Annotated in this window: 64 protein-coding genes and 1 pseudogene (1 of these 65 running past the window's edge); 49 read left to right on the top strand and 16 right to left on the bottom strand. The window is 33.7% G+C overall.

Annotation, left to right across the window (positions count from 1 at the left end; translation table 11 throughout):
* Window positions 1-775 carry the 3' portion of an N-acetylmuramoyl-L-alanine amidase C-terminal domain-containing protein gene (locus tag GFJ36_RS14675; RefSeq protein ID WP_087983862.1) on the top strand. Its footprint begins 32 nt before the window's first position, so the window shows 775 of its 807 coding nt (coding positions 33-807); its start codon lies beyond the left edge, outside the window; it ends in the stop codon at window positions 773-775.
* A gap of 67 nt (window positions 776-842) precedes the next feature.
* Here GFJ36_RS14675 and GFJ36_RS14670 read toward each other — a convergent pair whose 3' ends face one another.
* Window positions 843-1,055: a DUF3006 domain-containing protein gene (locus GFJ36_RS14670; protein ID WP_087983863.1), complete on the bottom strand. Its 213-nt coding sequence runs from the start codon at window positions 1,053-1,055 to the stop codon at window positions 843-845.
* A gap of 2 nt (window positions 1,056-1,057) precedes the next feature.
* Entirely contained in the window at window positions 1,058-2,443 is a 1,386-nt protein-coding gene (locus tag GFJ36_RS14665) for an S-layer homology domain-containing protein (RefSeq protein ID WP_097890112.1), read from the bottom strand.
* A gap of 307 nt (window positions 2,444-2,750) precedes the next feature.
* Between GFJ36_RS14665 and GFJ36_RS14660 the strand changes: the two genes are divergently transcribed.
* The 8 genes from GFJ36_RS14660 (at window position 2,751) to GFJ36_RS14625 (ending at window position 8,943) form a co-directional block, all read left to right on the top strand.
* Window positions 2,751-3,155: a GNAT family N-acetyltransferase gene (locus GFJ36_RS14660; protein ID WP_060486719.1), complete on the top strand. Its 405-nt coding sequence runs from the start codon at window positions 2,751-2,753 to the stop codon at window positions 3,153-3,155.
* A 15-nt stretch (window positions 3,156-3,170) separates the two neighbouring features.
* Window positions 3,171-3,524 (top strand): MmcQ/YjbR family DNA-binding protein, encoded by a 354-nt coding sequence (locus GFJ36_RS14655; protein ID WP_033658841.1) that lies wholly within the window; start codon window positions 3,171-3,173, stop codon window positions 3,522-3,524.
* A 21-nt stretch (window positions 3,525-3,545) separates the two neighbouring features.
* The gene (locus tag GFJ36_RS14650) at window positions 3,546-4,253 is read left to right on the top strand and encodes a class I SAM-dependent methyltransferase (RefSeq protein WP_060486720.1); all 708 of its coding nucleotides are present in this window, start codon (window positions 3,546-3,548) and stop codon (window positions 4,251-4,253) included.
* 65 nt (window positions 4,254-4,318) lie between these two features.
* A complete protein-coding gene (locus GFJ36_RS14645) occupies window positions 4,319-4,705 on the top strand; it encodes a ribosomal maturation YjgA family protein (RefSeq protein ID WP_097890113.1) in 387 nt (128 codons plus the stop codon).
* Between the two features lie 21 nt (window positions 4,706-4,726).
* Complete coding sequence (locus tag GFJ36_RS14640) at window positions 4,727-5,245, top strand: DNA topology modulation protein (RefSeq protein ID WP_098230299.1); 519 nt, start codon at window positions 4,727-4,729, stop codon at window positions 5,243-5,245.
* A gap of 32 nt (window positions 5,246-5,277) precedes the next feature.
* Window positions 5,278-5,955 (top strand): formylglycine-generating enzyme family protein, encoded by a 678-nt coding sequence (locus GFJ36_RS14635; protein WP_194956671.1) that lies wholly within the window; start codon window positions 5,278-5,280, stop codon window positions 5,953-5,955.
* A gap of 69 nt (window positions 5,956-6,024) precedes the next feature.
* Complete coding sequence (locus GFJ36_RS14630; RefSeq protein WP_097890115.1) at window positions 6,025-7,218, top strand: macrolide family glycosyltransferase; 1,194 nt, start codon at window positions 6,025-6,027, stop codon at window positions 7,216-7,218.
* A 357-nt stretch (window positions 7,219-7,575) separates the two neighbouring features.
* Window positions 7,576-8,943: a lytic polysaccharide monooxygenase gene (locus GFJ36_RS14625; protein ID WP_087983869.1), complete on the top strand. Its 1,368-nt coding sequence runs from the start codon at window positions 7,576-7,578 to the stop codon at window positions 8,941-8,943.
* A gap of 117 nt (window positions 8,944-9,060) precedes the next feature.
* Here GFJ36_RS14625 and GFJ36_RS14620 read toward each other — a convergent pair whose 3' ends face one another.
* The 3 genes from GFJ36_RS14620 to GFJ36_RS14610 form a co-directional block, all read right to left on the bottom strand.
* A complete protein-coding gene (locus GFJ36_RS14620) occupies window positions 9,061-9,495 on the bottom strand; it encodes a GNAT family N-acetyltransferase (protein WP_060486723.1) in 435 nt (144 codons plus the stop codon).
* Between the two features lie 509 nt (window positions 9,496-10,004).
* On the bottom strand, window positions 10,005-10,667 hold the full coding sequence (gene rpiA / locus GFJ36_RS14615) for a ribose-5-phosphate isomerase RpiA (protein WP_087983916.1): 663 nt from the start codon (window positions 10,665-10,667) through the stop codon (window positions 10,005-10,007).
* A gap of 4 nt (window positions 10,668-10,671) precedes the next feature.
* Window positions 10,672-10,992 (bottom strand): 2Fe-2S iron-sulfur cluster-binding protein, encoded by a 321-nt coding sequence (locus tag GFJ36_RS14610; RefSeq protein ID WP_001125375.1) that lies wholly within the window; start codon window positions 10,990-10,992, stop codon window positions 10,672-10,674.
* Window positions 10,993-11,135: 143 nt separating this feature from the next.
* Here GFJ36_RS14610 and GFJ36_RS14605 point away from each other — a divergent pair, with 143 nt between their 5' ends.
* Both GFJ36_RS14605 and clpP read left to right on the top strand, forming a co-directional pair.
* Complete coding sequence (locus GFJ36_RS14605; protein ID WP_087983870.1) at window positions 11,136-11,822, top strand: RNA polymerase subunit sigma-70; 687 nt, start codon at window positions 11,136-11,138, stop codon at window positions 11,820-11,822.
* Between the two features lie 21 nt (window positions 11,823-11,843).
* Window positions 11,844-12,425, top strand: coding sequence for an ATP-dependent Clp endopeptidase proteolytic subunit ClpP (gene clpP, locus GFJ36_RS14600; RefSeq protein WP_087983871.1), 582 nt, complete (start codon window positions 11,844-11,846; stop codon window positions 12,423-12,425).
* Window positions 12,426-12,469: 44 nt separating this feature from the next.
* On the opposite strand, the gene GFJ36_RS14595 is transcribed toward clpP, so the two are convergent.
* Window positions 12,470-13,327, bottom strand: coding sequence for a glycine betaine ABC transporter substrate-binding protein (locus GFJ36_RS14595; protein ID WP_048547352.1), 858 nt, complete (start codon window positions 13,325-13,327; stop codon window positions 12,470-12,472).
* Between the two features lie 171 nt (window positions 13,328-13,498).
* On the opposite strand from GFJ36_RS14595, the gene GFJ36_RS14590 reads away from it, so the two are divergent.
* Window positions 13,499-14,704, top strand: coding sequence for a quaternary amine ABC transporter ATP-binding protein (locus GFJ36_RS14590; protein WP_000370614.1), 1,206 nt, complete (start codon window positions 13,499-13,501; stop codon window positions 14,702-14,704).
* Window positions 14,697-15,533, top strand: a complete 837-nt coding sequence (locus GFJ36_RS14585; RefSeq protein ID WP_000095064.1) for an ABC transporter permease — start codon at window positions 14,697-14,699, stop codon at window positions 15,531-15,533. The genes GFJ36_RS14590 and GFJ36_RS14585 overlap by 8 nt, the downstream gene beginning before the upstream one ends.
* A 47-nt stretch (window positions 15,534-15,580) precedes the next feature.
* On the opposite strand, the gene GFJ36_RS14580 is transcribed toward GFJ36_RS14585, so the two are convergent.
* Window positions 15,581-15,817 (bottom strand): hypothetical protein, encoded by a 237-nt coding sequence (locus tag GFJ36_RS14580; protein WP_137013974.1) that lies wholly within the window; start codon window positions 15,815-15,817, stop codon window positions 15,581-15,583.
* A 216-nt stretch (window positions 15,818-16,033) separates the two neighbouring features.
* Here GFJ36_RS14580 and GFJ36_RS14575 point away from each other — a divergent pair, with 216 nt between their 5' ends.
* The 6 genes from GFJ36_RS14575 to GFJ36_RS14550 all read left to right on the top strand — a co-directional run bounded on the left by GFJ36_RS14575 (window position 16,034) and on the right by GFJ36_RS14550 (window position 18,898).
* Complete coding sequence (locus tag GFJ36_RS14575) at window positions 16,034-16,201, top strand: glycine zipper domain-containing protein (protein ID WP_048547350.1); 168 nt, start codon at window positions 16,034-16,036, stop codon at window positions 16,199-16,201.
* Between the two features lie 40 nt (window positions 16,202-16,241).
* Window positions 16,242-16,793: an HIT family protein gene (locus GFJ36_RS14570; RefSeq protein ID WP_157349668.1), complete on the top strand. Its 552-nt coding sequence runs from the start codon at window positions 16,242-16,244 to the stop codon at window positions 16,791-16,793.
* Complete coding sequence (locus tag GFJ36_RS14565) at window positions 16,771-17,613, top strand: PP2C family serine/threonine-protein phosphatase (RefSeq protein ID WP_137035753.1); 843 nt, start codon at window positions 16,771-16,773, stop codon at window positions 17,611-17,613. The genes GFJ36_RS14570 and GFJ36_RS14565 overlap by 23 nt, the downstream gene beginning before the upstream one ends.
* A 17-nt stretch (window positions 17,614-17,630) precedes the next feature.
* A complete protein-coding gene (locus GFJ36_RS14560; protein ID WP_157349662.1) occupies window positions 17,631-17,993 on the top strand; it encodes a DUF4181 domain-containing protein in 363 nt (120 codons plus the stop codon).
* 61 nt (window positions 17,994-18,054) lie between these two features.
* Window positions 18,055-18,495, top strand: coding sequence for an NUDIX domain-containing protein (locus GFJ36_RS14555; RefSeq protein ID WP_087983876.1), 441 nt, complete (start codon window positions 18,055-18,057; stop codon window positions 18,493-18,495).
* 22 nt (window positions 18,496-18,517) lie between these two features.
* A complete protein-coding gene (locus tag GFJ36_RS14550; protein ID WP_087983877.1) occupies window positions 18,518-18,898 on the top strand; it encodes a DUF4181 domain-containing protein in 381 nt (126 codons plus the stop codon).
* Window positions 18,899-18,970: 72 nt separating this feature from the next.
* Here the strand turns inward: GFJ36_RS14550 and GFJ36_RS14545 are convergent, their stop codons facing one another.
* Both GFJ36_RS14545 and GFJ36_RS14540 read right to left on the bottom strand, forming a co-directional pair.
* The gene (locus tag GFJ36_RS14545; RefSeq protein WP_087983878.1) at window positions 18,971-19,489 is read right to left on the bottom strand and encodes a GrpB family protein; all 519 of its coding nucleotides are present in this window, start codon (window positions 19,487-19,489) and stop codon (window positions 18,971-18,973) included.
* A gap of 41 nt (window positions 19,490-19,530) precedes the next feature.
* On the bottom strand, window positions 19,531-20,376 hold the full coding sequence (locus GFJ36_RS14540) for an oxidoreductase (RefSeq protein WP_206752526.1): 846 nt from the start codon (window positions 20,374-20,376) through the stop codon (window positions 19,531-19,533).
* Between the two features lie 187 nt (window positions 20,377-20,563).
* Here GFJ36_RS14540 and GFJ36_RS14535 point away from each other — a divergent pair, with 187 nt between their 5' ends.
* The 5 genes from GFJ36_RS14535 to lpdA all read left to right on the top strand — a co-directional run bounded on the left by GFJ36_RS14535 (window position 20,564) and on the right by lpdA (window position 25,885).
* Window positions 20,564-21,043 (top strand): DinB family protein, encoded by a 480-nt coding sequence (locus GFJ36_RS14535; RefSeq protein WP_097890120.1) that lies wholly within the window; start codon window positions 20,564-20,566, stop codon window positions 21,041-21,043.
* Between the two features lie 169 nt (window positions 21,044-21,212).
* The gene (acoA, locus tag GFJ36_RS14530; RefSeq protein ID WP_097890121.1) at window positions 21,213-22,211 is read left to right on the top strand and encodes an acetoin:2,6-dichlorophenolindophenol oxidoreductase subunit alpha; all 999 of its coding nucleotides are present in this window, start codon (window positions 21,213-21,215) and stop codon (window positions 22,209-22,211) included.
* A gap of 17 nt (window positions 22,212-22,228) precedes the next feature.
* Window positions 22,229-23,263 carry an acetoin:2,6-dichlorophenolindophenol oxidoreductase subunit beta gene (gene acoB, locus GFJ36_RS14525; protein WP_097890122.1) on the top strand — a complete coding sequence of 345 codons (1,035 nt, stop codon included), beginning with the start codon at window positions 22,229-22,231 and terminating at the stop codon, window positions 23,261-23,263.
* 27 nt (window positions 23,264-23,290) lie between these two features.
* Complete coding sequence (locus tag GFJ36_RS14520) at window positions 23,291-24,490, top strand: dihydrolipoamide acetyltransferase family protein (RefSeq protein WP_087983882.1); 1,200 nt, start codon at window positions 23,291-23,293, stop codon at window positions 24,488-24,490.
* A 15-nt stretch (window positions 24,491-24,505) separates the two neighbouring features.
* On the top strand, window positions 24,506-25,885 hold the full coding sequence (gene lpdA / locus GFJ36_RS14515; RefSeq protein ID WP_087983883.1) for a dihydrolipoyl dehydrogenase: 1,380 nt from the start codon (window positions 24,506-24,508) through the stop codon (window positions 25,883-25,885).
* Window positions 25,886-25,967: 82 nt separating this feature from the next.
* Here the strand turns inward: lpdA and GFJ36_RS14510 are convergent, their stop codons facing one another.
* Window positions 25,968-26,564, bottom strand: a complete 597-nt coding sequence (locus tag GFJ36_RS14510) for a hypothetical protein (protein ID WP_087983884.1) — start codon at window positions 26,562-26,564, stop codon at window positions 25,968-25,970.
* A gap of 220 nt (window positions 26,565-26,784) precedes the next feature.
* Between GFJ36_RS14510 and GFJ36_RS14505 the strand changes: the two genes are divergently transcribed.
* From GFJ36_RS14505 to GFJ36_RS14475, 7 genes are all read left to right on the top strand, one after another.
* Window positions 26,785-27,411, top strand: coding sequence for a DUF4085 family protein (locus tag GFJ36_RS14505; RefSeq protein WP_087983885.1), 627 nt, complete (start codon window positions 26,785-26,787; stop codon window positions 27,409-27,411).
* Window positions 27,412-27,696: 285 nt separating this feature from the next.
* On the top strand, window positions 27,697-28,467 hold the full coding sequence (locus GFJ36_RS14500; protein WP_087983887.1) for a DeoR/GlpR family DNA-binding transcription regulator: 771 nt from the start codon (window positions 27,697-27,699) through the stop codon (window positions 28,465-28,467).
* Window positions 28,468-28,479: 12 nt separating this feature from the next.
* Window positions 28,480-29,037: a GNAT family N-acetyltransferase gene (locus GFJ36_RS14495; RefSeq protein WP_097890124.1), complete on the top strand. Its 558-nt coding sequence runs from the start codon at window positions 28,480-28,482 to the stop codon at window positions 29,035-29,037.
* Window positions 29,010-29,348: an NIPSNAP family protein gene (locus tag GFJ36_RS14490; RefSeq protein ID WP_088063669.1), complete on the top strand. Its 339-nt coding sequence runs from the start codon at window positions 29,010-29,012 to the stop codon at window positions 29,346-29,348. Before GFJ36_RS14495 ends, GFJ36_RS14490 begins: the two co-directional genes overlap by 28 nt.
* A gap of 314 nt (window positions 29,349-29,662) precedes the next feature.
* Window positions 29,663-31,513, top strand: a complete 1,851-nt coding sequence (locus GFJ36_RS14485; protein ID WP_097890126.1) for a sigma-54-dependent Fis family transcriptional regulator — start codon at window positions 29,663-29,665, stop codon at window positions 31,511-31,513.
* A 112-nt stretch (window positions 31,514-31,625) separates the two neighbouring features.
* Complete coding sequence (locus GFJ36_RS14480) at window positions 31,626-31,871, top strand: DUF3977 family protein (protein WP_087983891.1); 246 nt, start codon at window positions 31,626-31,628, stop codon at window positions 31,869-31,871.
* A gap of 21 nt (window positions 31,872-31,892) precedes the next feature.
* The gene (locus GFJ36_RS14475; protein ID WP_073515272.1) at window positions 31,893-32,132 is read left to right on the top strand and encodes a DUF3953 domain-containing protein; all 240 of its coding nucleotides are present in this window, start codon (window positions 31,893-31,895) and stop codon (window positions 32,130-32,132) included.
* A 271-nt stretch (window positions 32,133-32,403) separates the two neighbouring features.
* On the opposite strand, the gene GFJ36_RS14470 is transcribed toward GFJ36_RS14475, so the two are convergent.
* Window positions 32,404-33,015, bottom strand: coding sequence for a TetR/AcrR family transcriptional regulator (locus GFJ36_RS14470; RefSeq protein WP_097890127.1), 612 nt, complete (start codon window positions 33,013-33,015; stop codon window positions 32,404-32,406).
* Between the two features lie 159 nt (window positions 33,016-33,174).
* On the opposite strand from GFJ36_RS14470, the gene kynU reads away from it, so the two are divergent.
* From kynU to GFJ36_RS14450, 4 genes are all read left to right on the top strand, one after another.
* Window positions 33,175-34,461, top strand: coding sequence for a kynureninase (gene kynU, locus GFJ36_RS14465; protein WP_097890128.1), 1,287 nt, complete (start codon window positions 33,175-33,177; stop codon window positions 34,459-34,461).
* A 2-nt stretch (window positions 34,462-34,463) separates the two neighbouring features.
* On the top strand, window positions 34,464-35,093 hold the full coding sequence (kynB, locus tag GFJ36_RS14460; RefSeq protein ID WP_087983894.1) for an arylformamidase: 630 nt from the start codon (window positions 34,464-34,466) through the stop codon (window positions 35,091-35,093).
* Window positions 35,094-35,125: 32 nt separating this feature from the next.
* Window positions 35,126-35,965, top strand: coding sequence for a tryptophan 2,3-dioxygenase (kynA, locus tag GFJ36_RS14455; protein ID WP_087983895.1), 840 nt, complete (start codon window positions 35,126-35,128; stop codon window positions 35,963-35,965).
* Between the two features lie 117 nt (window positions 35,966-36,082).
* Window positions 36,083-37,000, top strand: coding sequence for a serine hydrolase domain-containing protein (locus tag GFJ36_RS14450; protein WP_097890129.1), 918 nt, complete (start codon window positions 36,083-36,085; stop codon window positions 36,998-37,000).
* A 97-nt stretch (window positions 37,001-37,097) separates the two neighbouring features.
* On the opposite strand, the gene GFJ36_RS14445 is transcribed toward GFJ36_RS14450, so the two are convergent.
* On the bottom strand, window positions 37,098-37,430 hold the full coding sequence (locus tag GFJ36_RS14445; protein ID WP_048547304.1) for a DUF3889 domain-containing protein: 333 nt from the start codon (window positions 37,428-37,430) through the stop codon (window positions 37,098-37,100).
* A gap of 144 nt (window positions 37,431-37,574) precedes the next feature.
* Between GFJ36_RS14445 and sleB the strand changes: the two genes are divergently transcribed.
* From sleB to GFJ36_RS14410, 7 genes are all read left to right on the top strand, one after another.
* Complete coding sequence (sleB, locus tag GFJ36_RS14440; protein WP_048547302.1) at window positions 37,575-38,354, top strand: spore cortex-lytic enzyme; 780 nt, start codon at window positions 37,575-37,577, stop codon at window positions 38,352-38,354.
* 15 nt (window positions 38,355-38,369) lie between these two features.
* The gene (gene ypeB / locus GFJ36_RS14435) at window positions 38,370-39,710 is read left to right on the top strand and encodes a germination protein YpeB (RefSeq protein WP_087983897.1); all 1,341 of its coding nucleotides are present in this window, start codon (window positions 38,370-38,372) and stop codon (window positions 39,708-39,710) included.
* A 26-nt stretch (window positions 39,711-39,736) separates the two neighbouring features.
* On the top strand, window positions 39,737-40,333 hold the full coding sequence (locus tag GFJ36_RS14430; RefSeq protein WP_048547299.1) for a YhcN/YlaJ family sporulation lipoprotein: 597 nt from the start codon (window positions 39,737-39,739) through the stop codon (window positions 40,331-40,333).
* A gap of 107 nt (window positions 40,334-40,440) precedes the next feature.
* Window positions 40,441-40,797: a hypothetical protein gene (locus GFJ36_RS14425; RefSeq protein ID WP_087983898.1), complete on the top strand. Its 357-nt coding sequence runs from the start codon at window positions 40,441-40,443 to the stop codon at window positions 40,795-40,797.
* A 26-nt stretch (window positions 40,798-40,823) separates the two neighbouring features.
* The gene (locus tag GFJ36_RS14420; RefSeq protein WP_087983899.1) at window positions 40,824-41,321 is read left to right on the top strand and encodes a GNAT family N-acetyltransferase; all 498 of its coding nucleotides are present in this window, start codon (window positions 40,824-40,826) and stop codon (window positions 41,319-41,321) included.
* A 109-nt stretch (window positions 41,322-41,430) separates the two neighbouring features.
* Window positions 41,431-42,513 (top strand): aromatic acid exporter family protein, encoded by a 1,083-nt coding sequence (locus GFJ36_RS14415; RefSeq protein ID WP_097890131.1) that lies wholly within the window; start codon window positions 41,431-41,433, stop codon window positions 42,511-42,513.
* Window position 42,514: 1 nt separating this feature from the next.
* A complete protein-coding gene (locus tag GFJ36_RS14410) occupies window positions 42,515-43,051 on the top strand; it encodes a DUF1697 domain-containing protein (RefSeq protein ID WP_087983901.1) in 537 nt (178 codons plus the stop codon).
* Between the two features lie 44 nt (window positions 43,052-43,095).
* On the opposite strand, the gene GFJ36_RS14405 is transcribed toward GFJ36_RS14410, so the two are convergent.
* The gene (locus GFJ36_RS14405) at window positions 43,096-43,497 is read right to left on the bottom strand and encodes a DUF2178 domain-containing protein (RefSeq protein ID WP_097890132.1); all 402 of its coding nucleotides are present in this window, start codon (window positions 43,495-43,497) and stop codon (window positions 43,096-43,098) included.
* 210 nt (window positions 43,498-43,707) lie between these two features.
* Here GFJ36_RS14405 and GFJ36_RS14400 point away from each other — a divergent pair, with 210 nt between their 5' ends.
* A complete protein-coding gene (locus tag GFJ36_RS14400) occupies window positions 43,708-44,877 on the top strand; it encodes a ParM/StbA family protein (RefSeq protein WP_000025617.1) in 1,170 nt (389 codons plus the stop codon).
* An 11-nt stretch (window positions 44,878-44,888) separates the two neighbouring features.
* On the top strand, window positions 44,889-45,224 hold the full coding sequence (locus GFJ36_RS14395; protein ID WP_001257747.1) for a hypothetical protein: 336 nt from the start codon (window positions 44,889-44,891) through the stop codon (window positions 45,222-45,224).
* Window positions 45,225-45,342: 118 nt separating this feature from the next.
* Here GFJ36_RS14395 and mleBCA read toward each other — a convergent pair whose 3' ends face one another.
* The gene (gene mleBCA, locus GFJ36_RS14390) at window positions 45,343-46,197 is read right to left on the bottom strand and encodes a BCA family alpha/beta fold macrolide esterase (RefSeq protein ID WP_157349661.1); all 855 of its coding nucleotides are present in this window, start codon (window positions 46,195-46,197) and stop codon (window positions 45,343-45,345) included.
* Between the two features lie 195 nt (window positions 46,198-46,392).
* Here mleBCA and GFJ36_RS14385 point away from each other — a divergent pair, with 195 nt between their 5' ends.
* On the top strand, window positions 46,393-47,322 hold the full coding sequence (locus tag GFJ36_RS14385) for an NADP-dependent oxidoreductase (protein WP_087983904.1): 930 nt from the start codon (window positions 46,393-46,395) through the stop codon (window positions 47,320-47,322).
* Window positions 47,323-47,443: 121 nt separating this feature from the next.
* Here GFJ36_RS14385 and pdxR read toward each other — a convergent pair whose 3' ends face one another.
* Complete coding sequence (gene pdxR / locus GFJ36_RS14380) at window positions 47,444-48,877, bottom strand: MocR-like pyridoxine biosynthesis transcription factor PdxR (protein ID WP_087983905.1); 1,434 nt, start codon at window positions 48,875-48,877, stop codon at window positions 47,444-47,446.
* A gap of 146 nt (window positions 48,878-49,023) precedes the next feature.
* Here pdxR and GFJ36_RS14375 point away from each other — a divergent pair, with 146 nt between their 5' ends.
* Window positions 49,024-49,941, top strand: coding sequence for a DMT family transporter (locus tag GFJ36_RS14375; RefSeq protein WP_087983906.1), 918 nt, complete (start codon window positions 49,024-49,026; stop codon window positions 49,939-49,941).
* Between the two features lie 46 nt (window positions 49,942-49,987).
* On the opposite strand, the gene secY is transcribed toward GFJ36_RS14375, so the two are convergent.
* Window positions 49,988-51,292: a preprotein translocase subunit SecY gene (gene secY / locus GFJ36_RS14370; protein WP_087983907.1), complete on the bottom strand. Its 1,305-nt coding sequence runs from the start codon at window positions 51,290-51,292 to the stop codon at window positions 49,988-49,990.
* A gap of 505 nt (window positions 51,293-51,797) precedes the next feature.
* Here secY and GFJ36_RS14365 point away from each other — a divergent pair.
* From GFJ36_RS14365 to GFJ36_RS29635, 3 genes and pseudogenes are all read left to right on the top strand, one after another.
* The gene (locus GFJ36_RS14365) at window positions 51,798-52,313 is read left to right on the top strand and encodes a DinB family protein (RefSeq protein WP_087983908.1); all 516 of its coding nucleotides are present in this window, start codon (window positions 51,798-51,800) and stop codon (window positions 52,311-52,313) included.
* A 553-nt stretch (window positions 52,314-52,866) separates the two neighbouring features.
* Window positions 52,867-54,813 carry a bifunctional metallophosphatase/5'-nucleotidase gene (locus tag GFJ36_RS14360; protein WP_097890133.1) on the top strand — a complete coding sequence of 649 codons (1,947 nt, stop codon included), beginning with the start codon at window positions 52,867-52,869 and terminating at the stop codon, window positions 54,811-54,813.
* Window positions 54,814-55,706: 893 nt separating this feature from the next.
* Window positions 55,707-56,192 (top strand): annotated as a pseudogene (locus GFJ36_RS29635) (M4 family metallopeptidase); the annotation flags it as partial.

Raw genomic sequence — 56,192 nt, 5'->3', positions numbered from 1 at the left:
CGGTAACATTAACTGGGATGTAGCAGCTCCACAACTAGATTTCGTAATCGCTAGGGTACAAGATGGTTCGAATTACGTAGACCCTTTATATAAAAATTACGCTCAAGCATTGAAAATAAGAAATATTCCTTTCGGTAATTATGCATTTTGCCGATTTATTTCAATTGCTGATGCGAAGAAGGAAGCGCAAGATTTTTGGAATCGCGGTGATAAGAGCGCTACAGTTTGGGCGGCTGATGTAGAAGTGAAAACAATGGATGACATGAGAGCAGGTACACAAGCTTTTATCGATGAATTACGCCGACTAGGTGCTAAAAAAGTTGGTTTATATGTTGGCCATCATGTATATGAGCCTTTCGGAATGGCGAACGTAAAAAGTGATTTTGTATGGATTCCTCGATATGGCGGCAATAAACCAGCATATCCTTGTGATATTTGGCAATACACGGAGACAGGTAATGTACCAGGTATCGGCAAATGTGATTTAAATCAATTAATAGGTAATAAACCACTTTCCTGGTTTACTGAATCAATACCGAAACAAGAAAATATACAAGGACAAGTTTCTAAACAAAATATCATTCAATCTGGAGCCTTTTCACCTGATGAAACTCCAGATGTTATGGGAGCGTTAACTTCTTTAAAAATGACTGCTACCTTCATTTTACAATCGGATGGTTTAACGTATTTTGTTACTGAACCAACTAGTGATACGCAATTAAATGCTATGAAAGGCTGGCTCGATCGAAAAGGTTGGTGGTATGAAGTTAAATAATAAAAATTTACTAGTTACTATTTGAATAGCAAAAAAGAGCCCTCCAACAGGATGGCTCTTTTTTTTGCTATTCAAATAGCTTATTCATTAAATCTTGGATTTCACGTCTTCTTTTATCTGTTTCGTCTTTATCAATTGTATACGTATCATCCTCGATTATAAGAATATCACCTTCTTTTGCAGTAGAAGGGAGTTTGGATTTAGGTACATCAATTGTTACGTTATTCAATTCAATAATTGCTAGTTCGCCTTCAAAACGGTCAATAATACCTCTTTTCATAATTATCTCTCCGTTCTTACAGAAATGTTAGAACCATCACTATTTATAATTACAGTTCCATTTAAATCAGTTCTATATACATTAACAGACATTGAATGTAACTTTGCTAAAGTTTCCTGTGTAGGATGGCCATAACGGTTACCTGCACCTGCACTAATTACAGCGATACTTGGTTTCACTGCATCTAAAAATGGCTGAGAAGAAGATGTCTTACTTCCATGATGACCAGGTTTTAATACGTCAGATTTTAGGTTAGAACCATGTGCTAGAACCATATCTTTTTCACTTTTAGATTCAGCATCACCAGTAAATAAGAAAGATTTGCTACCGTGTGTTACTTTTAATACCGCACTCCACTCATTTAGATCGTTATCGTATTCTTTCACGGGAGCTAAAAATTGTGAGTTTAAACCGTTGATTGGTAAAGTTACTCCAGAATTCGCTTCTTTAATTGTTAATCCTTTGTTAGCTACTGCAGTTAGGAAGTCTTTGAACGTTTGTGTCGTATGACTTACTTTAGGGGCGTAAACGTTTTTTACATTCATAGCATAAAGCACTTCATCTAATCCGCCTACATGATCAGCATCAGGATGAGTAGCAATCATATAATCAATAGTTTGGAATCCTAATCCTTTTAAATAATTTGCTACTACTTTACCTTTGCCGTTGTTACCAGCGTCAATAAGGATCGTTTCTCCACTTGGAGATTTAATAAAAGTAGCATCACCTTGTCCGACATCAATATAATGTACTTCTAAGTTACCTTTAGGCTTAGGAAGAGCTGGACGGAAATTTGGTTCTAATACACGAGCCAAAAATGCAGCGAATTGCTCACGAGTTACTTTTACACCTGGACCAAATGTACCATCAGGCAATCCAGTAGTAATATTATTTTGTGCTAAAATTTTGACATAATTGTAACCCCAGTGATTAGATGGAACATCAGGGAAATTGACGTCTGCACCTGTAGGCTTCAAATTAAAAGTTTTAACTAAAACTACTGCCATTTCTGCACGAGTTAATGAGCGGTCAGGGAAATAGTTTGTTTCACGTTGTACAATGTTATTATGTGCTAACTTATGTACAGAATCATAGTAATAGATACCTTTGGCTACATCGGAAAAAATATGATTATAGCTAGATGGTTTTTCTAATTTTAAGGATAAATCTAGCATTAAGGCCATTTGTCCACGAGTTACATCATCACTCGGTTTAAAAGTTCCTTCTGGCGTACCTTTAATGATACCTTTATCCGATAAATAGTTAATTTCTTTAATTGCCCAATGATTAGATTGGACATCAGGGAAAGATTTAGCACTTGTAAAATTAGGGATGAATAATGATAAAATTATGACAAATGCTGTTAGTAATAAACTAAACTTTTTCAAAAAATCGCCTCACTTTGTGTATTTTTCACCTAATTAACTTTACCATTTCTTGCAAGAAATTCAAGTTTTAATAGTTAAAAATAATATGAGAAATGCTTTTGGTATTATATTCATTAGTTTTCTCTTATTCTGTATATTTGATATACGTAATATGAAAGGATGAGAGTAACGATTGCAATTGTAAAATTGATATTATAAATTTATTTTATGAAGTTTTTTTGTAACAGGTTGGATTCTATAGTTTTATATTGAAAGAAGTAAAGTAAGACAAAACAAATATAATGAGTAATTTGATGGGAGAAAGAAAATGTACACGTATAAATTGCAACATGAACAACCAATCTGCGTAGGCAAAATAAAAAAACTTTATGACTCTGTCGGTTGGTGGCCAGAAAGAAAAGAAATCGATATTCAAAAAATGTTAAAGCATAGTATAGCAATTGGGGTATGGGAAGAAAATGAATTAATCGGATTTGCTAGAGTTGTTTCTGATGGTGTTTTTCGAGCGTACATAGAAGATGTTGTTGTGCATGAGATTGTAAGAAATAAAGGGATTGGAGAGAAGATGCTTACAATGTTACTTCAAGAGATTTCTCATGTTCATATTGTTAGTCTATTTTGTGGAGAGAAATTATTAAAGTTTTATGGTGAACACCAATTTCAAGCGACGAAACAAATTGTAATGCATCGTAATCAAATAGTGAAAGAATAAGAGGTGCCAATGAAAATGAATGCAACAAGAACATATTGTTTATCAAAAAGAAAAGCGACTGAAGATTCTCCTGATGGTTGGAATGCAACATGTATGAGGCTTAATAATAAAATATTTGCGATAATAAACCACGAAGAAGGAGAAAAAGCTGCGATTACTTTAAAATGTGATCCAGAACTTGCATTAAGATTAAGAGAAGAGTATCCAGAAGCAATCATTCCGGGGTATCATATGAATAAAAAGCATTGGAATACAGTGTATATACATAAAGATGTAGAGCAAGAGCAAACTAATAAGATGATTGATTGGTCATATGATTTAGTTCTACAATCATTTTCAAAGAAAAAGCAGCAAGAGTTATTAGATTAATATGTATAAGGGGTGGAAGTAATGAAAGACACGATCAAAGATACATATGATAAATTAGCGAGTACATATAAAGAAAATCTAGACTTGGCAAATCCATATAACAGTTATTATGAAAGACCAGCGATGATGGAGATGATTCCAAAGAATTTAGAAGGGAAGAGTATATTAGATGCTGGATGTGCAGCTGGGTGGTATACTACTCAATTTGTAGAAAGAGGAGCAAACGTTACTGCAATTGACGTAAGTTCTGAAATGGTAAAAGCTGCAAAGGAAAGTACGGGCAATAAAGCAACATTTCTTTGTCATGACTTGCAAGAAGTATTACCATTTGAAGATAATACTTTTGATGTTATTGTAAGTTCGTTAACGCTTCATTACTTAGAAAATTGGAATAAAGTATTTCAGGAGTTTCATCGAGTATTGAAGCCAGGTGGCGAATTTATATACTCCATTCATCATCCTTTTATGGATTTTACAAAGTTTACTAGTGAAAATTATTTCGAAAAACAATTATTAGTAGATACTTGGGTTAAACCAAATATTACAATAGAAGTTAGCTTTTTTAGAAGATCACTCCAAGACATAATTAATGAAACAACAAATTATTTTGTGTTAGATAAAATGGTGGAACCGAGGCCGGTTGAAAAAATGAGAGAAGTAAATGAAACATCATATCATTATCTAAATACAAATCCACATTTTCTTATTATGAAAGCCATTAAAAAATAGGTAGTAAAATAATTATATTTTACTACCTATTTACAGTTTTTAATTACATATTAGGAGATTTTGAGATGAATAAGAAACGAAATAGATTATTATATGCGCTATTTACTATAGTTATAATTATTTTAGGTCTTAGCTCAAGAAAATTAGCTTTTGCGTTACCTCATCTATTAAACGCGTACTTAGGTGATGCTTTATGGGCACTCATGATTTTTACAGGGTTCGGATTTTTATTTCCTAAAATAGACACGAAGAAAGTGGCTTTTATTAGTTTGTTATTTTGCTACGGGATTGAAGTGAGCCAATTATACCATGCTGAATGGATAGATAGCATTCGTACTACGACTTTAGGTGGACTCGTATTAGGTTACGGATTTTTGTGGAGTGATTTAGCTGCTTATACAATTGGTGTTGGGATTGGAATGTTTTGTGAGTTTATGTTAAGGAAGAAATAAAAGATGTAAAAAGGGGTATGTATGAAAAAAATAATATTAATAGGTTCTGGTGGTTCAGGAAAATCTACATTAGCAAGGCAGTTAGGTAATAAATTAAATATTAAAGTACATCATCTTGATGCGTTATTTTGGAAACCGAATTGGGAAGGTGTACCGAAAGAGGAGCAAAGAAAGGTTCAAAATGAATTAGTTAAAGAAGATGAGTGGATTATTGATGGGAATTATGGCGGGACAATGGACATAAGAATTAACGCTGCTGATACAATTATCTTTCTTGATATTAATAGAACAATATGTGTTTATCGTGCTTTTAAAAGGGTTGTACAATATCGGAATAAAACAAGACCGGATATGGGTGCTGGATGTGAAGAAAGGTTTGATTTGCAATTTTTTAAATGGATATGGCAATATCCTAAAACAAAACGAACTTCAATTTTAAAGAGGCTAAATCAATTGAGTAAAGATAAAGATGTTATTATTTTAAAGTCTTCAAATGAAGTAAGACTATTTTTAGAGAAGTACGATACTATAAATAGTTAGATTATAAAAAGAAATAACATGGGGGGATAGAATTGAATAGATTCATTGGCCCGGTTGATTCTAATATGGTGAAAATTCCAGCAGGAAAAGTAGAATTAAGAGATGATCGAATAAAAAAACAATGGCAAGTTCAAGTTAAACCGTTTCTTCTTGCAAAGTATGTTGTAACAGCGGAATTATATTATGCTATTATGAATCTTGCACTAAATGGTAATGAAAATAGTAATAAACCAGTTGTAAATATTTCATGGAATGATGCTATTATATTTTGTAATTTACTTTCCAAAAAAGCGGGATTAAAAGAATATTATTCTATTAGTGAAGATGGTCTAAATGTTAGTTGTAATTTAGATTCAAATGGCTACCGATTACCTTTTGAAGCAGAGTGGCAATATGCGTGTAAGGCAGGAACTACGGGATACATATATGGAGAACTGAAAGAGATTGCTTGGTACAATGAAAATTCAAGTGGACATATTCATGAGGTCGGAAAAAAAGAACCGAATGCATGGGGACTTTACGATATGTTAGGAAACGTTTGGGAATGGTGCAATGATTTATATGATGAACAAGTGTACGGATCATACCGAATTTTCCGCGGCGGTAGCTGGGCTGAAGCAGCTAGAGGTTGCGGTGCGACTTGTCGTCGCCGTAGTCATCCTACATTTCATATAGATGACCTTGGGTTTAGGCTTGCTAGGTCCATTTAGAAGAATAAGACAAAATACCTATAATACTAATGGCAACATAGATAAGATTTAAATTAAGGAGTGTTTAAAGTGGCACGTGTTTTATTCATTAATACTGGATCAGAAGGACATATAAATCCAACATTGCAAGTTGTAGAAGAATTAGTTTCACGTGGGGAAGAGGTAGTTTATTTTTCAATTGAATCTTTTAGAGATCGTATTGAGAGAACGGGTGCTACTGTACGAACAATTGACGAGCAAAAGTTTTTAAAAGCTTTTCTTTCTGGTGGTCGAAATTATTTATCAGAGAGAATAAATGGTCTTTTACATACGGCAGATGTTATTATACCAAATGTTCTTGAACAAATTGAAGGGGAACAGTTTGATTACATCATTCATGATTCAATGTTTGGCTGTGGCCGTTTAATTGCTCAAATTCTAAATCTTCCAGCAATAAATTCTTGTACATCTTTTGCACAGAATGAAAAATCATTTGAACAAATGTTGGATTACTTGTCTAAAAGTATCCCAATGGAAGTTCAGGATAGGATACATAATGATTTTGAAAGATTAACTAAGGGGATTGCGGAAAAATATAATGTTGAAATAAACTCACCATATGAAGTTTTCTGTAATCCAGCGCCACTTACTATTGTGTATACAATAAAAGAGTTCCAACCTTTTGGAGATATGTTTAATGAAACATTTAAATTTGTAGGTCCATCCATCCCTGCACAAGTAAAAGATGAAGAGTTTGATTTTACTACAATTGAAGAAAAAAGCCCGATTTACATTTCACTAGGCACTGTTTTTAATGAATCGCTTGATTTTTATAAACTTTGTATGAAGGCGTTCGAGAATAGTGATCATACTATTGTTATGTCTATCGGTAATAAAACAAAAATAAGTGATTTAGGTAACATTCCTAAAAACTTCATTGTAAAAAACTATGTACCACAAACTAAACTACTTGCATATACAAAGTTGTTTATTACACATGGCGGAATGAACAGTACACATGAAGGATTAAATAACGGGATTCCACTCATTGTAATTCCGCAAAGTGCAGATCAGCCAGTAATCGCAAAGCAAGTAGAGAATCTAGGAGCTGGGATTAAGTTATCTATAAATGAATTAACTGTGGAACAACTACGTGAAAGTGTAGAATTTGTATTAAATAATCCATCATATAAAGAAGCTGCATTGAATTTGAAGGAGTCTTTCCGAAAATCTGGTGGCTATAAGAAAGCTGCTGATGAGATTTTTACATTTATAGGTCAGTAATAAATGTAAGATTATACATGAGAAGAGTGTCTATATGAAATGGTATAGACACTCTTCTTTTATATGAAGCGGAGAATTCGTTGTTTTGAAAGGTTAAATATTCTGTTTTATAAATCCGGACCATAGTTTTACGTGTTACTAATGCTTTCATCATTTCTGCACAACTTCTGCACATACTTTGATGATTTTTATGTCATGATATATTCATCAAGTGAAATATTTCACAAGAAATGAAATATATTTTCACTGCGGTGTATGCATAATTAACACATACATCGATACAAAATTGTCTCTTGTTATTCTTTTACATCGAAGCCCACATTACACTACAAAGTATAACAAGAAGGGGACAGGAACATGAATAATCGATTATTAAAACAACTACAAAACATGAAAATGAACAAAAAAAGTCTAGGAGCTGTTGCATTAACAGCTGGAATTATTGGCACGACACTTATTCCTCAAAACGCATACGCGCACGGTTTTGTTGAAAAGCCTAGCAGCCGATCTGCTTTATGTAGTCCAACCTATGGTGCACTAAATGCAAACTGTGGAAGTGTTATGTATGAACCACAAAGTTTGGAAGCTCCAAAAGGGTTCCCGCAAGCTGGCCCAGTTGATGGTCAAATCGCTTCTGCAGGTGGTAAATTTGGTGGTGTTTTAGATCAACAAACAGCTGATCGTTGGTTTAAAAATACAATCACAGGCGGGGAAAATACTTTTACTTGGAAATATACAGCGCCTCACTTAACAAGTAAATGGCATTACTATATTACAAAAAAAGAATGGAACCCAAATAAAGCGCTCACAAGAGCAGATTTAGAACCAATTGGAACTGTACAACATGATGGTTCTGCAGCCTCAAATCATTTAACTCACAAAATCAATGTGCCTACTGATCGTAGTGGATATCATGTGATTTTAGCAGTATGGGATGTAGCTGATACAGCAAATGCATTTTATAATGTAATTGATGTTAATCTTATTAATGATGTGAAACCGGACATAGAAGCTCCAAGTAGTCCAAATGGAATTCAGACACAAAACGTAACAGCGAATAGTATAGAACTAACGTGGAACGCTTCTACGGATAATGTAGGGGTAAAAGGGTATCAAATCTTCCGTAACGGAGAGATGATTGATACAGTACCAGGAACTCATTTTATTGATAAAAAATTACAACCAAGTACAGAATACTCTTATACTGTAAAAGCAATTGACTCAGCTGGAAATGTATCGAAAGAAAGTGCAGCGCTTACAGTAAAAACAACAGTTGAGGCGCCTGATACAGAAGTACCAACACAACCAAAAGGATTACATAGTATGGGAACGACAGCGTCAAGTGTGGATCTAATGTGGAGTCCCTCTGACGATAATATTGGTGTAGACCATTACGATATTTATAGAGAAACAGAAGGATCATTAAAAAAAATTGCAACATCCAATACGACTTCTTATATGGATAAAAATTTACTTCCTAATACTACTTATAAATATGTAGTGAAAGCTGTTGATGTAGCTGGAAATGAATCTGTACAGAGTGATATATTCACAATTACTACAAAAACTGAAAGCGCTTCATATGAAGAGTGGAATGCAAAGAAAGCATATAAAAAGGGAGATAGAGTTCTACACGAGGGAAAAGTATATGAAGCTGTCCAGAGTTATCAAGGAAATGGGGATCCAAACTGGATTTATGCCTTATCATTATGGAAAACAGTGTAAGCTTTACCTAGATATGAACTAAGAGATGATGGGCTTTGATGCAAAAGAAAATCTTGAGAATTCACTTTTCTATTTATAAAAAAGGGTAGTATATGAATTTATATACTACCCTTTTTATTATGATAGTACTTTCGTCATAATAACATGCGGAATACCATCTTCAATAAATACATCAGAAGAAGTTTGATAATCTAATTTTTTATAAAATCCTTCAGCTTGTGTTTGACCGTGTAGTTTTACTTTTGTAGCTTCTTTGTCACGAGCAATTTCTTCTAGCGCTTTGATTATTACTTTTCCTAATCCGTATTTACGATAGTCTTTTAAAATACAGATGCGTTCTAATTTTCCTGCACCGTCAACAAATCGTATACGACCTGTACCTACAGGAAGATCGTTATAATAAACTAAAATATGTTTGCATTTCTCACCAATTTTATCGAATGTATCGAATTCATCTTCAAGAGGGACATTTTGTTCTTTTACAAATACTTCTTTTCGAATATGAAAGGCAGTTTCTAAATCTGTAAGTTCTGTTATGATTTTGGAGTGCAAATTGTTCAGCCCTTTCTAGAGTGATGTTCTTTTGTTTTCATAGTATATCATACTTCAACATTATTTTATTTTTTGTGCTTGAACAATAAAAAAGATGGAAGTTAAATTTTTCATAAAATAAATGATTTTGAGTTTCTGACGTCAAAAAGAATATATTATGAACTAACGTCTGCAATCAATATGGAAAATAAGAAATAATGTCATTATTAATAACTACATTATTTCTTATTTTCCTTTCTAATTTCATTATTCATATTCTGTTAAAAAGCAAAATAAATAAAATTACCCTCAATTTTGTTAGTGGTGTAGTAATGTTACCTGGTATACCTATATTTTGGTTCATTATATATAGCCGTAAAACAACATCTAATGATTTTTACTTTCCGTTAATTGTTACAGTAATTTTTATTATAATGTTTGTAATTCATACAATTAGATTCGTTACTAATGACATGAAAAAAGGATGAGGAAGCACCTCATCCTTTTTAACTACACGGAATAAAGCGGATTTATAATTCCTCTATTCCGTTTTCAGTTCCAATAATCGCCTTGCTAGTCATATTAACAAACAACCCTGTTTCAACTACACCTGTAATCATTTTTAATTGAGTGTGTAAATTTGCTGGATTAGATATGTTATGAGGGAATATACAATCGATAATCATGTTTTTGTTATCGGTAATAAACGTTTCGTTATTTTTTAAACGTAACGTTGTTTGACAACCTAAAGATTGAATTTTCCTTTCGGTTTGTTTCCATGAAAAAGGTATAATTTCAACAGGTACTGGGAAAGTACCTAAATGTGTTACAAGTTTCGATTCGTCAGCAATAATAATTAGTTCTTTGGAGGAAGTGGCAACAATTTTCTCGCGAAGTAATGCGCCACCACCACCTTTTATAAGTTGTAAATTAGCATCAATTTCATCCGCTCCATCAATTGTAAGATCAAGGCTTTGTACGTCGTTTAACGAAATTAGAGAGATATTTAGTTGTTTAGCTAATACTTCCGTTTCTTTTGACGTTGGTACAGCTTGAAATGATAAGCCTTCTTTTACACGCTCACCTAATTTTTGTATCGTCCAATATACAGTAGAACCTGTGCCAAGTCCAACTTTCATCCCATATTTTACAAAGTTTGCAGCATATTCACCAGCGAGCTGTTTTAAATTCAGCATATTATTCTGCTGGACGTGGGCCTGCATCTAGACCTGAATTTTCCACTGTAAGTATAGGACGAACGACTATATCTTTATGTACGTGCATTTGGCATGATAAACGTAAGTGATCTTCAATTCCTTTTTCCGTAATTGCATTTTTTTCATTAGAACTTGCTTCACAAAACTCACCTGCTATAATTTCTACTCTACAAGTTGTGCAGCGTGCTTTCCCACCGCAGCGATGGAGAATGTGTACACCGTTATCTTCGATCGCTAATACTAACTTTGTGCCTTCTTTTACATCAAAAGTTCCCGCACCTTCAATTGTTAATTTTGGCAAATTTGTTCCTCCTCACGTAAAATTGTACATAACATATTTATGACCGCGAATTATTGAACATAAACATAATTTTTTTATATGCCCCGTAACTTTTTTATTTGTTTAATCGTTAATTAAGTAAGCGCTGAAAAGGAGTGGTTATTTTGTGCACAAAAGTAACTCATATTTTAAAGAATCATATCGATATGAATCATTCAAATATAAACTTTTTAATTGAGCAATATGGAGAATTGAAAAGGTACTGTACATTTTTAACGAAAAACAAATGGGACGGCGAAGATCTTGCTCAAGAAACAGTTTGTAAAGTCCTTCAAAAATATAGTAATAAAGATATTTGTATGACGCTTGTATATAAAATAGCTAGAAATCGCTGGATAGACCAGATGAAATCAAAATCAGTTCATGAAAAAATAAAGGAACAAATTATTTTTGATGCCCCACAAGAGAACATTGCAGATTTGCATGAAATGGTAGGGAAAGTATTATCGTCATTAAATGTACAACAATCCGCGATTTTATTATTAAAAGATGTTTTTCAATATAGTATCGCTGATATTGCTAAAGTATGTTCCGTATCAGAAGGTGCAGTAAAAGCCTCTTTATTTCGGAGTAGAAATAGGCTGAAAATTGTAAGCGAAGAAGGGATAGAGATTGTCGAATTCACAGATGATATTGAAGTTGTAGTAACGTCTATTCGTGAGGAGAGACCAGAATTATTAACGAAACTCCTTCCGACAATAGATTTTACTAAGTTACCATCTATACAGCCAGTCTTATTGTTTTATGCGAAAAACCCTTCTTCCTACAGTTGTATGCTTTGCGTTGCATAACAATTATTGGAGGGATTTAAAATGAATGCAATTCCATATGTAGTAGAACAAACGAAATTAGGAGAACGTTCCTATGATATATATTCAAGGTTATTAAAAGATCGCATTATTATTATCGGTTCAGAAATAAATGATCAAGTAGCGAGTAGTGTCGTAGCTCAATTATTATTTTTAGAAGCGGAAGATGCAGAGAAAGATATATATTTATACATCAATAGCCCAGGTGGTTCAACAACAGCGGGTTTTGCCATATTAGATACGATGAATCTCATTAAACCAGATGTACAAACGCTATGCATGGGATTTGCAGCATCATTTGGTGCATTGTTATTATTATCAGGTGCAAAAGGAAAACGGTTTGCACTCCCTAATAGTGAAATTATGATCCATCAACCACTTGGTGGTGCACAGGGGCAGGCAACAGAAATTGAAATAACAGCGAAAAGAATACTAAAGTTAAAGCGTGATATTAATAAAATGATTGCAAAAAAAACGGGGCAATCGATTGAAAGAGTAGCACATGATACAGAAAGAGATTATTTTATGACTGCTGAAGAAGCGAAAGAATATGGGATTGTAGATGATGTTGTTACGAAAAAATAAGATAAAACAGGCTAGAGGATATGCTATTCCTCTAGCCTGTTTTATTAATCTTTTACCCATTCATCAACTAGCGCTTGATTCTTTTCAATCCATTTGCGCGCCGCTTCTTCAGGATCTTTCGTTTTATTTAACATGACCATTAATGTACCAAGTTGTTCATCGTTCATTTTCCATTTGTCAAAGTATTTCACGATATCTGGATAATCTTTTTCGAAACCTTTACGAACAGAGTAATAAATGTCATCTTTTTCACCATATACTTTCTTAGGGTCTTTTAAATATTTTAAGTCAAATTCTGAAAAGCCCCAATGAGGATTCCAAAGCGTAACAGCGATTGGTTTCTTTTTCGTATATGCTTTCTTTAATTCACTCATCATCGCAGCTTCAGAAGATTGGACAAGTTTTAGTTTAATATCATATTCCTTCATCGCTTTATTTGTTAAATTCATAAGACTACTACCGGGTTCGATACCGACAATTTTGTTATCTAATTCATCTTTATGAGCATTTAAATCCTCAATACTGTTAATGTTTTTCATATAAGAAGGGACGACAAGGCCAAGTCCAGTACCTTCATACCATTTTGATTTTAAGACTATATCATCTTTATAACGAGCATTTAGCGGTTTATCCGTAACGGGTAGCCATACTTCTAAATTAGCATCAACATCACCACGAGCAACGCCAGTCCAAATTGCAGCTTTTTCTAAGTACATGAGCTCAACTTTGTAACCTTTTTGTTCTAATAAAACTTTCCACATGTTTGCCGTTGCAATGTTTTCTTTCCAACTTGTTACACCAAGTTTAATTTTTCCTTTCGAATTTGCATTTGTTGCATTACATGAAGAGAATATCATAGTAATAAATAATGCAAGGCATATAAGCCATATTTTCTTTTTCATCGAAACCCTCCTAAGAAATGTTTGCCTTTTTAAATAAATGTATAAGTAAGCATTCTTATTATGAACGGAAACGCGAATTTTAAAGAAATCTTATGAATGTCATTTTTATGTAATATTTCTTTGTAAAATCGCAACACTATATGAATAGATGGGTAGAAAAGGAGTAGTGACATGGATAATACAAAGGTGCGTGTTGAAAACGTAACAAAAGTATTTGGGAAACACCCGCAAAGAGCGCTGTCTTTATTAAAAGAAGGAAAAAGCAAATCGGAAATTTTGAAAGAGACAGGAATGAACGTTGGTGTAAAAAAGGCAACCTTTGAAGTATATACTGGAGAGATTTTCGTTATTATGGGTTTGTCTGGTAGCGGGAAATCTACGTTAGTTCGGATGTTAAACCAATTAATTAAACCAACAGCGGGGCATATATACATAGATGGTGAAGATATCGCAACGATGGGAAAAGAAGAGTTGCGAAGAGTGAGAAGAACGAAGATGAGTATGGTGTTTCAAAAGTTCGCTTTATTTCCACATCGTACAGTGATACAAAATGTTGCGTACGGGTTAGAAATTCAAGGAGTTCCAGTAGAGGAACGAGAGAATAAAGCGTTAGAATCGCTACAGTTAGTAGGACTTGATCATCATAAAGATAATTATCCAAGTCAACTTAGTGGCGGTATGCAGCAACGTGTTGGAATCGCAAGGGCATTAACAAATAATCCAGATGTATTGTTAATGGATGAGTCATTTAGTGCATTAGACCCACTGATTCGAAAAGAAATGCAAGATGAGCTGTTAGAATTACAAGATAAAATGGAGAAAACAATTATTTTTATTACACATGATTTAGATGAAGCTCTTCGAATTGGAGATCGTATCGCATTAATGAAAGATGGAGAGATTGTCCAAATTGGAACACCGGAAGAAATTATGATGAGTCCTGCCAATGAATTTGTAGAGAAATTCGTAGCGGATGTAAATTTAGGAAAAGTAATCACGGCGGAATCTATATTAAAACGACCGGAGACTTTATTAATTGATCGTGGACCGCGTGTAGCACTTCAAATTATGAGGAACGCTGGCGTTTCTACTGTGTATGTTGTTAACAAAAAGTATGAGTTTTTAGGGATATTAACGGCAGATGATGCGAGTAAAGCCGTTCAAAAACAGTGGCCAATTGCTGATTTATTACTTACCGATATCCCGCATGTGTATTTAGATACTTTACTTGAAGAAACGTATGCGAAAATGGCGGAGATGAAATATCCGTTACCAGTAATTGATGAGAAGAAAAGGCTTAGAGGAATTATTAAACGCGAAAGTGTCATTCAAGCTCTTGCAGGTAATATTGAGGAAGAGGTGAAAGACGATGAGTAGTATACCACGTATTCCATTAGGGGAATGGGTCGATTCATTTGTTGCAAGTTTATATGAGCACCTTGAAGGCTTATTCCGAGGGTTCTCTTATATTATCGGTGGATTCGTTGATTTACTCACTAATTTTTTAACAATAATACCGGCCATATTGATGATTATTATCCTTTGTTTCCTCATTTGGTACACAACGAGAAAGGTATCTTTAATTATTTTTACACTGATCGGTTTATTATTTATTTTAAATATTAACTACTGGGCACAGACGATGCAAACATTAGCACTTGTACTTACGTCTGTTATTATTTCAATTATTGTAGGAATCCCAATCGGAATTTTAGCTTCTCAAAATGAACGATTCTCAAAATTTTTAAAACCGACATTAGACTTTATGCAAACAATGCCGGCTTTCGTATATCTTATTCCTGCAATTACATTTTTCGGAGTAGGTGTAGTGCCTGGGATTATCGCATCCGTAATCTTTGCAATGCCACCGACAATTCGTTTTACTGACTTAGGAATTAGACAAGTTCCAGAAGATTTAATTGAAGCAGCGAATGCATTTGGCTCTACCGCATCACAAAAATTATTTAAAGTACAATTACCACTCGCAACTGGAACAATCATGGCTGGTGTGAACCAAAGTATAATGCTTTCTTTATCAATGGTAGTAACAGCATCTCTTGTAGGAGCGCCAGGTCTTGGAGTTGATGTATACCGTTCTGTAACACAAGTTAATATTGGAATGGGATTCGAAGCCGGACTAGCTATTGTTGTCATTGCGATTATATTAGACCGCATTACACAAGGATTTCATCAAAAAAGAAGATAAAAGGAAAACACACTTTATTATACAAAGTGTGTTTTTTGTTCAAAAAATTACATACGAACGATAACAGAACCGCCAGCTGGTGTGCAAACTTGGTTTTGTTGTTGTTCCATTGATTTAATTAATTGATTATTTTCGTCGATTAATGAGATTAGTTTCGCTAATTGACTTTCAAGACTTGCAATACGCTGCATCATATATTGTGAATCTTGATGCAATGTATTCCTTACGGGATGGGGGGAATATACATATTGTTGATTTATATTTGGATTCCAACGAGGATGCATTTGAATCGTTCCTCCTTAAATGACTTACTGATATTTCTTATAGTAAATGCCTATATATATTTAATGGTTACTTGAAATTTTTCATTATAAAAGGAGTATGTACAGAAAATGGAAAATATTATATGTGAAGTTATAGTGCATTTTTTGGAAATATTCAAGTGATATAGTGAATATATTAATACATTCAAGTAAATGTATGTTATTTAGGGAGAAATGATGGGAGGAGATGCAATTTTGGCTAAAAATAATAAAAGGAATGATGCCTTGGCAATAGGTGTCGGTATAGGGGTTGTAATCGGTGTATTTCAAGGCTTTTTTACTAATAATTTAGTAATCGGAATTGTGATTGGAATCGTAATTGGGATTGCGTTTTTGAAGAAATAATAAGGTGCAAATTTATTTCAAAAATTGCCGAATTGAAAGAATGAATTTTCGGAATATAAATCCTGTTTTTCCTTTTTTTATGATATTATTCATAAAAAGGATGGTGATGGATATGTCAACAAATAATCAAGTAGAACGAAAATGCTTTATTTGCGAGAAACATAAAGGAAATATTACAGTTCCAGGTGGAGCTATTTATGAAGATGAACTCGTTTATGTTGGACATGTCCACTGGGATAGTGAAGAAACATACCTTGGTTATGTAATGATAGATATAAAAAGACATATACCTGGTCTTGCTGAACTAACAGATGAGGAAGCGAAAACGTTCGGACTTATAACAAGTAGAGTAAGTAAAGCGTTAAAAGAAAGCGAAGGTGCAGAGCATATTTACACTTTTGTTTCAGGAAATGGTGTACCACATATGCACATGCACATCATACCACGTTATCCAAATACACCCAAAGAATTTTGGTCACCAACTGAAGTAGCGAAATGGACTGATGCGCCATATGGTGACGAAGAGAAAATCAAAAAAATATGTGAAAGAATACGAAAGTATATGGTAAATGAGTATGCATACAACAAATAATAGACAATATTCATGGGTTGGAAATACAGAAATGTGTTTAGGAGAAATTTCAGTTAAACAATATGGTGACGTTGTACTTGGAAAATACGGCGGGAATATAAGCGCCGGAGCAAAAAAGAACGAAGATGGTGCGTTAGTTTGGTCAAATGGTGATTGGGAATTTGCAGCTATTTTAGATGGACATAATAGTGCGGAAAGTGTTGATTTAGTAGTAAATACAATCCAAAAAGAATATGAAAATATAAAAGTAATGATGAATGAATCAATTGATACAGTATTTCGATCTGTTGAAAATCATCTACTTACAATCTTTCAATCCCTCTCATTTAAAGAAAAGTGCAAAAGAGTAAAAGGGGAAACAGCGTGCTTAATATGTGTAAGAAAAGAAAACTACATATGGTGGTTATCTATTGGTGATTGTTTAGTTTATGTATTTCATGAAGAGTTACATAAGTTAGGACAATATGCATTAAATCAACGTCATTTTTACGAATGGATTGGAAATATAAACACATTTAATTTACCAGTCCCTTGCTATTCAACAGGAATTCGTGAATTACGTGCTGGAAAGAATCGAATTGTAATAGTCACAGATGGGGTATTAGAATGCGGGGAACGTCATTATGAAACACCATTGAATCTGTATAATGATATGAACGGAAGTAATGTAGAACTAAAAGAAAATGTTCATAATGTTTTAGAACACGTTCATCAGCAATTAGGGAGAGATAGTGCGACTATTATTAGTTGGGACGTAGAGAACAAAATGAGTACTACGTATCCGAGTGATCAGCCGGAGAAAATCCAGACGATAAGATAAAGGAGGTGATCTCTCTAATGCATGTGAAAGTAATTGTATTAGTTTTATGGATCATATTCTTATTTGTTTTAGAAGATATAGTGAGAAAAAGGCTAAATATACCGAAACAAAAAGGATGGAATAATAAATATGTAAATAAGCTGCATAAATGGGGAAACAGGATTATTATTTTTTCGTATATAGTAGTTATAATTATATGTTCTTCTCTTTCGAACCCTCTATACATGGGCTTCCTACCCTTTCTGTTTTTAATTACGTTGTATAGTTTCGAATCATATATGGAATGGAAATATGATAGAGAATCAAGGGAGTTTTTGATATCCTTAGGCGGAGTTGTATCACTATTGATAACGGGGATAATTCTATATTTCCTTATTTAATACGTATTGATTAAGACACTATGGCAATATCACAAAATGAGCAATTATAGGGAGAGAAGAAATGAAAAGTCCTCGATTACGCGCTGAAGTAATGATCTTAAATGAAGATCATTCTAAAGTACTTGTACAATGTGATGAGAATGAATCATTTTACCGTTTTCCAGGTGGTTCTATTGAATTTGGGGAAACTGCAAAAGAAGCGATAATACGAGAATTAATGGAAGAATACGATTTGAAGATTGATGTTCAAGAATTGGCCGTAGTAAATGAACATATTTTCGAGTGGGACAACGAAAAAGGACATCATTGCACATTGATACATAGGGGAATTGTTAAAGAGAGGGTAATAAATGAAATTAGACATAAAGAATATGAGGATATTATATTAATTTGGAAAAGTATAAATGAACTAAAGGAGAGGGCCACATATCCTGAAGGAATTGTAAGTTATTTAGAAGAGAATAAACGTAATATAGTCCACTCTATTTCTAAAAATAAATAAAGTAATAAGAGGGGGGATAACAATGGGTATTTCTACAATCTTGATTATTATTATTGGACTGGCTATAGGTGGTTACTTTTTAGAACAGTGTTTAAGAATAAAATTAAATATGGAGAAAAGAGGCTTCTTCGGATATAAGCATGTGAATAGTTTACATGTAAAAATAGAAATAGGACTTATTATTATTTATATAATAGGTAGTTGTTATTATATGTTTAAATTTGAAAACTCTAAAATGGCTTATGTCATGTTCACTTATTTAGGGATATCATCGACTTTAAGAGCATGGATGGAATGGAAGTATGATAGAGAATCAAAAGAATATATACTCTCGATAACGGGAATGGTTGCATTTATATTGATCCTCTCGATACTAGTTTATTTCGTTCCACCTGCTGCATAATAAGGTGATTATTGATGGTACAAATCAAGAGTTAACTAATAAATAAGAAACCATTGAGTAGTAAATGGTTTCTTATTTAAATTCATCATTTATTTTGGCTAATATGGATGTAACGAAATTTGTTTTATCCTCAGCATATTTATTTTTATCATTAGGATTAGCTTGTGAAAGTTGAGTCTTTAACTGTTCATACTGAATACGAGAAGTTTTATTGTCTATTAAGTAATCTCTGAATTGTAATTGTTCTATTAAATATGTATTCCTTTGTTCATACATATGAATTTGATGAGTTCTTGGCTCTCCTTTATTAAAATAATATCGTTCAGGCAATACATCTTTTCTGTATTTATAGTTTAGCAGTTCTAACTTTTTAATACATGTTAAACCGTCCGTATAATCTTCTAATTCGATTGCAATATCAATAATTGGCTTTGCACTTAAATGTGGAATAGAGGTACTACCAATATGGTGTATTGCTAAAATATGTTCGCCAATTTGTTCCTCAATGAATTGTTTCTCTTTCATAAATTCAATTTCCCATTGTTCAGTCCACGGAACTAAAAACACTTTTCCATACGGTAAACCTAACATTTAATTAGCACCTCTTTCAAAATGTTTATCAAAAAAGTTAACTACATTTTCTTAAAGGTTCTCAATACAAGGTATTCCCACAATCTCCAAGGAAGAATCCTCTTCGCAAAGATCATAAATTTTACACCTTTTCCAATCGGATATCGTAAATTCGTACGCTTAGATTCAGCGATTTCTATAATTTTATTAGCAACTTCTATCGGATTACCAAATGTATCACTGCCGCTATTAATATGTTTTTGTATTTTACCCATATATTCTTTGTAAGGAGAAGATGTATCAGATTGGTTTGTAGCTAGTTGTTTACCAACTTCCCATATATTCGTGTTATAAGAACCAGGTTCAATTAAAGCAACATCTATTCCGAAAGGCTTTACTTCTAAACGAAGGGATTCACTCCAGCCTTCTAATGCATATTTTGAAGAAACGTAAGGAGATAGACCAGGGAATCCGACTTGGCCACTAATACTGCTTATATTAATGATTTTCCCACTTTTTTGTTCTCTCATATAAGGTAATACAAGTTGAGTAATTGATATAGCTCCAAAAAGGTTCGTTTCAAATTGTTTACGGTATTCCTCTACTGGAATTTCTTCTACAAAGCCCCCATTTGCATATCCTGCATTATTAATGAGAAGATCTACTCTATTTATTTCTTTTAAAAATAATTGAAAGTTATGTATAGAGTTTTGATCGGTTACATCTAATTGTTGAACTGTTATGTTTTGTTGTAAGTTCAGTTTAGTAGCTTGAGATATTAAATCTTCTTGTTTATTAAGGTTTCGCATTGTAGCTATGACTAAATAGTCTTTTTTCGCAAGCTCAAGTGTTGTTAAAAGACCGAAACCACTTGAAGCCCCGGTTATAACTGCGATTTTTTTATCCATTTTCCGCCAGCTTTCTTTTTCTTTTATCATAACGAGTTATGATAAGAAAATCTATTATTCTTACATTCGTATTGAGAGCAATACCCGTTAATTCTATATTCTATGAGATTTTTAAAAAAGGGAATTATAAAGACTCAGCGTATATAGAGAAGTGAGTATGAATATGTTAATGAAATGAGGGGAAAAAATGGCCCATGTGAAAGATGTTTTAGCAGATCAATTATTAGCGAATGCAAACGATCCTAGTTGGTATATTCCATTTTCAGATGCAGTGAAAGATCTACCTGAGAGAGAAGCTTTCTGGAAACCGAATGAAGAGAGTAATAGTATAGCTGAAATTGTACAACATTTACTGTATTGGAATTCAACGTGGCAAACTAGGTACAAAGAATTGAATGTGGATGCTGTGCCCGCTATTGGTGATAATAACAAAAGTTTTATGCTTTCAAATAATCAAACCTTCGATGAGTTAAGAGAAAAACTACTAGAGAAACTGTTACAATGGCAAAAGCTTATAAATGAAGAGAAGGTTGAAAGTGATGTAGTTGGATTTCATGTTTCTGCAAAGTGGTGGGAAATATTAGCAAATGTAACAACTCATAATGCTTATCATATAGGTCAAATTATTTACATCCGGAAGTTACAGAAGAGTTTTGATCCTGAATAAAATAATAATTCTCAAATTAGGTGAACAAAAGTGGACAAAACGAGACAGATGTCTCATTTTGTCCACTTTTTTATTTTGAAAGAAAAGAGAAAACCTATTAAATCAAGGATTAGAATTTGGCATAGTACTTGCAATATAAAAGATGAACAAAAAAATAGGAGGGCTGAACATGTTAAAAACAACTGAAAGTAAAGGGAATGAAATTACGAAAGAACAAGCTCGTTGGATGTATGAAAAAATGTTTGAAATTCGTAAGTTTGAAGATAAGGTGCATGAATTATTCGCGCAAGGCGTTTTGCCAGGTTTCGTTCATTTATACGCAGGTGAAGAAGCAGTAGCAGTTGGTGTATGTGCCCACTTAACGGATCGTGACAGTATTACAAGTACACATAGAGGACATGGGCATTGTATCGCAAAAGGTTGTGATTTAAACGGGATGATGGCTGAACTTTTTGGGAAAGCGACAGGGTTATGTAAAGGGAAAGGCGGTTCCATGCATATTGCTGATTTAGATAAAGGAATGCTTGGTGCAAATGGGATTGTAGGCGGAGGTTTTCCACTTGCTTGCGGCTCAGCATTAACAGCTAAATATAAAGGAACGAAAGATGTAAGTGTTTGTTTCTTCGGTGACGGAGCAAATAATGAAGGTACATTCCATGAAGGGGTTAATTTAGCTGCGATTTGGAAGTTACCAGTTATTTTTATCGCAGAAAATAACGGTTACGGTGAAGCAACGACATTTGAATATGCTTCAAGTTGTAATTCCATTGCAGATCGCGCGAAAGCTTACAATATTCCAGGTGTTCAAGTGGATGGAAAGGACTTGCTTTCAGTGTATAAAGCGGCGGAAGAAGCAGTAGAACGTGCGCGTAATGGCGGTGGTCCAACAATAATTGAATGTATGACATATCGAAATTACGGTCATTTCGAAGGTGAAGCGCAAACGTATAAAACTTCAGAAGAAAAAGAAGAACATTTAAATGAAAAAGATGCGATTGTGAATTTCCGTAAGCATTTAATTCATGAAGCTTTATTAACTGAATCTGAGCTTGTAGATATGGAAAGGGCAGTAGATGAAGCAGTGCAAAAATCAATTGAATTTAGTGAAAATAGTCCATATCCAGAGAATGAAGAGTTATTAAAAGATGTATACGTTTCTTACAAATAAGAGGAGGGTGAAAAATAATGACTAGAACAGTAAGTATGTCAACTGCAATTAATGAAGCGATGAAAATCTCAATGCGTCGTGATGAAAACGTAATTTTAATAGGAGAAGACGTTGCAGGTGGTGCACAAGTTGATCACTTGCAAGATGATGAGGCATGGGGCGGTGTACTCGGCGTTACAAAAGGACTTGTACAAGAGTTTGGCCGAAATCGTATTTTAGATACTCCAATTTCAGAAGCAGGTTATATGGGAGCGGCGATGGCAGCTGCGGCAACAGGACTACGTCCGATTGCTGAATTAATGTTTAATGATTTTATCGGTAGTTGTCTTGATCAAGTATTAAACCAAGGGGCAAAGTTCCGCTATATGTTCGGTGGTAAAGCGAAAGTGCCAGTTACAGTACGTACGATGCATGGTGCTGGATTTAGCGCAGCGGCACAGCATTCGCAAAGTTTATATGCGTTGTTTACGAGCATTCCAGGTATAAAAGTTGTCGTTCCTTCTACTCCGTATGATGCAAAAGGCTTATTATTAGCGGCAATTGAAGATGATGATCCAGTAATCTTCTTTGAAGATAAAACACTTTACAATATGAAAGGTAAAGTGCCGGAAGGATACTATACAATTCCATTAGGAAAAGCAGATATAAAACGTGAAGGTTCTGATGTAACAATCGTCGCAATTGGAAAACAAGTTCATACAGCACTTGCAGCTGCTGAGCAATTATCGAAAAAAGGACTTGAAGTAGAAGTAATCGATCCACGTTCTTTATCACCGCTTGATGAAGATACGATTTTAGCATCAGTTGAAAAAACAAATCGTCTTATTGTTATTGATGAAGCAAATCCAAGATGTAGTATCGCAACAGATATTGCGGCAATTGTAGCGGATAAAGGATTCGATTTATTAGATGCGCCTATTAAACGAATTACAGCACCACATACACCAGTTCCATTCTCTCCACCACTTGAAAAGTTATATTTACCAACGCCGGAGAAAGTAATTGAAACTGTATCAGAAATGATCGGAGACCAATCTTTATTACATGTGTAATGAAACGATGAGAAGGGAGAGAGAAACATGGCTGTAGAAGTTGTAATGCCAAAGTTAGGTATGGCGATGAAAGAAGGTATTATTACGAGCTGGAATATTAAAGCAGGCGATAACGTATCAAAAGGTGAACTAATTGCTAGCATTAACTCGGAAAAAATCGAAACTGAAATAGAAGCACCGGCTGATGGAACTGTTCTTGATATAGCTGTAAGTGAAGATGAGGGAGTGCCGCCGGGTACTGTAATTTGCTATATCGGTAAGCCGAACGAAATAGTAGAAGTCTATGAAAATACAAATGTTGTAGAAGAAAAAACACCTAATGCAGAACCTAAAAATATACAACATCCAGAACCATATGCGAAAGAAGTAGCGAAGCAAAGAATCAAAATATCTCCGGTTGCGAAAAAGATTGCAAAAACTGAAAATCTTGATATTAGATCATTAATTGGTACAGGACCTGGAGGAAGAATTACAAAGGTAGATGTTTTAAAGGCACTTGAGGAAAGAGTTGCAATTCCAGAAGTACTTGAACAAGAAGAAAGTAAAGTCATTCCTGTGACTGGTATGAGGAAAGCAATCGCAAACCGTATGCATGCAAGCCTACAAAATAGTGCGCAATTAACATTAACGATGAAAGTAGATGTGACAGATTTAGTAGCTTTACATAAAGACATAGCGGAAGTTGTACAAAAACGATACGATAACAAACTAACCATTACGGATTTCGTTTCTCGCGCTGTTGTATTAGCACTTGCGGAGCATAAAGAAATGAACAGCGCTTATATAGATGATGCAATTCATCAATTTGAACATGTTCATTTAGGCATGGCAGTCGCGTTAGAAAAAGGATTAGTCGTTCCGTCTATTCGCTTTGCTAATAATTTATCTTTAGTAGAGTTATCTAAAGAAATTAAAATTTTGGCACAAAAAGCAAGAGAAGGTAGTTTAAGTAGTGACGATATGCAAGGGACAACCTTTACAATTAGTAATTTAGGTAGCTTTGGGATTGAATATTTCACACCAGTATTAAATACACCTGAAACTGGTATTTTAGGTGTTGGTGCAATTGAACATGTTCCTGTATATAAAGGGAAAAAATTAAGAAAAGGAAGTATGTTACCTTTAAGTTTAACATTCGATCATCGTGTATTAGATGGTGCACCAGCAGCTGCATTTTTACGTACAATTAAACGTTATTTAGAAGAACCTGTAACAATTCTTTTATAAAGAGAAGGTGAGAGAATGAGTAAATTAGTCGTTATTGGAGGCGGACCTGCTGGCTATGTAGCAGCAATTACTGCGGCTCAAAATGGGAAAGATGTCATTCTTATTGATGAAGCTGATCTTGGCGGGACTTGTTTAAATGTTGGTTGCATGCCTACAAAATCATTGTTAGAAAGTGCGGAAGTGCATGACATTGTGAGAAAAGCGAATAATTACGGAGTTACGCTTAACAAAGGAAGTATATCAATTGATTGGAAGCAAATACAGGCGAGGAAATCACAGATCGTAACGCAGCTTGTCCAAGGAATTCAATATTTAATGAAGAAAAATAAAATAAAAGTTATACAAGGTAAAGCGAAATTTGAAACGGATCACCGTGTACGAGTTACACACGGTGATAAAGTAGATGTAGTAGATGGAGCCCAGTTCATTATAGCAACAGGTTCAGAACCGACTGAATTACCTTTTGCTCCATTTGATGGGCAGTGGATTTTAAATAGTAGCCATGCAATGTCCCTAGAAAATATACCGAAATCATTATTAATCGTTGGCGGTGGTGTAATAGGTTGCGAGTTTGCAAGTATTTATAGTCGTCTTGGAACAAAAGTTACGATTGTTGAAATGGCACCGCAATTATTACCTGGTGAAGATGAAGATATCGCACATATTTTAAGAGATAAACTAGAAAATGATGGCGTAGAAATATTTACAGGAGCTGCTTTAAAAGGATTAAATAATTATAAGAAGCAGGCTTCATTTGAATATGAAGGAAGTATCCAAGTAGTCAATCCGGAAATTGTTCTCGTTTCTGTCGGCCGAAAACCACGTGTACAAAAATTAGATTTAAAAAAAGCAGGTGTTCAATTTTCAAATAAAGGAATTTCTGTGAATGAACATATGCAAACAAATGTATCACATATTTACGCAGCAGGTGATGTGATTGGTGGAATACAACTTGCTCACGTTGCTTTCCATGAAGGAACGACAGCAGCGTTACATATGAGTGGAGAAGATGTGAAAGTTAACTATCATGCAGTACCTCGATGTATATACACATCCCCAGAAATCGCAAGTGTTGGTTTAAACGAAAAAGATGCAAGAGAACAATACGGTGATATTCTTATCGGAGAATTTCCTTTTACAGCGAACGGAAAAGCGCTTATTATTGGAGAACAAACGGGTAAAGTAAAAGTTATCGTGGAACCTAAATATCAAGAAATTGTTGGGATTTCTATTATCGGTCCTCGTGCAACCGAACTAATCGGACAAGGAACTGTAATGATTCATACAGAAGTTACCGCTGATATTATGAGAGATTATATTGCAGCGCATCCAACTTTATCTGAAGCGATTCATGAAGCGTTATTACAAGCTGTAGGGCATGCTGTACATGCTTAAATAGAAAATTAATAAACCGCTATTCTCTAAATGAATAAGAGAATAGTGGTTTGAATTTTTACAGGGAAAATTGAATATCTTATTATTTTTTTACGTCAATCGCTGAAGTAATATCGTTCCAATCAGCAGCTAAATTAGCAGTTTTACCGTACCAATCAGCATGTTTGAATACAACACCTTTTCCATAGCCTTGTGTTGAAGTATGCTCCCAAAGTGTCGTTGAATAACTTGCTGAAGGCGATGCTGTACTTACAGAAGAAATTCTGTCATTCCAGCTAGAAGGTAAGTTTTTAAAACCGCTGCTCCAGTAAATATATTGGCCACCTTTATCTTTATGTTCATAAAAATCAGTACTACCAGCACCGCTACCTAAAGGATTAATTTTATTTTTAAGTACTTTTTTATCCTTTTCAATATAAGCATCTAATGTTTCGCGGCTAGTAAAACCGTAAGCTAACCAATCTCCATTTTCATTTTGCTCTGGTAATACCATAGTAATTTGGATATCTTTCTTGTCCTGATCACTTAATTTTGTAAGTGAATTAACATTCTGTTCATCCACTTTTAAATAATCAAAAGACTTAATTGTGTTAGCTTTTTCTTCAGCACTTGCTACTCCAAGTCCTCCAGTGAATGCAAATCCCGCTACTAGTGTACCTGCTACTAATTTCTTCAACATATAACCATCCCTTTTTGTTTAGATTTTGTACAGGTGAAACTTTGTACTAGTAAAATGTATTCTAATTATCAACTATTGTAAATATTCTGAAGTTTTAGAAATAAAAGGCGGAATATTTATAGTTTTGCATTTTTTCTTTAGAAAAAATAGTTATTGGAATGATATAATAAATAGATGTATTGCTTTTGTGGGATGTTAAAATGTTTTAGGGGTGGTGCGATTGAAGAATTTCACTGGAGATTGGTATAAAGAAATGCAAATTATAGAATTTGTAAGTTTTATAGAGTCTATAAAAGAATGGTCAGAAATGGATATACAAAGTTTAATAGCGGAAATAAAGGAAAGGAAAACAGATTTATTAAAATTCCTTCCTGAATCCATACACCCATTTATTCATAACACCATAATTAATTCAGAATATCCTTCTAGTGAATTGAAAAAACTTATGAAAGAATGGATAGAGGATTGTGAGAAAAGAAGGGCTCATTTAGATCGATTCTACTTAGAGCAATTCCATTCGATTAAGAAAAAACTCCCAACAAATGTTATTCAGTTACATGATTACTCACTACATGACAGTGTAGTCAAATCAGTAGAGAGATTATCAAAAGATACGCTAATTATTACTTTGGATTGCAGCGGCACGTTCAGTGAATTTGATAAACTGCAAGTAACTTTTATAGGGGTAACGAAATGTTCTATTCCGGAAGATTTTGAAGGTGCATGGTGGTTATGTCATGAAATAGATCTTACTAATGAAGGGTTCGAATTGGGTGTATTATTTGATGGCCCATATGAAGAAGTGACAATTTGTGCAAAAGACGTATTGCTTGAGATAGGTAACTAGTAAACTTTATAACTTTACAAACAAAAAAAACAGTCTTATAAGACTGTTTTTTATTTAGATGCTAAATTATCAAGTTTCCAATATATATCTGTTAAAGGGCAGCTTTGCTATATATATATTATTTAATTATTTTGGTGAAGTTTTCAAGTTAAAAAGGATAGAAAGAGGGAGAATACTGTATAAAACGGAATAAATAAGAATTGAAAATATTGTAAAACGGAAGAGGCGTGCATATAATTAAAATAAAGATTAAATTTCTGAATCTTCAATAATGGTGGTGGGAACATGTTTACTGAAGAGCGTAGAGAAAAAATTTTAGAGTTACTTAAGAAAGATGGAAGGGTAATTGCTAAAGATCTTGCGGAAAGTTTCGATATGTCTATTGATTCTATAAGAAGAGATTTATCTATTATGGAGAAGGATGGCTTGTTAAAAAGAACACATGGAGGTGCAATCGAACTTACTAGAGTAAGGAATTTAACTGCTGAACCATCGAAACGTTATCGTGATAGTTCACTAGGTGAAGAAGCGATTGCGAAAGTTGCTGCATCCTACATACAAGAAGGAGATTCCGTTTTTATTGGCGGGGCTTCTATTCATTATGCCATGTTAAAATACTTACCTGAAATGTCATTTACAGTGATTACGAATGCTTTAGAAATTGCTAGTACCTTACGGGAATATAAGAACATTGATACATACTTAATTGGTGGAAAGGTGAAACCATCAGGGAATATGACAGATACACTTGCCTCTGAAATGATAAGTAGATTATCTATTGATCTTTATTTCTCTACAGGTGGTGGCATTTCATTGAACGGTATAAGTACTGCAACTCCGGAAGTTGCTTATTTTGGAAAAAGAGTAAGTAAAATTGCTAGAAGAAATATTTGTTTAGCTCCTCATAAGAAACTTGGAAGAGACTGCTTTATCAAAGGAGAGTCACTGATAGAAATTGACCTTATAATAACAGATGAAGAGGCTAGTAAAGAAACGATTCAACAATTTGAGAAACAAGGAAAAGAAATTATAATAGCGTCAATAGATTGCATTTAAAAGGAGTTTGTAATGATTATAAAAGGACAAGAGTTTCATATTAATGGGTTAACTTACACAATTCGTTCTGCAGCTGAAATGGATGCTGAGCAATTATCGAAGATTAGAGTTCAGATCGATGGCGAAACTGAAAATATGGATAGAGAAGCTGGAGAGGGATTTATAAATAAGATAGGTTTTCAAAAAATAATAAAAGTAGATAGTGAAGAGATGAAGAATCTCTTTTTAGTTGCAGAAGTGCACAACCAAATCGTAGGATTTTCAAGATGTGAAGGATCAAATTTGAAGAGATTATCCCATAAGGTAGAATTTGGTGTTTGTATTTTAAGAGAGTTTTGGGGATATAGAATCGGTAAGAGTCTCTTGCAACAATCTATTCAGTGGGCTGATGAAAATGAAGTGAAAAAGATATCATTACAAGTGCTAGAGACAAATGAAAAAGCTATTCAACTTTATAAAAAATTAGGTTTTGAAGTAGAAGGTATTTTGAAAAATGACAAAAAGCTGTCGGATGGGAAGTATTATAATACGGTTGTAATGGGATGTTTTACAGAAGAAAGTACTATATAGTAAAAAATGAATTTGTAGAAATATTTAATGAGCATTTTACTAACACAAACTTACCTAACCAGTTAAAGCATGGTTCCAGGCTAATAGGACGCTGGATGAAAGATAATAATGATGGTACAACAGAAATATTCGCCATATGGGAATATGACAGTTATGAACAGTATAAAGACATTGAATCAAAAATTAGAAGTGACGAGATGCATGTTAAAAGAATACAGGATTGGTATGAAAAACATGGTGGAAGAGAATATGTTTTACAAAAGTACATATTAGAGTTAAAACATGAAGAGTTAATATGTACTGTAAAGTGATAGAGGAGTGAGGGCTAGTGGGAATTAAAACAAAATTATATTTTAGTTTAGCATCCACTACTTTATTTGCAATAGCGTTGATAGTTTTCTTTATAAACGGCAATCCACAAAAGTGTTTTTGGTTATGTATTTTCTTTGCGTCTATTATACAAAATATAGTTTTACTAAAAAAGAATAAAGAAGCGCATTAAGATATTCAAATTATTAACATATTTGTGTCGTCTTTCTAGTTTTATTGAAAACGCTTTTATTCGGTTTTATAATAAAAGTATGTTTTTACAGATCTCCAAAATAATGAATAGGGAGATGATACAATGTTAGCTTCACCGTTTTACTTACATACATGGAAAAAGTTTATTAATGAAGGAGTCCTTGATTCGAACCGTATAAACGAAAGAATTTCAGAGTCATGGCATCGATGTAAACAAGCAAATGTGAATCCTTATATGAATAAAGGTCAGAAAATTTTGTCTTCTAATATTTTTCAAGATCAAAAGAAAAAGAGTGAAATCTTCCTTGATATAGCAATACCTCAATTACAAAATATAAGGAAAACCATTGATGAACTGCAAATGATGGCATTATTAATTGATCCAGACGGTTACGTTCTATCGTTAAGCGGAAATCAACAAACGTTAAAACGAGCAAAACATATTAACTTCATTAAGGGTGTGAAATGGACGGAAGCAGCTGTTGGTACAAATGCGATAGGAACCGCGTTACAGATTGAAGAGGCTATTATGATAAGTGGTACAGAGCATTATTCTGTCGCATCTCATAGCTGGAGTTGTGCGGCCGCTCCGATTCATAACGATGATGGGAAATTAATTGGTGTTCTAGATTTCTCCTGTCCAATTGAATTTTCACATCCGTATATGCTAGGGATGGTAACTTCAATTGCACATGCGATTGAACGTGAATGTAGTATTCGAGTGCATCAAAATGAACTACATTTAATCCATCGTTTTTTAGATGTAATTGACAGTGATGAACAAGTTGTCATTTGTAATCATCGTGATGTTATCGTTTCTGCAAGCAAGAAGGTTCGAGAACAAGTTTCTAATTGGTCACGAATGAAACTTGAAGATTTAATACAAAATGGATTGAAACCTAAATTAGAAGTACCAGTATATAGTAATGATAGAATGATCGGGAAATGTATTTATTTAAAAGAAAATAAACGAGAGAATTTATTTTCTACTTCCAAATTTATTAACGGAATTACTTTCCATGGAGTTATTGGGACAAGCAATGCATTTCAACATACGTTAGAAGAAATTAAGCTTGTATCTCCAACTGACGCTAGTGTATATGTTTGTGGTGAAACAGGTGTAGGGAAAGAATATGTAGCGAGAGCGATTCATGAAAATAGTCCAAGAAAAAATGGTCCTTTTATAGCTGTTAACTGCGGTTCGTTGCCGAAAGAATTAATGGAAAGTGAATTATTCGGTTATGCTGAAGGTGCGTTTACAGGTGCGCGACGTCAAGGATATAAAGGGAAATTCGAACAAGCAGACAGTGGAACAATATTTTTAGATGAAATTGGTGAAGTGCCACCAGAGATGCAAGTCGCATTATTGCGTGTTTTACAAGAACGAACAGTAACCCCAATTGGCAGTTCAAAAGAGGTACCGCTAAATATTCGTATTATTACTGCGACACATAAAGATTTACTGCGATTAGTAGAAGAAGGGAAATTCCGTCAAGATTTATATTATCGTTTACATGTTTATCCACTTTATGTTCCATCGTTAATAGAAAGAAAAGAGGATATTCCGTACTTCATACAAGATTTTTGTAGACGAAAGAATTGGAATGTTGTATTTCCAAAGAGTATTTGTAATCAATTTTCACAGCATGCATGGCCCGGAAATATTCGGGAATTATTAAATGTATTAGAACGGATTTACATTTTGTCGCAAGGTCGCGAAATATGCGAAAAACAAATCTCTTTTTTATTACAAACAATGATGGGAAATCAACATCAACTTGCATTGCAAGCAGAAAATAAAACGGAGCATACATTAAATTTTCGTGAAAAAATACAGCGTGATAGTATGATTGAAGCGCTAGAAAAGACGAATGGAAATGTTTCTTTAGCTGCAAAACTGTTAGATGTACCTCGAAGTACATTTTATAAACGAATGCAAAAATATAAGTTATAAAGTAGATTTTTGTAATCTACTTTTTCTTTATGGGCTCATGTTCTGTCGGAATGTGCGCTTACCGGGGAAATAATAGAATAGTTAAAAATTAATTTCCGAAAGGTGGACTTATGTGAAGTATATTGAAATTGGTATTGGAAATAGGTGGTTCGTTCGAACAGAAATAGAAAATAAAGATGGAACTGAATTTGAGGAACGAGGAATTATAAAACCTATTTATTTTGAGTCTTTATATGTACGAATTTGGTTTTGGAAAACGTGTTTTATTTTTGATACGAAAGAAGGGTTTAAGAAAGTAAGAAAAAGTAGAGCTGAGTATAAGTTTATTGTTGGAATTGTGAGTAGGTTAACACAATAGAATCAAATAGGGGGTGTTTTTATGATTAGAATTACCACATTTATACTCGCTATTATTGTAATGGGCTATTCTATTTACAGTTGGAATGATGATTCGAAGCAAAGTATGCTTATTTTGCAATTATTGTTAGGTTTTATGCTTGCTGGAATGGGGATACAAAATGTTAAGAAGGATGAAAAAGAGAATAAGAATATGGGACTGTTGCTTTTACTTACATCGCTAATTTGTATTATTGTATCGGTAATAAAATATTTAAAATAACCTGGTACTTAATTTGTTGAGTAACAGGTTATTTTTTTGAAGTTTGCTCATTAAAAATTTTAATAGCTGTTTGGTACATCTATTTATTAATACAAAATCTTTCTGTTATCCAATAAGTAAGTTCAGAAGAGGTAAGGTTATGTTCTCTTTTCTTACCTTGGAAATATTGCTAAGACATTCCCGTTATTTAAAAAAACACTTTTAGCATTACCATAACCAGATAAAATATTTTTATAGACCATACAATAGCACACCTATATAAATGAGTGTGCTATTTATATAGCCCAGTCGTATACATTTCCGTCAATGTATGCACAATTTCTCCTAACTCTAATTCTTTATCATTTTTCACAATTGCCCAAAGAAACATCTCATTCATTGCGAACCAAGCACGTGCTACAATTTCTTTATTTAATTCAGGCTGTGCTAATCCACCTTCTTGAGAGTATGTAATATCCTGCGTAATCCTGTTTATAAAGCGTTCCCGTATCTCGTCCCATTTTTGACGTATCTCTTTTGATAATCCAATTGCTTCCTGCACAACTTGTAATATAGCTCGTTCTTTTTCTGCTAGTTGTAGGAATGCTCTAACTTGATTTTGAATCATTTTATGTGCTTCTTCTTTCGTTTGAGGGGAAAAGGAGCGCTCGGCAATATCATAAAATTGATTCATGACATCTTCCATTAAAACGATAAGGAGATCATCTTTGTTTTTAAAGTATACATATGCCGTTCCATAACCAGTTTCTGCATGTTTAATAATTTGTGTAATAGTCGTTTTTTGAAATCCGTTATGTATAAAAATAGTGTAACCAGCGTGTAATAGTTTCTTTTTTGTTTCTAAGGAGCGGTGTTTTCTTGATGAAAGAGTATTGTTTTTCAAAGAACCACCTCTTTATACTGAAATATCTGAAAATATAACTGTATTGTAAAAGGAATTCATATATAAAGTCAACTGACATAATATCATTGACGTTATATCAACTAAGGTGATATATTTCAATTAGTTAGAATAAAAAGAAAATTAAAAGAAGGTGACACCATGTATAAAGAACCATTTCAACCGAATTATGAATATGCGCTTGAATGTGATAAACATGATGAACTGAAAGATTTTCAAACTGAATTCTATAAAAAAGAAGGAACGATATATTTAGATGGAAACTCATTAGGGCTACTTTCAAAAAGAGCAGAGAAATCATTACTTACGTTGCTCGATTCATGGAAGGAGTATGGAATTGACGGCTGGACTGAAGGAGAGCATCCGTGGTTTTTCCTTTCGGAGAAATTAGGTGAATTGACTGCGCCTCTTATTGGAGCTTTACCGGAAGAAACAATTGTAACCGGTTCCACAACGACGAATATTCACCAAGTAATTGCGACGTTTTATGAGCCGAAAGGAATACGTACAAAAATTCTTGCTGATGAATTAACATTTCCGTCAGATATATATGCTCTTCAAAGTCAAATTCGATTAAAAGGATTAGATCCAGATGAGCATTTAGTACGAGTGAAGAGTTGTGATGGTAAAACACTTTCTGAAGATGATATTATTCAAGCGATGACAGATGATATCGCGTTAATTTTATTGCCTTCTGTACTATATAGAAGCGGACAAATTCTTGATATGAAACGTTTAACAGCGGAAGCGCATAAGCGTGGTATTCATATCGGATTCGATTTATGTCATTCAATCGGTTCTATTCCGCATTATTTCAAAGAATGGGATGTTGATTTCGCTATTTGGTGTAATTATAAATATTTAAATGCAGGACCTGGTGGTGTTGCGGGGCTTTATGTAAATAAAAAGCATTTTAATAGACTTCCAGGATTATCAGGTTGGTTTAGTTCTAGAAAAGATAAGCAGTTTGATATGGAACATACATTAACAGCTGCTGATCATGCAGGTGCTTATCAAATTGGTACACCGCACGTATTAAGTACTGCACCTTTAATTGGTTCTCTTGAAATATTTAAAGATGCTGGTATAGAACGTTTACGTGAAAAATCGCTACATATTACAAGATACATGCTGGATTTAATTGATTATGAATTAAAAGATTACGGATTTACAATTGGAAATCCATTAGAGGATGAAAAACGAGGCGGGCACATTTATTTAGAACATGCAGAAGCAGCACGCATATGTAAAGCGTTAAAAGCAAATGGAGTTATCCCTGATTTCCGTGCACCTAATGGAGTAAGACTTGCGCCGGTCGCTTTATATAACACATACGAAGAAGTGTGGAAATCTGTACAAATATTAAAGAAAATTATGAAAGATGAAGCGTATAAGCAGTTTGAAAATAAGCGAGAGGTTGTGGCATAAGTATGAAAGCTTCAGAGTGGATTGATATTTCACAACCGCTAAATAATGATATTGCTACTTGGCCAGGTGATACACCGTTCTCGTATGAAGTTTCATGGTCAAAAGAAGAAAGTGGCTCAGTAAATGTCGGAAAGCTAACGATGAGTATTCATACAGGTACTCATATTGACGCACCGTTTCATTTTGATAATGATGGAAAGAAAGTAATAGATTTAGATGTTCAAGTTTATGTCGGTCCAGCGCGGATCATTGATGTTTCTAATCTTGAAAGCATTGGGAAAAAGGAATTAGAAACCTTTCATTTAGAAGGTATAGAACGCTTGTTGTTACGCACATCTTCACATGGTAAAGCGAATGAATTCCCGGATGTAATTCCGCATTTACGTGCTGATATCGCACCATTTCTTTCTGAAAAGGGAATTCGTTTAATTGGGGTAGATGTACCATCAGTAGATCCATTAGACGATAAAGAATTAGCAGCGCATCACCAATTGTTTAAACATGGTATACACATTTTAGAAAATGTCGTACTAGAACATGTAGCAGACGGCGATTATGAATTAATCGCATTACCACTTGCCTTAACAGATGCAGATGGAAGTCCAGTTCGAGCAGTTATTAGACCAATATAAGTAGAATTACATAAAAGGGGCGTTTGGCTAATATGAAAGAAAACGAAAAGGTAATTATGGAAAAAGGAATTCATACGGATTTTAAAGAGAATATGACGTACGGGGAGTATTTACAATTAGATAGTTTACTATCTTCTCAAAAGAGATTATCAGATCATCATGATGAAATGTTATTCATCGTGATTCACCAAGCAAGTGAACTTTGGATGAAGCTTATTTTACATGAGTTAAACGCAGCGATTGAATCTATTAAACAAGATAAATTACAACCAGCTTTTAAAATGTTAGCACGTGTATCAAAAATTCAGTCGCAAATTATTCAATCTTGGGATATTCTTGCGACATTAACACCATCAGAGTACATTGAGTTTCGTGACTCACTCGGTCAAGCTTCAGGTTTTCAATCGTATCAATATCGTATGATTGAGTATGCGCTTGGCTATAAAACGCCGCACGCATTAAAAATTTATGAAAAAGATCCAGAATTACACGCTCGACTTCATACAGCACTACATGCACCAAGTTTGTATGATGTGGCAATTCAAGCTCTTGTAAAAGAAGGATTCCCTATTCATAAAGATGTGTTAAATCGTGATATTACGCAGCCTTATGAAGAAGACGCAACAGTAGAAGCAGCATGGATAGAAGTGTATGCAGATGTGAAGAAGTATTGGAACTTATATCAGCTTGCTGAAAAATTAATCGATATTGAAGACTGGCTACAACAATGGCGTTTCCGTCATATGAAAACGGTAGAACGTATTATTGGTCATAAAATGGGAACAGGTGGATCTTCTGGTGTATCTTATCTGAAAAGGGTACTTGATCAATGTTTCTTCCCAGAGCTTTGGAATGTTCGTACGAAATTATAAAAAACAAACCTGTCAGTTTATTACTGGCAGGTTTGTTTTTTATTTGAACATAAGTATGTTTTAATGAAAACTACAAGATATAATAAATTAGGTAATGATTTAATTGGAGGTAAAGTTTTGGATTTCAAGCAACTAGAAAATAAATTTGAAAAGAAAAAAGTAAATACATTTCTTGTTTATCAAAAAGGTGAGTTAACAACTGCATATTATAAAACGTTAGAGTGTGAAAATAATCTATATAAAATAAATTCAATTACAAAAAGTATTGTATCTATATTAATTGGTATCGCAATCGATAAAGGATATATAAATGATATACATACACCGATTATAGAGTGGATTGAAAATGTATCTAATGAAAAGCGGGATTTGACTCTTTATCATTTATTAACGATGACTACAGGTGAGGATTGGAAAGAGTTCGGAAATGGAGTAGTGTTTCCAAATGATTTTGTAGAATCGGAAAACTGGGTGCAATACATATTAGAAAAACCAATTATTGAAGAACCCGCTACAAAAATGAATTATAACTCAGGTTCTTCGCATTTGCTTAGCTACATTATTCAAAAAGCTACTGGAATGTCGACAGAGCAGTTTGCGAAAAGGTACTTATTTGATCCGTTAGAAATTACCGAATATGAGTGGCAACAAGATCCGCAAGGCATACATGTCGGCGGTTTCGGTATGAAAATGAAATCTAAAGATTTATTAAAGCTCGGAATATTATGTTTGCAGAATGGATATTGGCAAGGGAATGAAATTGTATCATCGAAATGGTTAGAAGAATCTAGTAAAGCTCTATTTGAAACGTATGAACATGTGGGGGCTTATGGATATCACTGGTGGGTTTTGAATAACGAAAGATTTCACATACCGTATTGTATGTATTTTGCTATGGGATATGGCGGACAATACATCGTTATCATTCCACAGTTAGAACTTGTTGCTGTAATAAGTAGTCATATGCCAAAACGTGGACTTGTTCCATTGAAATTGTTTATTGAGCATGTACAGGAGCATTATAAGTTTATATAAGAAGAGAGAATGTTTGAAAGGTGTAAATTTAGGGATGGATTATAGAAATGAAAGAACCCGCACTGTTTAAAATATAAACAGTGCGGGTTCTTTCATTTTATCTACTCGTCTTCTGAAATGTCATCTTTATAAATTTATCTGTCTTCGTTTCAAATTCTACATCAACAAAAACACCATATTCTTTTCCATCTTCACGTAGCCACAATTTAAATTTTTCAACCGTTATTTGAACGGTTTTCGGTTTTCTACCTATATGAAGGTAATCAATAATCTCCGCTTTTGGGTATTGTTCTTTCGTCTTTTCTACAGCAAGTTTCCCCCATTTGGCATACGGAGGCTGCGCATGAACAATTGATGGGACAGTATATATATTTGAACATGTAGTTATGAACAAAATGACGAGTGCGATACGCTTTAACAATTTTTTCATGATGAACTCCTTTTATATTTTTTTATATTGTTTACATATTTTTTCAACGATATGAGTTTGGATTTTTTTGTCTTCTTTACATAAAAGCGAGGCTTTTACAAAACATAACCAAGAAATCATTTCCGTAATTAAGGAGGGAAAATCATGCGTCAAAAAGCTATTTTTAAAATAGCAATTTTACTTGCATTCATAGGACTATCTTTGATGGTAAGTAGTATACAACTAAAAAATGTTGAAGCTTTTTCTAATCAAGTCATTCAAAGAGGAGCATCTGGCGAAGATGTCATTGAACTGCAATCTCGTTTGAAATATAACGGATTTTATACGGGAAAAGTGGATGGTGTTTTCGGATGGGGTACATACTGGGCACTTCGAAATTTTCAAGAGAAATTCGGATTACCTGTTGATGGTTTAGCTGGAGCTAAAACGAAGCAAATGCTAGTAAAAGCAACGAAGTATGACAAGTCAACAGCGAATAAAGGAACGACAACGAATAAAGGAAATAGTGGTGGTACTGCACAAGAAAATAAACCATCTCAAAATAAAGGGACAAATGTTCCAAATGGTTATTCTCAAAATGACATTCAGCTTATGGCAAACGCAGTATATGGAGAATCTCGTGGTGAACCGTACTTAGGGCAAGTTGCAGTAGCTGCGGTTATTTTAAATCGAGTTACAAGTGCATCATTCCCAAATACCGTTTCGGGTGTAATCTTTGAGCCAAGAGCATTTACAGCGGTAGCAGACGGACAAATATATTTAACGCCAAATGAAACAGCGAAAAAAGCTGTATTAGATGCAGTTAATGGATGGGATCCAACAGGAAATGCATTGTACTATTTCAATCCAGATACCGCAACAAGTAAATGGATTTGGACTCGTCCACAAATTAAAAAGATCGGGAAACATATTTTCTGTAAATAGAGCGGAGGTGGAACTATGTTACGAGGTATTATAATCGTATTATTAACAGTCGGTGTAGTTGGAACAGGATATTGGGGCTACAAAGAACATCAAGAGAAGAATGCAGTATTAATTCGAGCAGAAAATAGCTATCAACGTGCGTTTCATGATTTAGCATATGAGGTTGATTTATTGCACGACAAAATTGGAACAACACTCGCGATGAATTCACGTGCATCTTTATCACCTGCATTAGCAGACGTATGGAGAATAACATCTGTAGCTCGTTCGGATGTAGGACAACTGCCTTTAACATTAATGCCTTTTAATAAAACGGAAGAATTTTTAGCAAATATCGGTGATTTTAGTTACCGTGCAGCCATTCGTGATTTAGAAAAAGAGCCGTTAAATGATCAAGAATACAAAACGTTGGAAACTTTATATTCAAATGCAGGCAATATACAAGATGAACTAAGAAAAGTACAACATCTTGTTTTGAAAAATAATTTACGCTGGATGGATGTTGAGATGGCACTCGCATCAAATCGTGATCCTGCAGACAATACAATTATTGATGGATTAAAAACAGTAGAGAAAAACGTAACATCGTATTCATCTACAAACTTCGGACCGACCTTTACAAGTGCACAAAAAAATAAAAAAGGTGGATTTGAAGCGGAAGGAAAGGCAATTTCTAAAGATGAAGCGGCGAAAATCGCAAAATCATTTTTGAATTTAAAAGGAAATGAAAAAGTAGAAGTTGAGAAAAGCGGAAAAGGTGCGAAAGAATCTTTCTATAGTGTGAAAATAAAAGATCCAGCAACGAATAATGAGTTTTATATGGATATTACCGGAAAAGGCGGATATCCAATTTGGGTTATGAATAACCGAGAAATTAAAGAACAGAAAATTAGTTTAAACGATGCAGGAAGTAAAGGTTTGAAATTTTTAAAGGACCACAAGTTTAATAATATGGAGCTTTTTGATAGCTCACAATATGATAACGTTGGTGTATTTACGTATGTAGTAAATGAGAATGGCGTACGAATTTATCCAGAAGCAATTCAAATGAAAATTGCTTTAGATGATGGTTCTATCGTTGGTTTTTCTGCAAAAGAATATTTAGCATCACACCAAAAACGAACAGTTCCCTCAGCAAAGCTAACTGCAGCAGAAGCAAGAAAGAAAATCAATCCAGATGTTAAAGTTATGGAAGAACGTAAAGCCGTAGTTGTAAATGATTTGCATAATGAAGTACTTTGCTATGAATTTGTAGGTACTTTAGGGAAAGATACGTACCAAATTTTCATTAATGCAAATAGCGGAGCAGAGGAAAAAGTGAAGAAAATGCAAGCTGTTGAAAAAATTTATGATTAAACTTTAATAGTAAAGTGGTGAGAATAATGAAGATCTTAATATATATGTTGATGCTTTGCTTTTTTATAACAGGATGTAGTATTGGAAAAAAGGACAATCCAAACGAAAAACCAGAGCAAAAAAATGTTTCGACGAAAAATGTTAATTATACAAACAAACCAAATAAGCCAAATGAAAAAGCGGCGGACCATTTAGCATCTTTAGCCGCAAGTGTGCCAGGTGTGAATGATGCAACAGCGGTAGTTGTGGGGAAATATGCTATTGTAGGTATTGATGTAAAAGCGAAACTCGATCGAACTCGCGTGGAGTCCATTAAATACTCTGTAGCAGAAAGTTTAAAAAACGATCCGGATGGTGCTAATGCAGTCGTTGTAGCGGATGTTGATACGTATGAACGACTCAAACAAATTGGAAAGCAAATTAAAAAAGGAAAAACAGGTGAAGGTATACTTGATGAGTTAGCAGCAATTGTTGGCCGAGTAATGCCACAAGTTCCAAATGACATGATTGAAAATCGAGAAACGAATCCAATTAAAGATAATGATAAACAATTACCAAAAGATGAAGAACAAGAACTAAGAAAAGAACAGAATGACCAATCAAATAATCATTTGAATAAATAAAGTTAACCCCGTACTTAATTGTACGGGGATTTTTCAATATAATATTTAATATTCAGTTTATTTTTAAGGGAATATATGGTTTAATTATGGTGGGAGGGACAACTGTTATGATGAAAAAAAGCGCATTAATAGTATGTAGTTTATGCTTAGGTTTCAGTATGACAGCGTGTGAACAGAAGAAAGAAGTAAAAAAACAAACAGCGACTTCTTCTACTGTGTTGGAAATTGAGAAGAAAGAGTCTATCAATATAAAACATTTCTCGAATATAAATGAAGGAATGACTTATATTGAAGTGAAAGATGTAATTGGTTTTGAAGGTAATTTACTTATAGAAGAAGGTGTAGAAGATTCTACACAAATTAAACAAATTTTTTCATGGAAGGGAAGCGATCCAACTTCATTAGTTGAAATTACCTTTTTAGATGGAAAAGTGCATTCAAAAGCGCAGCAAGGTTTAAGTTAATAAGTTGAAAAATGGGAGAGTTTAGCATGAACATACATACAGGGGAAATTCAATTAGTTCCGTATAAGGAGAAGTATAAAGAAGTTATACAAACATTTACTTTACCAAGTGAACAAGTTCAATTCACATCAGATCCAGGTGAATTATTGGAGAAAGCAAAAAGTGATCGAACAAAAAATGTGATTGTTATTTTAGATTACAATGGGGTACCTGTTGGTCTTTTCGCATTGCAAACAGGGGATAGAGTACAGGAGTTCACAGACAATCAAGATGCTTTACTTTTAACTTCGTTTTCTATAAATCACAATAGACAAAGAAGAGGATACGCTAAAAAATCATTGGCATTATTACAAGAGTTTGTAAAACGTTATTTCCCGATAAAAAATGAGGTTGTACTTGCTGTGAATGAAAAAAATATTCCTGCACAAAATTTATATGAAAAAGTCGGCTTCCAAGATAAAGGCTTTAGAAGAATGGGACCAATCGGTCAACAAATTATAATGCATTTACCTATCATGAAATAACGAGAAGAAAAACTTACTCTTGCATAACAAAGTAGTAAGTTTTTTTATTTAGTACGATATATAATGTAGATTATATATATAAATGAAATAGAAATGAAGGAAATACAAAATGAATCAAGTTAGAAAATGGAATATTGTTGGAGGAAGGGTGATAAAAAACGGAATAGCAGTTTTTCTTACAGTTCTAGTTTGTGAATTTTTCAATATACCCACTATTTTTGCTGTCATCACGGCTATTGTAACGATTGAGCCAACTGCAACGGATTCTATAAAAAAAGGGCTAATTCGTTTTCCAGCTTCAACAATTGGATCGGCGTATGCAATGACTTTCACATTTTCCCTAGGTCATCAGGCTCTTTCTTATGCGTTAGCAGCGATGTTTACAATCGTTACATGTCAAAAACTAAAGTTACATGCGGGAACGTTAGTCGCAACATTAACTGCTGTTGCAATGATCCCTATTACGGCAGATCATTATTTCACTTCATTTTTAATTCGATTAGCTACTACATCTACTGGTATTATAGTATCTACTTTAGTGAATTTTTTCATTTTGCCACCACACTACCTTAAAACCATTTCGGGATGTACAGAGGAGCTATTTGTTAAAACAGCAAATATTATGGAGGAATGGCTTAATGCATTAATTGAAGGGAAAGTTATAACGAAAGAGACAACTCATAATCTATCTAGTTTAAATTTATCATTACATAAAGCGGTACAATTTGTTCAATATGAGCAAAAAGATTGGAAATATCATCGACATACAAAGAAGGAAATGAGAAGCTTTTTAGCCATGCAGAAGCAACTCCATATATTGCAGCAAATTATTTACCATATAGATAATTTAGCTCGAGCACCAATTGAAACATGGGACTGGTCACAAAATAAAAAAGAGATATTACAGCGAACGGTTCATTCTGTAATTTCTATATTAAGAAATAATTGTAATGAAATAGATGAAGAACATTTTAAACTGATTGATGAATTAGACAAAAAATTTTGGGATTATAAAAATGATTTAGGACATTGTAAACCAAATCAATATCATCATCACTTTTCAAGCGAATCTATCATTTTGTTTGAGGTATTATCTATACATGATATGTTAGAGGAATTAAAACAAATATCCGAGAAATATGAGAGTGAAAATCAACTCAATTGTTCGGCTCATTTAAATGGGGAGGATTGATATGACAATTTATATTACATTACTAAGAGGAATCAATGTAGGCGGGCATAAGGTAATCAAAATGGCGGATTTAAAACAAATGTTTGAATCAATAGAGTTAAAACAAGTTAAAACATATATTCAAAGCGGTAATATCGTGTTCGAATCTGAAAATGATGTTGATTTTTTAAATAAACGAATACAATCGGAAATTAAAAACGTTTTTGGTTTTGATGTTCCAGTCATGTTAAGAACACATGAGGAATTTATAAATATGATAAAAAGATGCCCCTATGAAGCCGATTCATTGCTAGAAGGTGAAAGTATACATGTTGCTTTCTTAGCAAACGAACTTTCTGAAAAAGAAAAAGATCAGCTGCTTATGCAAAAAAATGAGACTGAAGATTGCTATATTCATGAAAAAGTTGTGTATTTATTTTTCAAAAATAGCATTCGAAATTCTAAATTAATGAACCAGTTTCAGAAGTTACATACACCAGCTACAGTAAGAAATTGGCGGACTGTGAATAAATTAAAAGCGATAGTTGAGGGTATATAAATATAAAAAGGTGAGATTTTCTGTATATAGAAAATCTCACCTTTTTATTTATATTGTTTTGCGACTATAAGTTCGACGATAGGATAAATAAAGAATGAAGAACAAAGGGCGATAAAAAGAGGAAGATTCTTTATTTCATCGAGTAATAGGAATTCAAATCCTTCTGATAATAGTAAAACAAAAAACATAAGACATATAAGTACAAAATAAGCAATTTTAAAACTTTTATATTGTATTTGCTGTCCCATTTCATCTTGGCTTTCTTCCGATACTCCGTTTGGATCTCCCCACGTAATATGATTGATGAGGTAGCTAATTATTATTGCACTTGCGAAGATTGTTCCACCTAAAATCGCACCTTCAGAGATGTATTTATAGACTCCATGTATAAGTACTCCAAGTAACGATAAAACGATTGTTAGTAAAATGTAATTTTTGCGATTCATATTAGAAATGACACCTCCATAGATGTAAAAAACTATTTACATCTATAGTATAAAATTGGGAAAATTTTATGTCAAATACTTTTTACACAAATGGTGCAAGAACATGATATTTTGTTTTTATGATTAATAAAAAATTACATTACATTTGAATGTAAAAGAATGGGCTCGCATATATTTGGAAGGGATGTCAGATTAATTTAGGGGGTAGTTATGTCTATTCTATTAAAAGCTGGTGCTGATGCAGGAAATAACGGTTTGAAGTTAATGGTGAAAGGGCAAGACCCTATTTTTATTCCGAGTATATATTCTTTATATATAGGAGAGCCTACAGGATTGTTAGATGAGAGTGATGTGTCATTATCTGAATTAGAAAATCACATTGACGTGACCATTAGTTCTCCATCGCTAATGTTAAATAACGTGCGGTATATCGTTGGGGAAAAAGTCATTCAAGACCAATTAAAAGGCACTGAGGTTGAGAAGAAATCAAATAAGTCAACTGATGAGTTAATGGTTATTACAATTCTATCTGGTTTAGCAGTAAGTGCTATGCGTCAAAGTCCAACTTCTAGTCATATTAATATTCGTTATGATTTATCTGTTGCTCTTCCTATGCAGCTTATTACACAAGAAATAGCTGCGGAAAATGCGAAACGTTATATGGGCAATCATAAGGTTGTGTTCCATTATCCAAACGGACGTGATGTGACAATTAATATTTCAATCGAATATTGTAAATGCCTACCTGAGGGCGCTTCTGGTACGTGGGGCATTGTATATGATGAAGAAGGAAATGTAGTGAAACATAAAATAGAATGTGAACAAAATCAAGTTTCAGAAATTGATTTTGTTGATAAAACTTTATTGTCTTTTGATATTGGTGCAGGGACGACAGAAGAAGTAGTTTCACTAGGTGTGAACTTTAGACCACAACTAAGTAAGGGCTTATCATACGGTGTGAAAGAAACGTTACTACAAATTATTACAAGATGGAATCGGAAGTATCCAACAAAGACGATTGATAGTATTACAGAGTTTAACCAAATTTATTTAAATGAAAAGCACCCAAGAAATGCGTTACTAGTTGAAGAATCACAACCAGCATTATTAGGTTTAGCAGCGCGTGTCGCAACAGATATCATAAACAAAATTGATGACATGAAAGACGATCCATACGTATTTATTTATGGCGGGGGCGCAGTAATTATTAAAAACAGTTTAAAAATGATTTTAAAACAAAAAGGACGACTAACAAATGTAATCTTTGTAGATAATCCATTATTTACAAATGCACGTGGATTATTAGTCTACACTTGTTCGCCAAAATATAGAGAGCATAAGCAAAAAGAGTTAGGATTTACAAACTTAACGATAAGTTAGTTGGTGGAAGTATGCGATCTAGGCGATATAAACGTGGTGATCGAGTAAAAATCAATATTCATAAATCAGTATCACCTGAAATGATTGCATGGCTGAATAAACAATCAAACCCAACCAATTTCTTTTTCTTTGCAGCGCAGCAACTCTTTAAACAAGTAGGAGATATTGATGTGTCAAAAGCTATACCAAGTAGCCATGTTTTCTCATTATACGTGGAGCCATCATCTTTATTAAAGGTCGAAGTAAATCCCTTTAAAAACGTGCCACTAGAAGCTAATAAATCCACCGATAATATAAAAAAAAAATCATGGGAATCTGTTGATCAATTAGATTGTCCGTTTTTTTAAACATAGAAAAAATAAGTATTGCCCACCACTATACATACGGATACAGTGATGGGCTTTTTTACATGTAACGAATAGAAGGGGCACAAATTATGGTGTGCCCCTTCTATTCGTTATTTATCTATATTTTAGATGTATGTTCAATAACTGCATGAATGATGTCTTCCCAGTCATCAGGATGATTTTCATGTCCTGCGCCTTCAAGGGTTAGTAGGACTGAGTTAGGAATTTCATCAATAAGTGCGAGACCATGTTCAAAAGGGAGTGCAGTATCGTCTGTTCCGTGAATAACTAATGTAGGTGCTTGTATGGAGTGAAGCACACCTTCATAAGCATCATCACCTTGAAGTAAAGCGTGATTAAACATACTTAATAGATTGTTTGCGCGTTCTATTTCTTGTTTTACTTGATTATAGACTCTTTTTTCATCAAATGTTCGTTTGGACCCACATAATAGGCGAGATCCGGAAACTAAATATTTTGCTACAACATTTTTATTTGTCCAATCTAAATGCGTGCCATTTGCGTGATGTGTTAAAATTCTTTCGTCCATCGGAGGTAAATCGCGCGTGTTATTGTCAGAGCCTATCACACTTGTAGCCAGTAATGTTAACGTTAAAATTCTTTCGGGATGTTTTACAGCAGCAATTTGAGTGATCATTCCACCTAATGACATACCGAATAGATGTGCTTTATCAATATGATAAGCATCGAGGACCCCAATTGCATCTTCAGCCATATCTGTAACTGTATAATTGGAAGTTCCAGGCTCATATGTAACAGAGCATCCCACATCACGGTTATCAAAACGAATAACAAATTTCCCCGTGTTAGCTAACTGTTCACAAAACTCTTCATCCCAATAAACCATTGAACACGTAGCACCCATAATTAATAAAATAGCTGGGTTTTTAGGGTTCCCAAAGCTTTCTGTAAATATATCAATCCCGTTTATTTTAAATATCTTTTCAGTCATAGAGTTCTCCCCATTTCTTTTGAATGTAATTGAAAATACAGTTTTGAACGATTCTAAGGTGAGTGTACGTTTTTTTACGGAATTCATAACGCTTCTTACGTAATTACCCCCAAAAATAAGTTTATGATAATTCAAGGCAAAAAATTTTGAGAAATATTTGTATGTTATTAAAATAAATAGTAAGGAGGAATGGAAATGAAAGCAATTGTTATAGATCAATATGGTAATGTTGAAGAATTAAAAGAAAGAGAAGTTATAAAACCAATTGTTAAAGGTAACGAGGTATTGATACGTATTCTCGCGACATCTGTTAATCCTGTTGATTGGAAAATAAGAAAAGGAGACTTACAAGAACAGTTGCGATTTTCATTTCCAATTATTTTAGGATTGGATGTAGCTGGGGTTATTGAAGAAGTTGGGGAAGAGGTAGAGTGCTTCAAAGTAGGAGATAAAGTATTTACGAAACCTGAAAATATAGGGAAGGGCTCTTATGCTGAATTCATTACAGTAAAATCGGATTTAGTATCTTATATGCCTACTAATCTAAGTTTCGAAGAGGCAGCTTCTATTCCTCTTGCAGGACTTACAGCGTGGCAAAGTCTTGTAGATTACGCAAAAATAAAAGAACATGGCCGAGTACTCATTCATGCTGGAGCTGGTGGAGTTGGAAGTTTGGCAATCCAAATCGCAAAATCATTTGGAGCTTTTGTTGCGACAACTGCAAGTAGTAAGAATGAAGAGTTTTTAAAGTCTTTAGGAGCAGATCTCGTTATTGATTATAAAAAAGATAAATTTGAAGAGTTACTATCAGATTTCGATATTGTATTAGATACAATAGGTGGCGAAGTACAAGAAAAAAGCTTTCAAATTATAAAATCTGGTGGTGTGTTAGTTTCGATTGTTCATGAGCCAATTCAAAAAGTAAAAGGGATAAAATCAGGGTTTTTATGGCTAAAACCAAACGGAAAGCAATTAGAAGCATTATCAAAATTAATTGTACACGGAAAAATAAAACCAATTATAAGTAAAGTTGTGCCGTTTAATGAAGAGGGGGTTAGAGAAGCTCATATTTTGAGTGAAGGTCAACATATTAGAGGTAAAATTGTAATGAAAGTCGGAGGATAATGAAAATAGTGGCTTGTAGAGAAAGTGAAGTTGAACTACAAAAAACGCGGAAAAAAATACTATCCAAAAAGTCACATTTTCATTTTGGATAGTATTTCTTATTGGATATGTAATGTTATTTCTATAATATACAGTTTCGTATTGTATCATGTAATTTCTCTAAACCAATCAACATATCTTTTTCATTTAACATCGAGTAGCTAATCCGTAATTGGTTATTACTTATATCTGTATTTAATAGACAAGCTGTTCCTGGTAAAAAAGAGACATCTACTTCATTTGCTTTTTGTAATAAGGTAAAGGGATCTATCGAATCAGGAAGTGTAATCCATAAATTAAAGCCACCATTTGGTATTTCAAATCGTAATTCTTTAAGTGGTGATAACATATCAATCGTTATATCACGTCTAATTTGTAAAGCCGTACGTAATTTTTCTAAATGATTTTTCATACGTTCTGCACGTAAAAAAGGAAGGAGTGCTTTTTGCGTTAATAAAGGACTACCGATATCCATTGAACCTTTTACAGCATACAACCATTCAAAAATAGGCCCATCGGCAATAAGAGATGCGATACGCAATCCTGGTGCTAACGTTTTACTAAATCCTTTTATATATATTACATGACCATTCGTATCAAAATTTTTGATAGGAGAGGAAATAGTAGCACCCTCAAAATATATTTCCCCGAAAGAATCATCTTCAATTATAAAAAACTCATATAGCTCTGCTAGTTCTATAAGTTCCATTCGCCGTTCATTACTCATTACTGTACCTGTCGGGTTCTGGAAAGTTGGATTCGTATACAATAATACGGGATTTTTACTTTGACAAATATCATCGATTAAGTCGGAGCGAACTCCATGATTATCAAGAGAAACTGGTATAATTTTAGCACCTTTATTGATGAAAATATCAAGCGCAGCACTGTAACAAGGACTTTCCACTAATACAATATCACCAGGTTTTAATAATGTTTGAGCAATTAAATCAATTCCTTGTTGTGCTCCGCTTGTAATTAATAATTTAGATGGATCGGTCACTAAATTCTGGTGTTCACTTAAGTAATTTGCTATTTCAACTCGCAGTTCATAATCACCCTGTACTGGCCCATAAGTTGCTAGGATCATCTGGTCTTTATGAAGTATTTTATGCATTTCGTCTGCTAAGAATGGATTTGGCAATAAACGAGGATACAAAATCGCTTGTGAAAAATCGTAATATTTTCGGTGCTGATTCATTGCATATTGAGATCTCATAACATTAATCGTTTTCGTTTGTTGCCATTTGTACGGAATTGGTTTGAAATCTTTCTTTACATGTTTATGTATATAAGCACCTTTTCCTTGCTCAATGCGTATATATTCTTTCTTTTCTAATTGCTTGTATGCTTTACGAACAGTTAATAGGCTAATCTGCAAATCTTCGGCCATAGAGCGTAAAGATGGAAGGAGGTCACCATGTGCAAGCATGCCACTTTGTACTCTTTCAACGATTTGCATATATATTTGTTGGTAATACGGTATGTTGGATTCTTTACGAAGGACAATCTTCATGGTTTCACCTTTTTCGTTTTTATTTTATTAAAGCGAAAAATATAAAGAGAATCAACTACAATTTTAAGTAACTGTTATATACATAGATACACTGTTATACACCATACCTTCTATACTCATGTTAAGAGTAAAAAGGAGGAAGAAAAATGGTCATTTTCAATTATATTTTAGTATGTATTATTTTCGGAACAACATTTTTAACGATAAAAATCGGAATTGAAGCAGGAGCGCCCCCATTATTTTCAGCAGGAATTCGTTTCTTTTTAGCAGGCGTCATTCTGATGATTATATTTAAGTTAAAGCGAAAGGAAATTATGCCACATGTATTTTCAAAACGTATTATATATGCTGGTTTTTGCTTAACGTTTATGACATTTGCTACATTGTACTGGGCGGAACAATATATTTCTTCAGGGTTAGCTGCTGTACTTTCTGCTACGGGGCCGATGATGATTTTATTATTACAGGCAAAGAGACATAAGGAAAAATTACAAAAAGAGCAACTTTTTGCTTTAATTATCGCACTAATAGGTGTTGTTTTTGTTTCTTTACCAGGAACGCACCAAGAAGTAAGTCTCATATGGAGTATCGCTTGTTTTGTTTTAATAATAGGAGAGTTATTTTACGGAATAGGCTCTATTCGCTCAAAAGAAATACTTTCGGATTTACAAAGTGTATCACCATTTCTCATTAATGGTATTCAAATGTTTTACGGAGGGGTATTATTACTAATCGCATCCGTCATAGTAGAACAACCGAATGTATCTGTATTAGCTTCATGGAGTGTACAGTGGCCTATTTTATATCTTATCTTTATCGGCTCAATTGGTGGGCACGGATTATATTATTGGCTCTTATCAAAAACAAATCCTGTATTCCCGTCAACGTGGTTATATGTATCACCGTTAATTGCTATTATTGTAGGATATATCATATTAGGAGAACCTTTAAACCCTACAATGGGAATAGGTGCTTGTTTTATTTTGGTTGGTGTATTTTTAGCTAATCGATCCACACTTCGGAGCTATTTCAAACAAGGGAAATTATTTGAGAAGGAAATGTAGTAGAATTAAAAACACAGTTGGAAAAATAACCAACTGTGTTTTTTACTTAATTTACTTTTTTTATAAACCCTTTATAATGACGTTTCACAAGCTGACTTTCTAACGTCTTCATTGTTTCAAGTGCTACACCGACGATGATAAGTAAGCTTGTACCACCAATTTGTGCAGAAGGTGGTAATGTAGCAATTTTTGTGAATACGAGCGGTAAAATTGAAATGGCACCTAAGAAAATTGCACCGATAAATGTTAAACGGTATAAAATTTTCGTTACATATTGTTCTGTTGATTTACCAGGACGAATACCAGGCACATAGCCATTTTGCTTTTTCAAATTCTCAGCCATTTGTTCAGGGTTTACTTGAATAAATGCGTAGAAGTATGTGAAAGCAACGATCAGACCGACATAAAGCGTCATTCCAAGTGGATGTGCGAAATCAAGATTTGCAACTAACCATTGTGATACGCTTGAATCTGGGAAGAGCTGCGCAATTGTACGCGGCGTCATTAAAAATGCGGAAGCAAAGATAACTGGAATTACACCAGCACTATTTACTTTAAGAGGTAAATGAGTGTTTTTTGCTCCTTGATATTGATTGTTTCCTGAAACAGCTTTTGCATATTGAATCGGTATTTTACGCACAGCTTGTTGAATGTAAATAACACCAACAACTATCGCTAAAATTACGAGACCAATTAAGATCATCTTTATAATGTGCATGAATAATTGATCGCCTGCATTTTGAAATTGTTGCAAATAAATTTGATTCGCAACATTTGGAATCGCCGCAACAAGTCCTGCGAAGATAATCATCGAAATACCGTTACCAACGCCATTAGCGGTAATTTGTTCACCTAACCAAAGTAAAAATGCAGTACCTGCAGTTAAAACTGTCGCAATAAATAAGTATGTAGTCCAGCTTTGATCTGTAATTAATTGTCCACCTGCTATATTATTAAAACCATAAGACATCCCAATGGCTTGTATGAATGCGAGAATGATTGTAAAGTATCGAGTGAATTGAGCTGATTTCTTTCGGCCCATTTCTCCTTGCTTTGCCCATTCCGAAAATTTAGGTATAACGTCCATTTGTAGTAATTGTACTATGATGGAAGCTGTAATATATGGTGTAATACCTACAGCAAAGATTGAGAAGTGTTGCAGTGCTCCTCCGCCAAATACGTTTAGCATACCTAAAACGTTAGCTTGATCTTGTACTTTTAATACCTCTGCGTTAGTATGAGGAACTGGAATAAACGTGCCAATTCGAAAAACAATTAGCATCGCTAGTGTAAAAAGAATTTTGTTTCTTATCTCAGCTACTCTCATGAAATTTGAAATCGTACGAAACATTATGTCGCCTCCTATATTTTTATCAGTTCAAAACTGATGGTTATATCCCGATGAAGTAACCACAAACCTCCTTCCGCATTAAATTCATTTGACAAATGGAATTTTATACACTTTGTAGTTTTCTCGGATATAAAAATATAAGGTGTTTTTTAGCGACCAATAAGCTTTTCGTAATCATTCAATACACATAATATATCGAATAAATTAACAAATGTACATACATACGCATGAAAAATGAATGAATAGGGGCATTTTTTACATTTATTTAATGCTAGATTGATAATTAGGAACGTTTTATGTAGTTGTATTGAAAGGATTCGGTGGAAAGTATTATGGTGTAGCTGCAGCACATGATAACCTCAAGGAAATCTTCAAGGATGTTGAGAAAACTCATATATTTAGTCGTGAATTAGAGAAACAGTAGTGAAGGAAAATCTTTCTTCTATAGAGAATATTTCTAACGCAGGAATCTAAGTATATAGGTTCTAATGAAAGGAGAATTCACATGAATACATTTGTAAAGGACAAATTTTATGAAACGAGAAATCAATTATTTGAGGAAATTACTTTGTTAAGTGATACTCAATTTAATAGAAAACCAGATAAGGATAAATGGAGTATAGCACAAGTTTGTCATCACTTAGTTTTATTAGATGAGAGAGTTATAACGGTTATTTTGTCAGGATTAAAAAAGATGGATAGTTTCCAAAATGAGCGTAAAGAAATTCATACTATTGTATTAGATAGATCAATAAAATTTATAGCACCAGAAATGATTGAACCAAGTATAGAACCATTTGAAGTGCTGCAAATGGTTGATTTGTTAAACGACTCTAGAAAAGCATTGATGCGTTTTCTGAGTACAATAGAAGATGAATCTAAATTGGCAAAAAAATCAGTGATGCATCCAGCTCTTGGAGAATTACTTCTTGATCAGTGGATAGAATTAATCTATTTGCATGAACAACGTCATATAGAACAAATCAAAGAGGTAAAATTGCTTTGTGAAGTTGAAAAGTAAAAATTATTATCTATTTATTGAGCGATTTAGGAAAGCATCAAGGGTTCGAGTGATAAAATATAAGTCCTGATAAGCAGAAGAAAATACGAAACTAGCAGATCTTACTCTTGAATAGGAAACGAATATTCGAAAAAAAACTGAATCCGAATTGTTGTATAAGTGGAACCCCGTCTTAAATGAAGAACGGGGTTATTATTTTTGGAAGTGATCTCAGCATTTTCATTTAGAAGGAAATAAATTAGCAATGAAATCCGAAAATGTAATCAGCATTACACACTATATCTTTAAGTTATAATGATTTCCGGAAATGAGTTATATGTCCATAATTTTGACAGTACATATACATCTACCGTTGGTTTAGCGCTCTTCACACGTTGGAGTAAGAAGTAAATACTATTCTGCTAGGGGGTATATGCATTTTATTCTCTATATTTTCACAGCAGAACCACCTCCAAAATTTTCTTTTGTAGTTGAAGTTTTCCGAATAATAAGTTACATTTTTAAAGTTCAAGCAACTTTATGAAAGTACAAAAAGGGGAGAAATATTGTTATTATGCAAAAAATGAAATGGAAGAACTATTTATGTTATTTTGTTATTTTTATACTTCTTGGAACAGCAGTAACAGTCAAACCATCTATCTCAAAAGCTGAGGAATCTGATATTAATATTACACTGTTAGGTACTGCCGATATTCATGGTAGATTTATGCCTTGGGATTATGCGCTTGATGGTGCAAATACGAGTGGAAGTTTAACGCAGCTTTATACGGTTATAAAGAAGGTGCGTCAAGAAAATCCCAATACCATATTAGTAGATGCTGGGGATACAATTCAAGGAAATTCAGTAGAGTTATTCAATGATCAGCCACAATCGCCAATGATGGTAGCGATGAATGCAATGGAATATGACGCCTGGGCATTTGGAAATCATGAATTTAACTTTGGATTAGATACATTGAAAAAAGTTAGTGAGCAATATAAGGGCAAGACACTAGCAGGAAATATTTATAAGGAAAATGGAGAGCGTTTTCTGCCTGCATATACGATTGTTGAAAAAGGTGGAATTAAAGTCGGGATTATTGGTATGAATACACCAATGATTAGTGATTTTGAAAAAGGGACAGATCATTTGGATGGTTTAGTTGTGAAAAATCCAGTAGAAGAGACAAAAAAGGCAATTAAAGAATTAGAAGGTAAAGTAGATGTAATGGTAGGCGTTATGCATATGGGACTAGAAAATGAGAATGGAATCCCTGGTACTGGTGTTCAAGATATTGCGAATGCTTGTCCGGAACTAAGTGCTATTTTTGCAGCTCATATGCATAAACTTGTTAAAAAAGAAGTTGTAAATGGCGTTATTATTACAGAACCAGATAAATATGGAACACATATCTCACGTATTGACCTTACTTTTACAAAGCAAGATGGAAAGCTGGTTTTAAAAGATAAAACTGCTACAGCTATACCTGTAAAAAATATTGATGGAACAACAATAGTATCTGATCCTACACTTGAAGACACATTGACACCTTTTCACGAGTATGCGAGAGGAGATGCAAATGTTGTTGTCGCTCAATTAAAGGGTAGAAACCTTGTTCCTGAAAATGAAATAAAGAGTATTCCAAGTGTGCAGATTCAAGAGACACCTTTATCAGATTTCTTTCATGAAGTCATGCTCCATTACAGCAAAGCGGATGTAGTAGCCCATCAAATTGATAATGACTATGCACGTTTGGATATAGGTCCTATAAAGAAGAAAGATATTGCGTATAACTATCAATATGCTTTGGGAGAAATTACAGTATATAAGGTAACTGGGAAAGACTTAAAAGACTATATGGAATGGGCGGCAGGGTACTTTAATTCATCTCGTGCCGGAGATGTAACAGTTAGCTTTGATAAAACCCGTCGTGCTTCTAAATACAGTACGAACGATTTCTTTGGAGGCGTAAAATACGAAATTGACTTAACAAAACCCTATGGAAGTAGAATTACAAATTTACGCTCTATTCGTACAAATAAACCAATCAAAACGAAAGATGTTATGACGCTGGGAATGAATGCTTATAGAATGGAGGCTCTTCAGGCGAAAGGTGGAGCTTTAGAGGGGCGTAAGTTTGAACAAATATGGTCATCTAAACAAGAGAATGCATTTGGGGAAACTGGTGGCACCATTCGTAACCTTGCTATTACATATTTAAAAGAGGTAAAGAATGGTATATACACACCAAAAGTTATGCATAATTGGAAAATTACTGGGGTGAATACACATTCTTCAGAGCACAAGGCTGTAGTGGATCTTGTGAATAAAGGGATTTTAGAAATTCCAAAAACAGAAGATGGAAAATATACAAATATAGCATCTATAAATACTAAAGATTCAATTACAAAAGAAGAGATTGTAGCACTCTCACAAAAAGTTAATATTAATCCAAATCAGTTTAATCATGTAAAAAGAAAAGGTGAATTTTACAAAAAACTTAGTAGGATAATTAAATAAATATAAAATAGATAGCTCTCGTGCAAAGAACTATTAAACTTGGACATACCATTATCCTAAAAAAGTCTGTGATCGGTATGGAAATATAAAGAATCAACAATAAAAAGTCCCCTGGATCATTAAACAAATCCGGGGGATTTTTTATTTGAATAATTATGGTTTTATTTCTTACTATGCATATTTATAATATGCTTTAAAAGAACATACCTTGAGCTAATAACATGCAATAGATGTGTCCTTTACTATATTTAAATGGGAGACAAATTAAAGATATTTTTGACAAAATAAAAAAGCCTGAAACTCATATGAGACTTCAGCTATCTCATAACGTTACAATCCATCTTTGCAGCTATAGACATACATAACAACATTATATTAAAAAATCTAAATTGTAGATGCGCTGCTTCACTACAGCATTTATATACTATATACATCATAAAACAAAACACGCACTTTCTTTTTCTTGTTTATCAAGGTCATTAGTATTCATTTGATCCATCTTTATCCTAAATCAACTTCATGTCCGAAATATAAGTTTAAATAAGTAATATAAATTATAAGATGTCCTATAACAATTTTTATTTTAATAGCATTAAACCTACTCTTAAAATAGTAAAGAGTGGGTTTTTATGGTGTTATTTAGATGTAAGGGCACTTTGATTAGAATGAATATAGATAATTAACAACTAACCAATTGGATGAGCGCCTAAAAGAGCTCTTTTTTATTGAAATTAATATACATATATGTGTCGTTCTTTATTTATATCATCGACCACATATATGTAATTTTGCATAATGTTACATAAATTGTGTATTTTCCCTTTTTTTCGACAGAAACAGGAAGTATACTTTGTACAAGCTTTCTATTTCAAAAATTATACGAGGTGAACAAAATGAAAAACAAAAAGACATTAACTAAGGTAGCATTAACAACAGGTTTAGCTTTAACAGCTGTTGCACCATACGGAGTAGGTTATGCAGAGGAAACAGATCAACTTCAAGTTCAAATTCAGGAAGAATCGTTCCGTTCGGGTGAACTTACACAACCGTCACAAAAGGCACCAGAGAATGTAGTAAAAGATGCTCTTAAGGAGAAAACAGAACAAGCTCTTTCTCCAAAGCAAGTCAATGGAGAAACAGGAGTAGATTATAAAGTTCTTCAAAAACGTGGTTCATATGATGGGACTACACTTGTACGTATACAGCAAACATACGAAGGAAAAGAAGTATACGGCCATCAATTAACTGCACACGTAGATAATAACGGTGTTATTAAAAGTATTTCAGGCGATAGTGCGCAAAATTTAAAACAAGAAGAATTGAAAAAAACTATTAATCTATCAAAAGATGAAGCAAAACAATATATTTATACGAAGTAC

Source organism: Bacillus sp. EE-W1 (assembly GCF_009760835.1).
GTDB lineage: Bacteria > Bacillota > Bacilli > Bacillales > Bacillaceae_G > Bacillus_A > Bacillus_A wiedmannii.
The sequence above is the reverse complement of the archived record's forward strand: the minus strand, read 5'-3'. Positions and strand labels throughout refer to the sequence as shown.

What these genes read in the sequence shown, in the direction of transcription:
- GFJ36_RS14670 (WP_087983863.1), bottom strand. Translation starts at nt 1,055, where the DNA reads ATGAAAAGAGGTATTATTGACCGTTTTGAAGGCGAACTAGCAATTATT.
- GFJ36_RS14660 (WP_060486719.1), top strand. Translation starts at nt 2,751, where the DNA reads ATGTACACGTATAAATTGCAACATGAACAACCAATCTGCGTAGGCAAA.
- GFJ36_RS14655 (WP_033658841.1), top strand. Translation starts at nt 3,171, where the DNA reads ATGAATGCAACAAGAACATATTGTTTATCAAAAAGAAAAGCGACTGAA.
- GFJ36_RS14650 (WP_060486720.1), top strand. Translation starts at nt 3,546, where the DNA reads ATGAAAGACACGATCAAAGATACATATGATAAATTAGCGAGTACATAT.
- GFJ36_RS14645 (WP_097890113.1), top strand. Translation starts at nt 4,319, where the DNA reads ATGAATAAGAAACGAAATAGATTATTATATGCGCTATTTACTATAGTT.
- GFJ36_RS14640 (WP_098230299.1), top strand. Translation starts at nt 4,727, where the DNA reads ATGAAAAAAATAATATTAATAGGTTCTGGTGGTTCAGGAAAATCTACA.
- GFJ36_RS14625 (WP_087983869.1), top strand. Translation starts at nt 7,576, where the DNA reads ATGAATAATCGATTATTAAAACAACTACAAAACATGAAAATGAACAAA.
- clpP (WP_087983871.1), top strand. Translation starts at nt 11,844, where the DNA reads ATGAATGCAATTCCATATGTAGTAGAACAAACGAAATTAGGAGAACGT.
- GFJ36_RS14595 (WP_048547352.1), bottom strand. Translation starts at nt 13,327, where the DNA reads ATGAAAAAGAAAATATGGCTTATATGCCTTGCATTATTTATTACTATG.
- GFJ36_RS14590 (WP_000370614.1), top strand. Translation starts at nt 13,499, where the DNA reads ATGGATAATACAAAGGTGCGTGTTGAAAACGTAACAAAAGTATTTGGG.
- GFJ36_RS14585 (WP_000095064.1), top strand. Translation starts at nt 14,697, where the DNA reads ATGAGTAGTATACCACGTATTCCATTAGGGGAATGGGTCGATTCATTT.
- GFJ36_RS14580 (WP_137013974.1), bottom strand. Translation starts at nt 15,817, where the DNA reads ATGCATCCTCGTTGGAATCCAAATATAAATCAACAATATGTATATTCC.
- GFJ36_RS14575 (WP_048547350.1), top strand. Translation starts at nt 16,034, where the DNA reads ATGGGAGGAGATGCAATTTTGGCTAAAAATAATAAAAGGAATGATGCC.
- GFJ36_RS14570 (WP_157349668.1), top strand. Translation starts at nt 16,242, where the DNA reads ATGAATTTTCGGAATATAAATCCTGTTTTTCCTTTTTTTATGATATTA.
- GFJ36_RS14565 (WP_137035753.1), top strand. Translation starts at nt 16,771, where the DNA reads ATGAGTATGCATACAACAAATAATAGACAATATTCATGGGTTGGAAAT.
- GFJ36_RS14560 (WP_157349662.1), top strand. Translation starts at nt 17,631, where the DNA reads ATGCATGTGAAAGTAATTGTATTAGTTTTATGGATCATATTCTTATTT.
- GFJ36_RS14555 (WP_087983876.1), top strand. Translation starts at nt 18,055, where the DNA reads ATGAAAAGTCCTCGATTACGCGCTGAAGTAATGATCTTAAATGAAGAT.
- GFJ36_RS14550 (WP_087983877.1), top strand. Translation starts at nt 18,518, where the DNA reads ATGGGTATTTCTACAATCTTGATTATTATTATTGGACTGGCTATAGGT.
- GFJ36_RS14545 (WP_087983878.1), bottom strand. Translation starts at nt 19,489, where the DNA reads ATGTTAGGTTTACCGTATGGAAAAGTGTTTTTAGTTCCGTGGACTGAA.
- GFJ36_RS14540 (WP_206752526.1), bottom strand. Translation starts at nt 20,376, where the DNA reads ATGGATAAAAAAATCGCAGTTATAACCGGGGCTTCAAGTGGTTTCGGT.
- GFJ36_RS14535 (WP_097890120.1), top strand. Translation starts at nt 20,564, where the DNA reads ATGGCCCATGTGAAAGATGTTTTAGCAGATCAATTATTAGCGAATGCA.
- acoA (WP_097890121.1), top strand. Translation starts at nt 21,213, where the DNA reads ATGTTAAAAACAACTGAAAGTAAAGGGAATGAAATTACGAAAGAACAA.
- acoB (WP_097890122.1), top strand. Translation starts at nt 22,229, where the DNA reads ATGACTAGAACAGTAAGTATGTCAACTGCAATTAATGAAGCGATGAAA.
- GFJ36_RS14520 (WP_087983882.1), top strand. Translation starts at nt 23,291, where the DNA reads ATGGCTGTAGAAGTTGTAATGCCAAAGTTAGGTATGGCGATGAAAGAA.
- lpdA (WP_087983883.1), top strand. Translation starts at nt 24,506, where the DNA reads ATGAGTAAATTAGTCGTTATTGGAGGCGGACCTGCTGGCTATGTAGCA.
- GFJ36_RS14510 (WP_087983884.1), bottom strand. Translation starts at nt 26,564, where the DNA reads ATGTTGAAGAAATTAGTAGCAGGTACACTAGTAGCGGGATTTGCATTC.
- GFJ36_RS14500 (WP_087983887.1), top strand. Translation starts at nt 27,697, where the DNA reads ATGTTTACTGAAGAGCGTAGAGAAAAAATTTTAGAGTTACTTAAGAAA.
- GFJ36_RS14495 (WP_097890124.1), top strand. Translation starts at nt 28,480, where the DNA reads ATGATTATAAAAGGACAAGAGTTTCATATTAATGGGTTAACTTACACA.
- GFJ36_RS14490 (WP_088063669.1), top strand. Translation starts at nt 29,010, where the DNA reads ATGTTTTACAGAAGAAAGTACTATATAGTAAAAAATGAATTTGTAGAA.
- GFJ36_RS14485 (WP_097890126.1), top strand. Translation starts at nt 29,663, where the DNA reads ATGTTAGCTTCACCGTTTTACTTACATACATGGAAAAAGTTTATTAAT.
- GFJ36_RS14475 (WP_073515272.1), top strand. Translation starts at nt 31,893, where the DNA reads ATGATTAGAATTACCACATTTATACTCGCTATTATTGTAATGGGCTAT.
- kynU (WP_097890128.1), top strand. Translation starts at nt 33,175, where the DNA reads ATGTATAAAGAACCATTTCAACCGAATTATGAATATGCGCTTGAATGT.
- kynB (WP_087983894.1), top strand. Translation starts at nt 34,464, where the DNA reads ATGAAAGCTTCAGAGTGGATTGATATTTCACAACCGCTAAATAATGAT.
- kynA (WP_087983895.1), top strand. Translation starts at nt 35,126, where the DNA reads ATGAAAGAAAACGAAAAGGTAATTATGGAAAAAGGAATTCATACGGAT.
- GFJ36_RS14445 (WP_048547304.1), bottom strand. Translation starts at nt 37,430, where the DNA reads ATGAAAAAATTGTTAAAGCGTATCGCACTCGTCATTTTGTTCATAACT.
- sleB (WP_048547302.1), top strand. Translation starts at nt 37,575, where the DNA reads ATGCGTCAAAAAGCTATTTTTAAAATAGCAATTTTACTTGCATTCATA.
- ypeB (WP_087983897.1), top strand. Translation starts at nt 38,370, where the DNA reads ATGTTACGAGGTATTATAATCGTATTATTAACAGTCGGTGTAGTTGGA.
- GFJ36_RS14430 (WP_048547299.1), top strand. Translation starts at nt 39,737, where the DNA reads ATGAAGATCTTAATATATATGTTGATGCTTTGCTTTTTTATAACAGGA.
- GFJ36_RS14425 (WP_087983898.1), top strand. Translation starts at nt 40,441, where the DNA reads ATGATGAAAAAAAGCGCATTAATAGTATGTAGTTTATGCTTAGGTTTC.
- GFJ36_RS14420 (WP_087983899.1), top strand. Translation starts at nt 40,824, where the DNA reads ATGAACATACATACAGGGGAAATTCAATTAGTTCCGTATAAGGAGAAG.
- GFJ36_RS14415 (WP_097890131.1), top strand. Translation starts at nt 41,431, where the DNA reads ATGAATCAAGTTAGAAAATGGAATATTGTTGGAGGAAGGGTGATAAAA.
- GFJ36_RS14410 (WP_087983901.1), top strand. Translation starts at nt 42,515, where the DNA reads ATGACAATTTATATTACATTACTAAGAGGAATCAATGTAGGCGGGCAT.
- GFJ36_RS14405 (WP_097890132.1), bottom strand. Translation starts at nt 43,497, where the DNA reads ATGAATCGCAAAAATTACATTTTACTAACAATCGTTTTATCGTTACTT.
- GFJ36_RS14400 (WP_000025617.1), top strand. Translation starts at nt 43,708, where the DNA reads ATGTCTATTCTATTAAAAGCTGGTGCTGATGCAGGAAATAACGGTTTG.
- GFJ36_RS14395 (WP_001257747.1), top strand. Translation starts at nt 44,889, where the DNA reads ATGCGATCTAGGCGATATAAACGTGGTGATCGAGTAAAAATCAATATT.
- mleBCA (WP_157349661.1), bottom strand. Translation starts at nt 46,197, where the DNA reads ATGACTGAAAAGATATTTAAAATAAACGGGATTGATATATTTACAGAA.
- GFJ36_RS14385 (WP_087983904.1), top strand. Translation starts at nt 46,393, where the DNA reads ATGAAAGCAATTGTTATAGATCAATATGGTAATGTTGAAGAATTAAAA.
- pdxR (WP_087983905.1), bottom strand. Translation starts at nt 48,877, where the DNA reads ATGAAGATTGTCCTTCGTAAAGAATCCAACATACCGTATTACCAACAA.
- GFJ36_RS14375 (WP_087983906.1), top strand. Translation starts at nt 49,024, where the DNA reads ATGGTCATTTTCAATTATATTTTAGTATGTATTATTTTCGGAACAACA.
- secY (WP_087983907.1), bottom strand. Translation starts at nt 51,292, where the DNA reads ATGTTTCGTACGATTTCAAATTTCATGAGAGTAGCTGAGATAAGAAAC.
- GFJ36_RS14365 (WP_087983908.1), top strand. Translation starts at nt 51,798, where the DNA reads ATGAATACATTTGTAAAGGACAAATTTTATGAAACGAGAAATCAATTA.
- GFJ36_RS14360 (WP_097890133.1), top strand. Translation starts at nt 52,867, where the DNA reads ATGCAAAAAATGAAATGGAAGAACTATTTATGTTATTTTGTTATTTTT.